Consider the following 57,671-nt stretch of genomic DNA (forward strand, 5'->3'; position numbering starts at 1 on the left):
ATCAGGGCGTAGCCCTCGTCGACCTCCAGATAGTCGAGCATCCGCCCGATGACCAGGTGCGCGACCCGCTCGCCCATGTCGTGTTCCGGCTGCACCACGCGGTGCGCGCCGACCCGCTGCAGGATCCGGCTGTGCTGCAGACTGATCGACTTGGCCCAGATGTCCGCCACCCCCAGGTCGGTCAGGATCGAGGTGGTCAGGATGCTCGCCTCGATGTCGGTGCCGATGCCGACCACGGCCCGGCCGAACTCCGCGATGCCGAGCTGCCGGAGGGCGTCCGGGTCCGTGGAGTCCGCGCACACCACGTGGGTGAGCCTGCCGGAGAAGTGCTGGACGTTCTTGGAGTCGTTGTCCACGCCGAGCACCTCGACGTCGCGGCTCACCAGCTGCGCCGCCAGAGCGCCGCCGAACCGCCCGAGACCGATGACCACGACCGCGTCGCCGCGGTTCTTCTTGTCAACCAACGAGGGGACGCTCCTCCGGATATCGGAACCGACGGGTCTGGACGTGCAGCGCCAGCGCGGCGCCCAGGGTCACCGGGCCGAGCCGCCCGACGAACATCAGGACGGTCAGGATCAGGTGCCCCGCGGTGCCGACGTCGGCGGTGATCCCCGTCGACAGCCCGACCGTGCCGAAGGCGGAGATCACCTCGAACAGTACGCGGTCGAGCTTGAAGGGGGTCGCCGTCATCATCGCGAACGTTCCCACCGCGACCGACGCCACACTCAGCAGCGCGATCGTCAGGGCCTGGCGCTGGAGCTGCTCGGGGACGCGGCGGCGGCTCGCCGAGACGTCGGGCTCGCCGCGCAGCTCGGCGAGGATCACGAAGCCCAGGAGTGCGAACGTCGTCACCTTGATGCCGCCCGCGGTGCCCGCGCTACCCGCGCCGATGAACATCAGCACGTCGCTGACCAGCCAGGAGTTCTCACTCATCTGGGAGGTGTCGACGGAGTTCAGGCCGCCGCTGCGGGTCATCGTGCTGTGGAAGAACCCGGCCATGATCCGTAGTCCCGGGGAGAGACCGCCCATCGTGCCGGGGTTGTTCCATTCGATGACGGTGATGGCCAGTGTCCCGCCGAGCAGCAGCACCGCGGTCATCCACAGTGTGATCTTGGCGTGCAGCGTCCAGCGCGACGGGCGACGCCAGTTCTCCCTCAGGACGGCGTAGACCGGGAAGCCGAGACCTCCGGCGATCACCGCCAGCGCGAGCGGGAGGCAGATCCACGGGTCGGTGACGAACCCCATGACGCTGTCCGACCAGAGGGCGAACCCGGCATTGGTGAATGACGAGATTGCATGAAAAATCCCGTAATAGATGGCGCGGCCGACCGGCTCCCCGTACCCGATCACGAAGCGGGTGGCGAGCGCCGCGGCGGTCAGCACCTCGGCGACCAGCGTGATCTTGGCGACTCCCACGATCAGCCGTCGCACGTCGCCGGCCCCGAGGGTCTTGGTCTCGGCCTGGGTGTTCAGGCGGGCGCGCAGGCCGAGCTTGCCGGAGACGAGCACGGCCAGGATCGAGGAGAGCGTCATGATCCCGAAGCCGCCGATCTGCATCAGCACCATGAGCACGATCTCGCCGAAGAGCGACCAGTGCGCCGCGGTGTCGTGCATGGCCAGCCCGGTCACGCAGACCGCGGAGGTGGCGGTGAACAGGGCCGACGTCCACGAGGCATGCTGACCCTCCTCGACCGCCACCGGCAGCGACAGCAGCCCCGTACCGGTGAGGACCACGGCCAGGAACGCCACCACGACGACTCTGGACGGGGTGTTGATCTGGCCGAGGAGGTTCTTCACAGGGGGTGAGGATACTTCTTCGAGGGGCGGCGGTAGACCTGTCCGCCCTCGATACCCGACGCCGTCTCGCCGGACCGGTTCCTCCCGGTGCAGCGGGTGCGGCGTGACAACGCGAGAACGCGACCACCGGGCGTAACCTGAGGTGGTGGTCAGGCGGACAATTGAGGCATCTAACGTGCAGTCACCCGCGCAGCTGGCGGAGCTGCTCGACGAGCAGTCGTATCTGGCCGATACCGGGCTCGCCACGGCCGCCTTTCTCGCACTGCGGATGGGGCGCCCGCTGCTCCTCGAAGGCGAGGCCGGCGTCGGCAAGACCGAGCTGGCCAGGACCCTGGCCGCGCTGCTCGGGGCGCCGCTGATCCGCCTGCAGTGCTACGAGGGGCTGGACGCCTCCCAGGCGCTCTACGACTGGGACTTCGCCCGCCAGCTCCTGCACCTGAAGGCGGCGGAGGCGGGTGGGATCACCGACGCCGCCCGGCTGGAGGGGGAGGTCTACGATCGGAGGTTCCTGATCGCCAGGCCGCTGCTGAAGGCGATCGAGACCCAGCCCTCGGTGCTGCTCATCGACGAGGTCGATCGCGCCGACGTGGAGTTCGAGGCGATCCTGCTGGAGGTGCTCTCGGACTTCGCGATCTCCATCCCCGAGCTCGGCACGGTCCGCGCCGCGCGGCCGCCGGTGGTCGTGCTGACCTCCAACCGCACCCGCGAGGTGCACGACGCCCTGAAACGGCGCTGCCTCTACCACTGGCTGGAGCACCCCTCCTTCGAGCGGGAGGTGGCGATCCTGCGCAGGCGGCTCCCCGACTGTTCCGCGATCCTGGCCGAGCAGGTCGCTCACGCGACGGGACGGCTCCGCGAGGCCGATCTGATCAAGCCGCCGGGGATCGCCGAGACCCTCGACTGGACCGAGGCACTCCTGGCTCTCGGATCCCGCGAGCTCGACCCCGACGTGGCGGCAGCCACCCTGGGCGCCCTGCTCAAGCACAGGGAGGACCACGAGACCGTGCTCGGGAACGGATTCTTCGGTGTGGCCCGGCGCTGACGGCCCCGGCTTCCCCGCCGGCGCGACCGGTGCCCCGGCGGATCGGGCCACCGGAGGCCCGCCCGCCCCGGATGACGGCGCCGCCCTTCCCGCCGGGAACGGCGAGGACCTGGTCGCGGTCATGACCGGTTTCGCCAGGACCCTGCGTGCCGCGGGGGTGCCCGCCGATCACGAGCGAACCCAGGGCCTGCTCCGCGCCCTGTCCCACCTGGACGCCGCGGAGCCCACCGACGTCTACTGGGCGGGCAGGCTCACGCTGTGCGCCTCGGCCGACGACCTGCCCCGCTACGACCGGGTCTTCGCGGCCTACTTCGAAGGGCGGCGCGCGGGCCGCGCGAGACCGGCGGTGATCACCGTCACCCGGCACACCGCGGCGCTGCCGCAGAGGGGGCCCGATCGGGAGGAGAGCGGTGACTCCCCCGCGCTCGCGGCGACCGCGAGCGCGACGGAGGTGCTGCGTACCCGTGACGTGGCCAGGATGACGGGACCGGAGCTGGCCGAGGTACACCGGCTGCTCGCCCTGCTGCGGGCGGGCCGGGAACGGCGCCGGTCGCGACGTTTCAGGCCCTCGCGCCGGGGGCGGCTGGACGGCAGGGCGACGATTCGCGAGACCCTGCGCAGGGGCGGGGAGATCGCCGGTCTCCGCTACCGCGCGCACCGGACCAGACCTCGCAGGGTCGTGCTGCTGGTCGACGTCAGCGGCTCCATGACCCCGTACGCGGACACGCTGCTCCGCCTGGCCCACGCGCTGGTCAGGTCGGAGCCCGGGGCCACCGAGGTGTTCAGCGCGGGCACCCGGCTGACGCGGCTCACCGCCGAGCTGAGCCACCGCGACCCGGCCACCGCGATGAACGCCGTCTCCCGCGCCATCCCCGACTGGAGCGGCGGCACCCGGCTGGGTGCGGAACTCCGGCGGCTCCTGGCGCTGAACGACGCGGCCGGCGCGACGGTGGTGATCGCGTCCGACGGGTGGGAGCGCGGCGACGTCTCGCTGCTGGGGGCGGAGATGGCCAGGCTGTCGCGGACCGCCCACCGGGTGATCTGGGTGAACCCGCACAAGGGGCAGGAGGGCTACCAGCCGCTCACCGCCGGCATGCGGGCCGCCCTTCCGCACATCGACGACTTCGTGGCCGGGCACAGCCTGGCCGCCTTCGAAGAGCTGGCAATGCTGCTGGGAGGCACTCGTGCGTGATGTTCTGTCGCAGGTCCTGCGCTGGTGGGAGGCGGGGGAGACGTTCGGCCTGGCCACCGTGGTCGACACCTTCCGCAGCGCCCCCCGGCCGCCGGGGGCGTCCATGGCGGTGCTCGGCGACGAGGCGGAGGGCAGCGTCTCGGGTGGCTGCGTCGAGGGGGCCGTCTACGAGCTGGCCCGGGAGGTGGTCTCCTCGGGCAGGCCCGTCCTGCAGCGGTACGGGGTGAGCGACGACGACGCCTTCTCCGTCGGCCTGACCTGCGGCGGCATCCTGGACGTGTTCGTCGAGCCGGTCTCTGAGAAGACCTTCCCCGAGCTGGGGTCGGTCGCCGCCTCGGTGCTCGGGCACGAGCCGGTGGCGGTGGCGACGATCCTGTCCGGGCCGGGCGCGGTGGGCAGCCGCCGGGTGATCTGGCCGGACCGCTCCTCGGGCTCCCTGGGGGTGGACCGGCTGAACGAGGCGGTGGACGACGACGTACGGGGCATGCTGGCGCAGGGGCTGACGGGCGTCCGCAGGTACGGGGCCCGGGGGGAGCGGCGGCTCGACGAGTTGTCGGTCTTCGTGCAGTCCTTCGCACCGCCGCCCCGGATGCTGGTCTTCGGCGCGATCGACTTCGCCGCCGCGGTCGCCAGGATCGGCAAGTTCCTCGGTTATCACGTGGTCGTGTGCGACGCCCGGCCGGTCTTCACCACGGCCAAGCGCTTCCCCGAGGCCGACGAGGTGATCGTCAAGTGGCCGCACGACTACCTCACCTCGGTCACCGTGGACGAGCGGACCGCGATCTGCGTGCTCACCCACGATCCCAAGTTCGACGTCCCCCTGCTGGAGGTGGCCCTGCGCACCCCGGCGGGCTACGTCGGCGCCATGGGATCGCGCCGTACCCACGAGGACCGGCTGGCCAGGCTCGCGCGGGCGGGGCTGGGGGAGGCCGAGCTGAAGCGGCTCCGCTCGCCGATCGGCCTGGATCTGGGCGCGCGCACCCCCGAGGAGACCGCGGTCTCCATCGCCGCCGAGCTGATCCAGCTGCGCTGGGGCGGCTCGGGCAGGCCGCTGACCGACGGTTCCGGCCGGATCCACGGCGACGGCCCGGTTCATGGCGACGGCCCGGTTCACGGCGATGACCCGGTTCACGGCGACGGGTCCGGCGAGTGAGTACGGCCGGAGCGGAACCGGCGGGAACGGTGAGCGCGGGGCTGCTGCTGGCCGCCGGGTCCGGCTCGCGGCTCGGCACGCCGAAGGCGCTGGTGGAGTTCGGCGGGGAGCGGCTGGTGGACCGGGGGGTCAGGGTGCTCCAGGAGGGGGGCTGCCGGCCCGTGGTCGTGGTGCTCGGGGCGGCCGCCGTCCGGGTGCCGGGGGCGGTGACCGTCCACAACCCGGACTGGAGTTCGGGGATGGGCTCCTCGCTCAGGGCCGGTCTGGACGCGATCCCCGCCACCGCCGAGCACGTGGTGATCGGCCTGGTGGACCAGCCGTTCGTCGGCCCGGCGGCGGTGCAGCGGCTCATCCGGGCCGCGGAGCGGGGTGCCTCGGTCGCCGTCGCCACCTACGGCGGGGCGCGGCGGAACCCGGTGCTGATCGCCAGGGAGCACTTCGCGGAGGTCTCCCGGCTCGCGACCGGCGACGCCGGAGCACGTCCGTTCCTGAAGGCCCATCCCGAACTGGTCGTCGCGGTCCCCTGCGACGACGTGGCGGACCCCGCCGACATCGACACCCCGGCGGACCTGTCGGCGCTGCGGGCCCGCTCCGACGTCACCGCCCGAGCCGCCCGGCCCGGCTGAGCCCGGCGGCTTCACGCCCGTTCCGGCCTCGCCGCCCGAGTCGCCGCCCGAGTCGCCGTCCGAGCCCCCTGAGCCCCGCCTGGGCGGACCCGCCGGAGCCAAGGGCCCGTTCCTGCCTCGCCACCCGAGCCACCCGAGCCACCCGAGCCACCCGAGCCTTCCGGACCCTCAGGCCCGGCTGGTCAGTCCGGTCAGTCCGGTTTCTGGGAGGTCAGGCGCAGCGAGGCGAAGGCGGCGCGGTGGTCGCTGCCCGCGGCCCGCTCGACGCCCGCCCCGGTGGCGGTCAGGCCGCGGTAGAGGATGTGGTCGGGACGGGTGACGGGGAAGGCCGCGGGCCAGGTGAAGCCGAACCCCGTACCGGCCTCCTGCTGGGCGTCCGACAGCGGCGGCACCAGGCCGGAGCGCTTGCGGTCGGTGGTGGCGGTGTTGAGGTCGCCGAGCAGCAGCAGGCGCGTGCTGTCGTCCTTGTCGATCATCCTGCGGGCGTAGGCGAGGGTCTCGTCACGCTGCGCGGTCTGGCCCGGCCGGGCGGAGGCGAGGTGCATGACGTACACGGTCAGTCTCCCCTTGGGGGTGGCGACCACCGCTCGCAACGCCCGCGCCCAGTCGAGGCCGATGTCGGCCTTGCGGGCCTCGACGATCGGGAACCGGCTCCACAGGCCGACCGTGGCGATCCGGTAGTGATGGGGAAAGCGTTCGCTGAGGATCTCCGCAGCCGGACCTCCTGCGGTCAGCTCCTGCACCGCGACCAGGTCACGGCCCTTGGAGACCGACCGTACGGCCTCGGCCGAGTCGGCGTTGGCCGCGCCCACGTTGAGCGTGGCGACCGACAGGTCGCTGGGGCCACCGGGCGGGCTGCGCAGCAGCGTCGGGCCGAACATGAGGCCCCAGACGATCGCCGGGAGCAGCGCCGCGAAGATCACCTGCCATGAGCGGGTGGCCAGCGCGCAGATCAGCAGGATGGGTATCGCGACGCCGAGCCAGGGAAGGAGGCTCTCCAGCACGGGGGTGAACCCGCCCAGTTCCGGCAGGAGCCGGTGCCCTCCAAGAGTCAGGGCCAGGGCTCCCGCCACCACGATGATCGACCGCCTCAGCACACCCATCCTCGTCGCCGTCAAAGATCCCCTACCCCGGAATGCGTAGGCTACCGGCCCGACGGGTGGGGCTTGGTGCTTCGACGGTGAGTCGATAGCCTTTACAGCCAAGGCAACGGAACAACATTCGGTTTCGTCGGCGCTGCGGAAGGACGATCTCACGATGCGTATCGGTATGGCCCTGAGCTACTCGGGAGGCTTCAAGGAGACGGTGGCCGAACTGGCCGACTACGAGAAGGCCGGTCTCGACATCGTCTTCGTCGCCGAGGCATACAGTTTCGACGCGGTCAGCCAGCTGGGCTACATCGCGGCCAAGACCGAGAGGCTGCAGATCGCCTCCGGCATCCTGCCGATCTACTCCCGCACCCCCGCTCTGCTGGCCATGACCGCGGCGGGCCTGGACTACGTCTCCGACGGCCGCTTCACCCTCGGCCTGGGGGCCTCGGGACCGCAGGTCATCGAGGGCTTCCACGGTGTCCCGTACCACGCCCCGCTCGGACGCACCCGCGAGGTCATCGAGATCTGCCGCCAGGTGTGGCGGCGTGAGCGCCTGAACTACGAGGGCAGGCACTACACCGTCCCGCTCCCCGCGGACCAGGGGACCGGTCTCGGCAAGCCGCTGAAGCTCATCAACCACCCGCTCCGTGACCGCATCCCCGTCGTGATCGCCGCCATCGGCCCCAAGAACGTCGAGCTGGCCGCCGAGCTGGCCGAGGGCTGGGAGCCGATCTTCTACATGCCGGAGAAGGCCGCCGAGGTGTGGGGGGCCTCCCTGGCGGCGGGCCGGGCCAAGCGGGACCCGGCGCTGGGAGAGCTGGACGTGATCGCCCAGGCGTCGCTGGCCATCGGCGACGACGTCTCGGGCTGGCTGGAGCTGGGCCGCCCGATGGCCGCCCTCTACATCGGCGGGATGGGGGCCAAGGGCAGGAACTTCTACAACGACCTCGCCCGCAGGTACGGCTACGAGAAGGAGGCCGAGCAGATCCAGGACCTCTACCTGGAGGGAAAGAAGGACGAGGCCGCCGCGCTCGTTCCGCGGGAGATGCTGGAGAAGATGTCGCTGATCGGCCCGGAGGGGCATGTCAGGGAGCGGCTGCAGGCGATGCGCGAGTCGGGTGTCACGACCATCAACGTCGCCCCGCTGGGACGCACCCACGCAGAGCGCCTGCGGCTCATCGAGAAGGTCAGGGAACTCGCCTCCTGACCCGCCGCGCGGGAGGCCGGGAGCCGGTGGGCGTGCGATCGGCGGGTTCCGGTTCCGGGAGGGGGCCGGCGAGATCGGGCCAAGGGGACGACATTGGTCAAATCGGCCAATAGCATGCGTGCCATGACCGTCATCCACGTACGGCGCCGTGAGAACCTCGCGGCCCTTCTCCCCGCTCACGAGGCGGACGCGATCCTGGTCACCGGCGGCGTGAACGTGCGCTACCTGACCGGCCTGGCCAGCTCCAACGCGGCGGTCCTGGTCCGGGCCGACGCGGGCGCCACGCTGGCCACCGACTCCCGCTACATCGGGGCCGCCCGGCGGCTGTGCGCCGACATCGAGGTGGTCGAGGAACTCGACGTCGCCGGGGCGCTGCTGCCGGAGAGCGGCCGGACGGGCATCGAGGCCGACCACATGTCCGTCGCCACCTACTTCCGGCTGGGCGGCGACCGGCTCCGCCTGTCGAAACTGGTGGAGTCGGTGCGCATGGTCAAGGACGACGCCGAGATCGATCTCATCCGCACCGCGTGCGAGCTCACGGACCGGGCCTTCGCCGAGGTCCTGCCCGAACTGCGTCCGGGGCTGACCGAGAAGGAGGTGGCCAGGGCGCTGGAGCGCCGGATGGTCGAGCTGGGCGCGGACGGGCTCGCCTTCGACACGATCGTCGCGAGCGGGCCCAACGGCGCGATCCCGCACCACTCGCCCTCGGACCGGCCGCTGGAGCGCGGAGACCTGGTCACCATGGACTTCGGGGCGCTGTACCGGGGCTACCACGCCGACATGACCAGAACCGTGGCGATCGGCGAGCCCGCCGGCTGGCAGCGCGAGCTGTACGACCTGGTCCGCGCCTCCCAGCGGGCCGGCCGCCGGGCCGTGCGGACCGGTGCGGCGCTCCACGAGGTGGACGCCGCGGCCCGCGACCTGATCGCCGAGGCGGGATACGGGGAGTTCTTCAAGCACGGTCTCGGCCACGGAGTCGGGCTGGAGATCCACGAGATGCCGTTCCTGTCTCCGCGAAAGCCAGAGCCTGACCACGAGCACGCTAGAATAGAGGACCGAGTTCCGGTCACGGTTGAACCTGGGGTATATCTTCCCGGCAGGGGCGGTGTCCGCATCGAGGACACGCTCGTGGCGCGTGATGGCGGGCCGGAACTTCTCACCCGGACGACCAAAGAGCTGCTCGTCCTCTAAGAGCGGCCGTACGCAGGAGAGAACTAGTGGCGACGACGAACGACCTCAAGAACGGCCTGGTGCTCAAGCTCGACGGCGGTGAGCTCTGGGCTGTCGTGGAGTTCCAGCACGTCAAGCCCGGCAAGGGCGGCGCGTTCGTCCGCACCAAGCTCAAGAACGTGCTATCGGGCAAGGTCGTCGACAAGACCTTCAACGCGGGTGTCAAGGTCGAGGTGGCCAACGTCGACAAGCGCGAGATGCAGTTCTCGTACATGGACGGCGACGACTACGTCTTCATGGACACCGAGACCTACGACATGCTCCATGTCTCCAGGGTCGCGGTCGGCGACTCGGCCAACTACCTGCTGGAGAACATGCTGGCCACCGTGGCGATCAACGAGGGCAACGTCCTCTACGTCGACCTGCCCGCGGCCGTCGAGCTGATCGTCGCCGAGACCGAGCCCGGCCTCCAGGGCGACCGCTCCACCGGTGGCACCAAGCCCGCCAAGCTGGAGACCGGTGCCGAGATCAAGGTGCCGCTGTTCATCACCACCGGCGAGAAGGTCAAGGTCGACACCCGCACCGGCGATTATCTCGGCCGCGCCTGATGTCGGCACGGGGTAAGGCGCGCAGGCGCGCGCTGGACATCCTCTTCGAGGCGGAGGCACGGAGCGAGGACCCGCTCAGCGTTCTCGCCGAGCGCCTGGAGCGGGCCGAGCCGCCCGTGAACGAATACACCGCGACGATCGTCGAAGGCGTGTGCAGGCACCGGACGCGCATCGACGAGCTGATCACCGCCTACGCCGACGGCTGGACGCTCGACCGCATGCCCGCAGTCGACCGCAACCTTCTGCGTGGCGGCACCTACGAGCTGCTGTGGATGCCCGACGTCCCCGAGGGCGTCGTCATCAGTGAGTGGGTCAGCCTGGCCTCCGAGCTGTCGACCGACGAGTCGCCACAGTTCGTCAACGGCCTGATGGCCAGGTTCAAGCAGCTCAAGCCGTCGCTGACGCTCTAGCCGCGCCCCGCGGGGAGCCGACCTCCGTCTCCCCGCCTCGGCGCACATCCCCACGGCCCCTCATCCACTCGCACACCCCCGCGGCCCGGACGGGCACTCATCCGGCACCTCCCCCGGACGCCCCCCTTTCCCGCGGATCCGACCGCCTTCCCCCGGGCACGCCGGCCGGACCCGTCCGCACGGGGAAAAAGACTCGATCAATTACGAGTATGGATAGTCCTTGGGCCGCGCCGGGGGACGCGCGGCGTAGGCTGGGCTCGTCACGTATGAGGAGGCGATCTGAAGTTGCACGCCGTAGGCATCTCACGGCACGCAGGCACCCCGGCGGTCCGCACCGCGGTCGTGTGGGACGTCCTGAGCGCCGTGCTGGCCGAGCGGGTGGCCGCGACGGGCCGTGACCGGCTCGACATCGTCGACGCCGGGGGCGGCACGGGTGGTTTCGCCGTTCCCCTGGCCGACCTGGGCCACGCCGTGACGGTCGTCGACCCCAGCCCCGACTCGCTCGCCGCGCTGGAGCGCCGCGCGGCGGAGGCGGGGGTGGAGGTGCGCGCCCTGCAGGGTGACGCCGCGGACCTGGGGGAGCTGCTCCCGAGCGGTGGCACCGACCTGGTGCTCTGCCACAGCGTGCTGGAGTACGTGGAGGATCCGGTCGGCGCGGTGACGGCCATGGCCGGCCTGCTGCGCGAGGGCGGCGTGATCAGCGTGCTCGCGGCGAACCCGCTCGCCGCCGCGCTGCATCGGGCCTTCGCCGGACGCTTCGACGAGGCCCGCCAGGTCCTGGACGACCCCGAGGGTCGCTGGGGCGACCGCGACCCCACTCCCAGGCGCTTCACCCGTGAGGCACTGGAGCGGCTTCTCGCCGTGACCGGTTTCGCGCCCGGCGAGGTGCACGGTGTGCGGATCTTCGCCGACCTGGTGCCCAGCAGGCTGCTCGACGGCGAACCCGGAGCCGCACGCGCCCTGGTCGACCTGGAGCAGGCGGCGGCGGCGCACCCGGTTCTCCGTGACATCGCGACCCAACTGCATGTGCTTGGCCACCGGTGAGCACCACATCGAACGCGTGTTCCCGTAGAATGGCGTCGTGTCGAGAAAGCAGCAGATGCCGCGTCCGGAATCGGATCTGGGGACGGACGACACCGGCTGCCCGATCCTCCATGTCGACATGGACGCCTTCTACGCGGGTGTCGAGCTGCGCGAGCGCCCCGAGCTCCGCGGAACCCCCGTCATCATCGGCGCGCCCGGCGCGCGCGGGGTGGTGCTCAGCGCCACCTACGAGGCCCGGAGGTTCGGGGTGCACTCGGCCATGCCCATGACCCGGGCCCGACGGCTCTGCCCTCACGCGGTGATCATCCCGCCGAGCCGCGGCAAGTACGCGGAGGTCTCCCGGCGTGTCATGGAGATCTTCCAAACCTTCACCCCCGAGGTCGAGCCGATAGCCTCCGATGAGGCGTTCCTGGACGTCGGCGGGGCACGCAAGCGCCTCGGCCCTCCGGCGGAGATCGCCCGGATGATCCGTGCACAGGTCGTGCGCGAGCAGGGCGTCACCTGCTCCGTGGGAGTCGCCAACAGTAAGTTCGTGGCAAAGCTCGCCTCGCGCCACTGCAAGCCGGACGGACTGTTCGTGGTTCCCGCCGACAGGGTGGTCGACTTCCTGCACCCGCTCCCGGTGGCGGCGCTGTGGGGTGTCGGGGAGCGCACCGAGCGGTCACTGGCCCGGCTCGGCATCAAGACGGTCGGCGATCTCGCCAGGGTCCCGGTGGACACGCTCCGGCGCGAGCTGGGGCAGGCGGCGGGCGAGCACCTCGCGGCGCTCGCCTGGGGGCGTGACGAGCGCCCCGTGACCCCGCACGTTCCCGACAAGAGCATCGGCGCGGAAGAGACATTCGCCACAGACATCGCAGACCCCGTGGAGATCCGCAGGGAGCTTCTCCGGCTCTCCGAGCGGGTCGCGGCCAGACTCAGGCAGGGGGGCAGCGTCGGCCGCACGGTCAGCGTCAAGCTCCGCCGCGCCGACTTCACCACCCTGTCCCGCTCCCGGAGCCTGCGCGAGCCCACAGACGTGGCCAAGATCCTGTACGACGTCGCCTGCGCCCTCTACACCGCCTCCGGTCTGGAGAACGTCCAGCTGAGGCTGGTCGGAGTCCGGGTGGAGAACCTCAGCCCGGCCGACGGGGCGAGCAGGCAGCTCGGCCTCGGAGAGCGTGAGACGGGCTGGCGGGAAGCCGAGCAGGCGATGGACAGGGCCGCCCGCAGATTCGGTCACAATGCGGTGCTCCCGGCCTCCCTTGTTCGCCCGCCGTTTGATGGAATAGATCCATGACGCGGCCTCCGGTTTGGACTACGTTGGACGTTTTCTTTCGTCTACGTCTACAGCCTCGTATTCTGGGGATAACCGACCGCGAGGTTCGGACACCCCGTGTCGTCCGTCACCGTCTTCCCCGTCCTGGGGCTGTCCTTGGGAGGCGCCGTGCCGCTCTCTGAGCACGAGCAGCGCTTGCTCGACCAGATCGAGCAGGCACTCTACGCCGAGGACCCGAAGTGGGCCAATACCGTCAGGATCAGTGATCCGCGCAGCCACTACAGGCGCCGCCTGGTGAAGGCCTCCATCGGCTTCATCCTGGGTGTCGTCCTGCTGATGGTCGGCGTTGTGATCATCAACATCCCGCTCGGCGTCGGCGGTTTCGTGGTCATGCTCGCCGCGTGTCTGTGGGGTCTGTCCAGCTGGAAGCGGATGAACGGGTTCGGTGAGGCCGGCGCGGCCGTACCGTCCGATCAGCCGCGAGGCAAGGGGGGACGCCGCAGTGGCTCCCGCCAGAGCTTCATGGAACGCATGGAGGAGCGCTGGCGCCGTCGTAACGACGAGCACTAGCCGCCGGGCTCGCCGCCGTTCGCGGCGGCGGATCTCCTCCCCGCCCCCCTGACGCCCCCCTGACGACGAGGGCCGCTCCCGACTGGAAGCGGCCCCTGCCATCCGGTCGATCCGCCCTGCTCAGGCGCCCTTCCCGGCCGGCCTGCGGAGCCGGATGTTCTCCAGCCGGTCGAAGCCGTCCAGCACCCGCCCGCCGAGCCCCCGCATCCGCAGGAGCGTGGAGGGCGGCAGCAGCACAGCCCTGATCCGCCTGCCACGGGTCACGGTGGCGGCCAGCGCCCGCCGCACACTTCGCAGGTCCGCACGGAGCGTGCCGGTCTCACCCGGGGTCCTGGCGTAGAGCGTCCGCTCCACCGCCGAGGTGATCCTCCCCAGCGCGGCGGCGGCCTCCGGTTCGAACCCGTACTGCTCCGTCAGCCGCCTGGCCAGCGCGCGCGGGCTCTCACTCGGCTGCCGTGACATTCCGTAGTCGCACAGAGCGTCATCGAGTTCGGCCCAGGACGCCCGCACCGCCGACTCCCGCCGCATGATCCTGAGTGCCGTGGCGTCGCTCGGATCCTCGCCGTCGGGATCCCTGACCTGCCGGGTGTGGTACCTGCCGCGGCGGGCCCGCAGCTGCCAGCGGATCATCGCCGGAATCAGCGCGACCAGCAGCGCGATCACGACTCCGATGCCGATTCGCGCGGCCGGCGGCATGCCCTCGTCCAGTGCGATCGGCAGGCCGCCGGAGTCGAGGTCGAGTGTCCGGTCACGGCGGCCGGCCGCCGCCCCGCCGGTGGGGTCGGAGTCGCCGGGGTCCGCCGACGGGGCCGTGATCGGCTCGTCGGGGGTGGCCGACGTCACCTCGGGCCGGGTGTAGGAGGGCACCGTCGCGCTGCCCTGGCCCGCCCCGCCCGTCGGTGTGGGTTCGAAACGGAGCCATCCGGTGCCCTCGAAGTACAGCTCGGGCCAGGCGTGCGAGTCGTGGGTGCGCACCTGCCACTGTCCGGACAGGTTGCCGCCTCCGGTGTAGCCGATGGCGACCCGGGAGGGGATGCCCAGGACGCGCGCCAGCACCGCCATGGAGGCGGCGAACTGCTCGCAGTAGCCGGTCCTGTTGCGGATCAGGAACTCCGTCAGCGCCGGGCCGTCGTGCCCCTGAGTGGACAGGTCGTAGGTGAACCCGCCCTTTTTCGTGAAGAACTCCTGCAGCTGGATCGCCTGCTCGTACTGGCTGGAGTCGCGCTTGGTCACCCGGGTGGCCAGTTCCCTGATCTCCTCGGGAAGGCTCTCCGGCAGTGCCAGGTACCGTTCCTTGATCGCCGGGGCCGCCGGATCCGCGGCCCTGAGCTTCTCCGCCGTGGGCTCGGGCTCGGCGGTGACCACCTGGTAGGTCAGGCCCTCGGCGGTGTTCCTGGTGGAGAAGACCATGAGCGTGTCGCGGTCGGGCCGCCAGTCGCCCTCCACCGTGACCCTGGACGCGGGGTAGGGCAGTGGCAGGAAGCTCAGCCTCCTGACCTGCTCGCTCACCGTGATGTCGAGGGTCGCCGTCGTGACGGGCACGTCCACGCCCTGGCCGGGGGGCGGTGGCATGGGTGAGTCGGAGGTCCGGTCCTCGGGGCGGCCCCTGGGCTCCGACATCGTCCACTGCTCGCCGTCGAAGACGTCGAGGGAGTACATCCGCAGGTAGCGCGCCGCACCGTCGCTGGCCGTGTAGGTCAGCACCGTGGAGTTCTCCGGCAGCGACAGCTGGCCGCGCAGGTTGACGATGGGGTTCGGGATGCTGACCGAGTTGCCGCCACCCTTGCCGTTGCCCACCCCGAACGAGAACAGCGGGTTGGGCTCCAGCGGAGGGAGCAGCAAGGGCAGCAGGACGGCCAGCACGATCGCGGTGAAACCGATGCGCCTGCCGGACAGCCGTAGCGTCCCGGCATCGGAGGAGGGCCGCGTGACGGTGAAGGAGGACGTCCGGCGCACCAGCACCGCCCGGCCCCAGTGGCTGACCCGCTCCCGTCCGTCGGCGACGAGCACGCCGAGATAGCCCAGGGCACCGACGATGAACGCCGGCCAGCTGATCGGCTCGGCGACCACCGCCGCCGGGACGGTGAACAGCGCCAGCAGCGGCAGCCCGGTGAGGGCCGCCCTGCGCAGCCGCGCGGCCAGCAGGTCGACGGTGATCGCGATCAGGCCGACGCCGCCGCAGGTGAGCAGGACGATTCCGTCGCTGTCCGGCACGGGGGCGGCGAACCGCTGGATGTCGGCGAAGCCCGTCGCCAGCAGCTCGGCCAGTGCCAGGACCGACTCCTTCGTGGGCACCACCCTCGCCCATGCCTCGTCGCCGGCGAACACCGCGGTCAGGTAGATCCAGACCGTGAGCACCTGGGCGGGCGGCACCAGCCAGCCGGGCAGCCTGTAGTGGCCGGCCAGCACGCCGATCCCGGTCACGACCAGGATCGCGCCGAGGCTGGTCCAGAACCAGGCGCCGCCCTGGAAGAGGGGATAGAGCGCGATCGCGACCGCTCCCGTGGCCACGCCCGACGCGATGGGAAGTCTCATGCGTTGCCCCTGCTCGCCAAGGATCGCCCGCGCTGCGCGGCGTCCTGCCACACGCTCGCGACGGAGGCGCCGGCGGCCAGTCGCACGACGCGCCAGCCCGTCCCCGTCAACACCGCCCGCGCCGCCTGGAAGTCCTCGTTCTCGCCGAGTTCGGGATGCTCCCATCCCGCCACGTCCAGCATCACGGCCACGCCGGTCATGTTGCCGTGCCTGACCCTGGCCAGCTCCTGGGCCTGGTCGAGGTCCATCTTGCCGAGCACGGCCACGATCAGCCCGTCGCCGCCGCCCTGGCGCAGCGCGCCGACGCCGTACTCCAGCGACCGTGCCGGGCTGGCCCGTACCACGGCCAGGGTGTCCAGCAGCGACAGGCTCAGCCCGCTGTCGGTGAGGTGCTCGGCCCCCTGGTCGGTGACCAGGCGCAGGCCGAGACCCTCATGGGCCAGGTGCACGCCGATGGAGGCGGCGGCCGAGACCGCGGTCTCGAACGACGAGCGCGGGCCCTCACCCCGGTGGGCGTATCGCCGGGTGTCCAGCAGCAGCGCGCCTCTGCTCTGCCACTGCTGCTCCTCGCGCCGGACCATCAGCTCGCCGTGCCTGGCGGTCGAGCGCCAGTGCACCCGCCGCAGGTCGTCGCCCTGCCGGTACTCGCGCGGGGCGACGTCGTCGTCCCCCGCCGCCGCGACGCTTCTGGTACGGCTGTCACCGCCGCCCGTCCACTCGCCGACCAGACGGACGTGGGGCAGCGCCACCACCTGGGGCGTCACCATCAGCGTGTCGCTGATGGTGAACGACCTGGTCAGCTCGACCAGGCCGAAGGGATCGCTGATCCGGATGGAGAGCGGGCCGATGGTGAAGCGGCCGCGCAGGTCGGAGCGGACCCGGTAGTCGATCTCCCGGATACCCTGCGGCTCCACCCGGTCCAGCACGAACCTGGGCCGGGCGCCGAGGGCGTAGGGAACGGTGTCCTCGACCATCAGCAGACCGGTCGGCAGCCGGGTGACGTTCTCCAGCCGCAGCGTCACGGTGGCCTCGCTGCCCACCTCGGCCCTGGGCGGATCCAGACGCCGCGCGCAGCTCAGCCGGTAGCGGGTGCGGGCGACCACCATGGCCGCCAGCAGTGGCAGCGAGACGATCAGCACGCCGATCCTGAGCAGGTCGTGCTCGCCGAGGAGGAAGGCGCACAGCAGCGCCGCGACGCCGGACGCGATGAAGGACCGGCCGCGGGCGGTGAGCGCCTTGAGGCCGGAGGTCACCGGGCCTGGGCCTCGGGAACGGGAACCCGGCGGACCAGGTCGGCGATCACCTGCTCGGGCGGGCGGCGCTGCCCCTGAGCCTCGATGCTGGGCAGCAGCCGGTGCGCCAGCACGGGGATGGACAGCTCCTGCAGGTCGTCGGGAATGACGTAGTCGCGGCCGGCGAGCGCCGCGTGCGCCCGCGAGGCCCTGACCAGTTGCAGGGTCGAGCGAGGAGAGGCGCCCAGCCTCAGGTCGGGGGACTGGCGGGTGGCGGTCACCAGGTCGATCGCGTACTTCTTGATCGGCTGGGAGACGTAGACCCCGCGCACCGCCTCGATCAGCGCCCGCACCTCTTCGGTGGTGGCCACCGGCTCCAGCTTGTCCAGCGGGGAGGCGGCGCCGTGCACGTCGAGCATCTCCAGCTCCGCGGAGGGGGCCGGGTAGCCCATCGCGATCCTGGCGGTGAACCGGTCGCGCTGAGCCTCGGGCAGGGGGTAGGTGCCCTCCATCTCGATCGGGTTCTGTGTCGCGATCACCATGAAGGGGGAGTCCAGCCGGTAGGTCGCCCCGTCGACCGTGACCTGCTGCTCCTCCATGCACTCCAGCAGCGCCGACTGGGTCTTCGGGGAGGCACGGTTGATCTCGTCGCCCACCACGATGTTGGCGAAGACCGGGCCCGGCTTGAACTCGAACTCCCTGGTCTGCTGGTTGTAGGCGCTCACCCCGGTGATGTCGCTCGGCAACAGGTCGGGGGTGAACTGCACGCGGCGCACCGGGCAGTCGATGGAGCGCGCCAATGCCTTGGCGAGCATGGTCTTGCCGACTCCGGGCACATCCTCGATGAGCAGGTGGCCCTCGGCGAGTAGTACGGTCAAGGTCAGGCGGATGACGTCACTTTTGCCTTCGATCACCGATTCGATCGACTGGCGGATCCGGTGCGCGGTGACAACAAGATCATCGAGCTGAGGTGAGACGTCATGAGTTACTGCCACCAGGCCTCCATGAGGATGCGGCGGTTGTGCGCCGGGGGTTGCCGTTGCGGAATCTTTGCGATCCCGTTACTCATTCTGTTTACGACCCTACGGCGCCGCGCGTTCCAACGGCGACCTTATGCGGTCATCAAGGATGATTTCGGGTGATCAGCCACAGTGTGCGCCATGATCGTCGCGTTCCTGTGCGAGTGACGTGCCGATCCTGTGACGGGCATGGTGCTGTTTCACCTTCCATCATTCTTCACCGCCTTACAGTCCATTTCATGATCTTTGGACTATTCGGCAATCTTCCCGACACGCCCATGACGTATGACGGGCCGCTTACCCCCTCCACTCCGCACCACCCCATTTGAACTGGGGAAATGTCGACGAAACCTGCCGTGAAGAGGCGCGGAATCAGTTGACGGTGGAGAGAAGTGGAGTATGGTGGTGCGCAGTGGAGGGCAAGGCCGCGACGCCTGGTTCGCCGCTGGGCACGGGAGGTGGAGCCGATGTTCCTCGGCACTCACCACCCGCGTCTCGATGAGAAGGGACGGCTGTTCCTGCCGGCGAAGTACCGTGAGGAGCTGGCGGAGGGTCTGGTGATCACCAAAGGCCAGGAGCGTTGCCTCTACGTCTTTCCCGTAGAGGAGTTCCAGCGCATAACCGAGGCTCTGCGCAACGCGCCGGTGACCGCCAAGGCGGTCCGTGACTACAGTCGTGTCCTCTTCGCCAGTGCATCCGACGAGGTCGCCGACAAGCAGGGACGGATCACCGTTCCGCAGGCTCTGCGCGAATACGCCAGCCTGCGCCGTGACTGCGTGGTCATCGGAGCCAACACCCGGCTGGAGATCTGGGACGCGCACGCCTGGAGCGCCTATCTGGCCGACCAAGAGCAGGCTTTCGCCGATCTGTCGGAGGAGGTGCTGCCAGGGATTTTGTGACTCCACGGTCGACTCATCGGTAAAACGTCGTTCGGCGAGGTCTCCACCCGCAACCACCTGCCCGTCAGCTGATGCACCTTCCCCGGTGTCAGGTGACGGACGGATACGCGGGTGCGGATGGGGACCTGGCCGGACGGCCCCGGGGGTGGGGGCCAGTTTCAAGACACCGGTGAGCGTCCGCCGCGCGTCCGTGGGACGGGGCGGGAAATAAGGAGGGTTGCGCTTCATGCGCGCCGAGAACCACAGCCATGATCTCCAGGCGCCGGGGGGGCACGTCCCGGTCATGCTCGACCGGGTGCTGGAGTTGCTCGCTCCGGCGCTGGCCCGCCCCGCCCCGGTGCTCGTCGACGCCAACCTCGGACTCGGCGGCCATGCCGAGGCGCTGCTCGCCGCGCACCCCTCGCTCCACCTGATCGGGATCGACCGCGACCCCACCGCCATCGAGCGCTCCACGGCCAGGCTCGCGCCGTACGCGAACCGGATCACGCTGGTGCGCGCGGTCTCCGACGAGCTCTCCGAGGTGCTGGCCGACGCCGGCCACCCCCGGGTCGACGCGGCCCTGTTCGACCTGGGGGTCTCCTCCCCGCAACTGGACGAGGCCGAGCGTGGTTTCGCCTACTCCTACGACGCGCCGCTGGACATGCGGATGGACCGTGACGAGGAGCTCACGGCCGAGATCGTGGTCAACACCTATCCGGCCGCCGAGCTGATCCGGATCCTGCGGGATTACGGAGAAGAACGATTCGCCCCGCGTGTCGCGCATCTAATCCTCAAGGAAAGGGCCAGGGAGGCCATAACGTCTACCAAGCGGCTTGCGGAGATCGTCCGGACGGCGATCCCCGCCGCTACGCGCAGGACCGGGGGCAACCCCGCTAAAAGGACTTTTCAGGCGTTGCGGATCGAGGTGAACGCGGAGTTGACGGCGCTGGAACGCGCGCTCCCAGCCGCGCTCGACGCATTGACGCTGGGCGGGCGCGTCGTCGTGCTCGCGTACCACTCCCTCGAGGACCGGCTGACAAAGCAGGTCATCACCGCGCGGACCAGGGACACCGGCCCTGTTGGCCTCCCTGTCCCGCTGCCGGCTCACCAGCCGCGGTTCGCGCTCCTGACGAGGGGAGCCGAGCTTCCGAGCGAAGAGGAGGTGGCCCGCAACCCGCGGGCGGCCTCTGCCCGGTGTCGGGCGGCAGAGAGGATCCGTGAGGCAGTTGACGAGGAGTGAGACAGACGTCCGACGTGCCGCGCCCAGCCGTGCCGTGCCCGGTCGCGGCGCGCGTCCCGTGCGTGTCCCCCGCGCGATGCCGCAGGGGCGTCGCAGCGGTCCGGTCAGGCCCGTCTCCGGTCCGGCCGCGCCGGCCCAGGCGGCTCCCGCGGCCCGTCGCGCGCGGGCGCCGAGGGCTCCCTTCCTGCTGCTCGTGGTCGGCCTGCTCTGCGGCGGCCTGGTCAGCCTGCTGCTGCTGAACGCCGTGCTCGCCAAGGACTCCTTCCGGGCCAACGGGCTGCGCAAGGAGATCAGCGGGCTGCGCATCGAGAAAGAGGCGAAGCAGAGCGAGAACATGCGCAGGGAGATGCCCGACGCGGTCGCGAAGAACAACGAGTACCAGGGGCTTGGGCCCGACTGGGACACCGCGCGCGTCATCACTCCCGACAAACCCGCCAGCAGGGCCGCCAGCGACGGTCAGACGCCCGCAGGGCAGGAGCGAGTGCCGGGCACGGGCCGGTGAGAGAGAGCGGCGGACGAGGGCCCGGACAAGGCCGCGGCGGCTCCTCGGGCGGATCGGCGGGAAACTCCGGCCGCCGGTCTCCCGGCGGCCCCGGCCGGACGGGCAGTCCCGGCGGAGCCTCGGACGTCCCCGGCAAGCCCGGTTCCGGCGGCACCGGGCCTTCCGGTGCTCCCGGTGTCCCCGACAGCCCCGGCGGGCCCGCCTCCCCGGGCAGGCCCCCGGCGTCCGGCAGGTCCGGCTCGTCGAGATCGTCTGGTTCCCCTGGTGCCGGCCGTGCGGGTTCCGCCGGCCGGGGGCAGGGCGCCGACGGGCCGGGTAGGCCCGGTTCCTCGGGCAGGTCGTCCGGTTCCGGTCGCGCGGGCTCTTCGGGCAGACCGTCCAGCACGGGCTCCGGCCGGGCGGGCTCTCCGGCCAGGGGACAGGGCGACGAGAAGGCGTCCGGTGCGGCCAGGGGGCGACCCTCCGCCGAAGGACCCGGTAAGGGCCAGGGGGCAGGGCGGACCGGCAGGTCGGGCTCCGCCGCGAGGCCGTCCGCCTCGGGCGGCTCCGGCCGGGCGTCCACCCCCGGCGGTCCCGGCAGGACGGGCTCGCCCGGCAGGCCGGCGGCCTCGGAGGGCACCGGCAGACCTGGCAGATCCGATAAATCTGATAAATCCGATAGGCCCGCCAGACCCGGCTCTCCGGCGAGGCCGCCGGCCGCGGGCGCGTCCGGCAGATCCGGCTCTCCGGGGCGGCAGGGTGCCACCGGCAGGCAGGGGGCCGGCGCGAGGCCGCCCGTCCCCGGCGCACCCGGCCGGCCGGGCGCGCGTCCGGGCAGGGGCGCCTCCGGGGCTCCGGACGCCCCCTCCGCACTCCGGGCGACGGGTGGCTCCGGCAGGCCCGGCGGCCCCTCGGCGCCGCGCAGGCCCACCGGTGCCGAGACCGCGCGCGGACCGGTGCGGGCCGCGCGACCCCAGGAGTCACCGGGCCCGCCGGGCCGGGCGAGGCCCGCGCCGAGGCGCGGGGACGAGCGGCCCCAGGAGCAGGAGTACACGCGCGCGATGGGACGCGGCGGCGGCAGGCCACCGCGGCCTCCGGCGCGCCCGTCCGCGGTGCTGCGCCTGGGCAACCCCCGCAGGCGGATCGGCATCGGCCTGATGGCGATGACCTTCGTGCTGTCCATCTTCGCGGGGCGGCTCATCCAGCTTCAGGGCCTCGACTCGAAGGTCTACACCGCCGAGGCGGCCAAGCAGCGCGTACAGGGTGAGAAGCTGCCCGCGAGAAGGGGCTCGATCACCGACGTCAACGGACACGAGCTCGCGCTGACCCTGGAGGCGCGCGAGATCTTCGTGGACCCCTCGCAGGTGGTCGTCGCGCAGCGCGACCGGGTGGCCACGGTCCTGGCCAAGGAGTTGAACGAGGCCAAGGATCCGATCGCCGCCAAGCTGGCCGACGGCACCAGCCACTACGAGCAGGTCGCCGCTGCCGTCGATCCCGCGCTCGCCCAGCGGATCATGGCGTACGAGTTCAAGGGCGTCGGCAGCAAGCACCGCTACCGGCGTGACTACCCGGGCGGCGACCTGGCGGGCAGCCTGCTGGGTTTCGTCGGCACCGACGGCACGGGACTGGCCGGGCTGGAGAGCACCTACGACAAGCTGCTCGCGGGCCGGGACGGCGAGCAGATCATCGAGACGGGCGCCAAGGGGCAGCGCATCCCGATGACCCGCAGCACCCTGCGGGCGCCGGTCGAGGGCAGGGACGTGCGGCTGACCATCAACCGCGACGTCCAGTGGGCCGCGCAGAAGGCGATCAGCGAGCAGGTCAAGGCCACCGGGGCGCGCACCGGCAGCGCCATCGTGATGGACGTGCAGACCGGTCAGTTGATCGCCATGGCGAACGCGCCGGAACTCGACCTGAGGAACTGGAAGGACTCCCCGGTGGAGGACCGGGTCAACCGGTCGGTCACGGACGTGTTCGAACCGGGCAGCACCAACAAGGTCATCACCGCCGCGGCGGCGCTGGAGTCGGGGGCCGTGCGGCCGGACACCCTGTTCACCGTCCCCGACCAGATCAGGTGTGCCGACCGGGTGCTGAAGGACTCCCACCCGCACGCCACCGAGCGCCTGACCTTCTCGGGCGTCGTGGCGACCTCCAGCAACGTGGGCACGATCCTGGCCACCCAGAAGATCGGCGACGAGAAGCTCCACTCGATGCTCCAGCGCTTCGGTTTCGGCGCGAAACCCGGCACCGGGCTGCCGGGGGAGGAGGCGGGGCTCCTGCCCGACTGGAAGGACTGGTCGGGCAGCCAGCGCTGCACGATCGCCTACGGCCAGGGCATCTCGGTGACCGCGATCCAGACGGCGAGCGTCTACCAGACCATCGCCAACGGCGGGGTGCGCGTCACCCCGCAGATCGTGGCCGGTACGACCGGCGAGAACGGCGCGTTCACGCCGTCCGCGCCGGGTGAGCGGACCCGGGTGGTCAGTGATCGTACGGCGCGGGAGATCGCCGCCATGCTGGAGGCCGCCGTGAGCGAGGAGGGCACCGGCAACCTCGCCGCGATCGACGGCTACCGGGTGGCGGGCAAGACGGGCACCGCGATGCGCTATGACACCAGATGCCAGGGCTACTGCGGATATACCGCGACGTTCGTTGGTTTTGCTCCGGTGGACAAGCCCCGCCTGGTCGTCCTGGCGGTGCTCCAGGATCCCCAGCAGGGCCACTACGGTGGGGAGATCGCCGCCCCGGTCTTCAAGCAGCTGATGACGTTCGCGTTGAAGAGCGGGAAGATTCCCCCGACCGGAACCCGGCCCTCCCCGGTGCGGATACGCGCAGGGAGGTGACGAGTGAAGGTACGCTCTCGCCGTGCATCCCCCGTCGTCCATGCGACCCTCAACCAGTTCACCCCGTCCGCTCTCCGGGCTGGCGAGCCTCATCGGCGCGCCCTCGGGCACGTCGCGAGCACCGCTGGCCGCGGTGTCCGGGATCACCATCGACTCGCGCCAGGTGTGTCGTGGAGATCTCTACGTCGCGCTGCCGGGGGCCACGGCCCACGGGGCCGACTTCTCCGCGCAGGCCCTCGCCGCGGGTGCCGCCGCGATCCTGACCGACGAGGCGGGCAGGCAGGCCGCGGTCGCGACCGGCCTGCCGGTCCTCGTCGTGCCCAACCCGCGCCGCCTGCTGGGACAGGTCTCCGCCTGGGTGTACGGCAATCCCGCGGCGGACGTGACGGTCATCGGCGTCACCGGCACCAGTGGCAAGTCCACCACCACTTTCCTGCTGGAGGCCGGACTACGGGCCGCAGGACACCGGCCGGGGCTGATCGGGGGCGTGGAGATCCACGTCGGTGAGCTGCGTTTCGCGCCGAAGCTCACCACGCCGGAGGCCAGCGACCTGCAGGGCCTGTTCGCCCTGATGCGCGAGCAGGGCGTCACCGCCGCGGCCATGGAGGTCTCCAGCCACGCGCTGGCGCTGGGCCGGGTCGACGAGGTGTCCTACGACGTGGCGCTGTTCACCAACCTGTCGCAGGACCACCTCGACTTCCACCGGGATCTCGACGACTACTTCGCGACGAAGGCCCGGTTGTTCACCCCCGAGATGAGCAGGGTGGGCGTCGTCAACATCGACGACGCCCACGGGCGGGAGCTCCTCGGCACCGCGAAGATCCCGATGACCACCTTCTCCGCCGAGGGCGCCGTGGAGGCCGACTGGCGGGCCGTGGACGTGCGGCTGGGCCCCGAGGGCAGCAGTTTCAAGATCGTGGGCCCCGGCGGCGTCGAGGAGGCCGCGACGATCGCCCTGCCTGGCCCCTTCAACGTGGCCAACGCCCTGGGCGCCGTCGTCGCACTGGTGGAGGCCGGTGTGCCGCTGCGAACCGCGGTGGCGGGCATAGGTACGCTGGCAGGAGTTCCGGGCCGGATGGAGCGGGTTCCCGGCGGGGAGGACTTCCAGGCCATCGTCGACTACTCGCACAAGCCCGGCGCGGTCGAGTCGGTCCTGTGCTCGCTGCGCGAGGTCACCGCGGGCAGGCTCATTGTGGTTCTTGGCTGCGGGGGTGACCGTGACCGTGGTAAACGCCCAATGATGGGAGAAGCCGCCGCAAGGCTGGCAGATGTGGCTATTCTCACCAGCGACAACCCCCGCTCCGAGGATCCCCTGCGGATCCTCGCGGAGATGATGGACGGAGTTCTCGGTGTGTCCCAGGACGGACGCGCACATGTGATCATTGAGCCTGATCGTGCCGCGGCCATCGACCTGGCCATTGGCCGGGCGGGTTTCGGTGACGTCGTCGTCGTGGCCGGCAAGGGTCACGAGCAGGGCCAGTACATCGGCGACCAGGTGCTTCCTTTCGATGACAGGCAGGTCGTGGCCGACGCGATCGTCAGGCGCCGGAACCGCACCGGGCGCCGAAGCACGTATGGAGAGTAGGGAAGACGCATCATGATCCCGTTGCCGCTGGCCAGAATCGCCGAGATCACCTCGGGGGCCCTCGCGGGCATGGCCGACCCACGCGCGGTGGTGCGCGGCCCGGTCGTCATCGACTCCCGCGCCGTCGAACCGGGGTCGCTGTTCGTCGCGATCAAGGGTGACCGGGTCGACGGGCACGACTTCGCCGCCCAGGCCATCGAGGCCGGGGCGGTCGCCGTGCTGGCCTCCCGGCCCGTCGACGTCCCCGCCGTCATCGTCGGCGACACCGTGACGGCCATGACCGGCCTGGCCACCGCCGTCTGCGCCGAACTGCCGGCGACCACGGTCATCGGCATCACCGGCTCGGCGGGCAAGACCACCACCAAGGACCTGCTGGCCAGGCTCACCGCCAGGATCGGTCCAACGGTCGCCCCCGTCGAATCGTTCAACAACGAGATCGGCCACCCGCTGACCGTGCTGAAGGCCGACGAGGACACCCGCTACCTGGTGCTCGAGCTCAGCGCGCGCGAAGTCGGGCACATCACCCACCTGACCCGTATCGCCCCGCCGAGGATCGGCGTGGTCCTCAACGTCGGCACCGCCCACCTGGGCGTCTTCGGGGGCAAGGAGGAGATCGCCAGGGCCAAGGGCGAACTGGTCGAGGCGCTGCCCGCCGACGGCGTGGCCGTGCTCAACATCGACGACCCGCTGGTGGCCGCCATGGCCGGACGCACCGGTGCCCGCGTCACCTGGTACGGCCGGGCCTCCGGCGCCGACGTGCGGGCCGAGAACGTGACCGTCGACGACCGGGGGCGCGCCTCCTTCACGCTGCGCACCCCGTCCGGCGCCGCCCCGGTCGGCCTCCGCCTGTACGGCGAGCACGCGGTGGAGAACGCGCTGGCGGCCGCGGCGGCCGCCTACGAGCTCGGCCTGCCGGTCGCCACCATCGCCGAGGAGCTGTCGGAGGCCGAGCCCCGCAGCCGCTGGCGGATGGAGGTCACCGACCGCGAGGACGGGGTGACCGTGATCAACGACGCCTACAACGCCAACCCCGACTCCATGCGCGCCGCCTTCGGCGCCCTGGACGCGCTCGCGGGCGATCGCCGCCGCTTCGCGGTCATCGCCTCCCTGCGCGAGCTGGGCGAGGACGGTCCCGCGCTCAACGAGGAGCTGGGCCGGCTGGCCGGGGGCGCGGGTCTCGCCGGCCTGTTCGTCGTCGGCCCCGACGCCGACCCGATCCTGGCCGGGGCGGAGGCCGCCGTACAGGAGGCCGCGGGCCACGTACCGGCGGCCGGTGCCCCCGCGGCGTATGCCGGACCGACCTCGTACGCGGAGGCCTCGCGCGCCGCGGGCGGCCCGCCGGGCGCGGGAGAGCCGCCGGGCACCGGCTCGGCGGCCCGCCTCTCGCCCGTCGTCGCCTTCGGTGACGCCCCGGCGGCCGGGGTCCAGGGCGCCACCCGGGTCTCGCACGCCGCCGACGCGGCACAGGCGGGCGCGGAGCTGTCGGCGCTGCTGGCCCCCGGTGACGTCGTGCTCGTCAAGGGACCGCGCGCCGCGGGCCTCGAGCGGGTGGCCGCGGCGCTGCTCGGGGGTGATCGCCGATGAGGGAGATCCTCGTCGCGGCGGCGATCAGCCTGCTGCTGTCCATGCTGGGCACGCCGCTGGCGATCCGGCTGTTCTCCCGGCGCGGCTACGGGCAGAGCATCAGGGAGGAGGGCCCCTCCGGCCACCACGACAAGCGCGGCACCCCCACCATGGGCGGCACCGTGATCGTGATCGCCGCGCTGGTCGGCTTCGCCTGCGCCCACCTCTACAGCTTCACGCCGCCCACGGTCTCCGCGGTCCTGGTGCTGTTCCTGATGACGGGCCTGGGCGCGGTCGGCTTCCTGGACGACTTCATCAAGATCTACAAGCAGCGCAGCCTGGGCCTGCGCAGCGGTGCCAAGGCACTGGGCCAGCTCATCGTCGGCGCGGTCTTCGCGGTCCTGGTGACCCGTTTCCCCAACGCCTACCTGATCACCCCGGCCGAGACGCGCCTGTCGTTCCTGAGGGACTTCGGCCCCTCCATCGGGCTCATCGGGTTCATCATCTGGGTACTGATCATGATCGTGGGCTTCTCCAACGCGGTGAACCTCACCGACGGTCTCGACGGCCTGGCCAGCGGTGCCACCGGCGTGGTGCTGGCCTCCTACGTGCTGATCGGCAACTGGCAGCTGCGCAACAGCTGCACCACCCAGCTCGGGCCCAACTGCTACTGGGTCCGCGACCCGCTGGACCTGGCCGTGGTCGCCGCGGCGGTGCTCGGCGCGCTGGTCGGCTTCCTGTGGTGGAACGCCCCACCCGCGAAGATCTTCATGGGTGACACCGGCTCGCTGGCCCTGGGCGGCGTGCTCGCCGGGTTGGCCATCACCACCAGGACCCAGCTCCTGCTGATCATCCTCGCCGGGCTGTGCGTGCTGATCACCATGTCGGTGATCATCCAGGTGGGCTCCTTCAAGATGACCGGTAAACGGGTCTTCAGGATGGCCCCGCTCCAGCACCACTTCGAGCTGAAGGGCTGGGCCGAGACGACCATCGTGGTCCGCTTCTGGCTGATCGCCGCCCTGTGCGCGGCCGCCGGGCTGGGGATCTTCTACGTGGAATGGATGCCCAGGCTGTGAGTGGGAAAGGCCATGTGATCTGCGTCGCCGGGCTGGGGGTCTCGGGCACGGCCGTGGCCCGCACGATGGCCGCGAGGGGCGAGAAGGTGGTCGTCCTGGAGGGCAGGGACGGCGAGCGGGCCAGGGCGCTCGCGGGCGAGCTCGCCGAGCTCGGTGTCGAGGTCCGCTTCGGTGAGCCCGCGGAGCCCCCGGAGGGCACCTCGCTGATCGTCACCACGGGCTGGCCGCCGCACCACCCGCTGCTCGCCGCCGCCGCGGCGGCGGGGATCGAGGTGATCGGCGAGGTCGAGCTGGCCTGGCGGCTCCGCCCGGGCGAAGCCGCTCCCTGGCTGGCGCTGACCGGTACCAACGGCAAGACCACCGTGGTCCGGATGCTCACCTCGATGCTCCTGGCCGCCGGGCACCGGGCGCTCGCCGTCGGCAACGTCGGCACCCCGGTGGTGGAGGCGGTCGCCGGGGCCGGCGACGTGCTGGCGGTGGAGCTGTCCAGCTTCCAGCTGCACCGCTCGCCCAGCATCGCCCCGTACGCGGCCGCGGTGCTCAACGTGGCGCCGGACCACCTCGACTGGCACGGCTCCATGGAGGAGTACGCCCGGGTCAAGGGGGAGATCTTCGCCAGGGCCGGGATCGTCGTGTACAACGCCGATGACGAGTGGGCGACCCGTCTCGCCGCGCGGTACGAGGGCACGGCGGTACGCAGCGTGGGCTTCACCCTCGGCGTGCCCTCACCGGGCCGGCTCGGCGTGGTCGAGGACCTGCTGGTGGACCGGGCGTTCGTGGCCGATCCCACGGCCAACGCGGAGGAACTCGCCTCGTTCGACGACATCCGCCCGTTCGCGCCGCACAACGTGGCCAACGCGCTCGCCGCCGCGGCGCTGGCCAGGGCCTACGGGGTGAGCGCCGCCGCGGTGCGCGAGGGCCTGCTGGACTTCGTGCCCGACCCCCACCGGATCGCGCACGTGGCCAGGGTCGCCGAGGTCGACTACGTGGACGACTCCAAGGCCACCAACCCGCACGCCGCCGCCGCCTCGCTGGCCGCCTACCCGTCGATCGTCTGGGTGGCGGGCGGGCAGCTCAAGGGCGCGGACGTCGGCGAGCTGGTACGCCGCGCCGCGCCCCGCCTGCGCGGTGCGGTCCTCCTGGGAGTCGACCGCGAACGAATTCGCGAGGCTCTGGCGCGACACGCCGGGAATGTTCCGGTGGTGGAGGTGGCCGGGCAAGACACTGGGGTCATGGACCGTGTCGTCACCGAAGCCGCCAGGCTCGCCGCCCCCGGAGACACCGTGCTGCTGGCCCCGGCCGGCGCCTCCTGGGACATGTTCTCCGGTTATCCCGCACGAGGGGAGGCGTTCGCCCGAGCCGTGCACCGTCTCGCCGCAGGGCACGACGGGGGACGGGCGTGAGCGCGACGGCGCAGGAGGAGAGCGCCCCCCGGGGTCAGGACGGCTTCCGCGAGCACCTGCTCGCCTTCCGCGAGCTGCTCAACCGGCCGTTGACCTCGTACTACCTGATCCTGGGGTGCAGCGCCCTGCTGCTCGTCCTCGGCCTGATGATGGTGCTGTCGGCATCCAGCATCGAGGCGCTGCAGGAGAAGGGAGATCCCTTCTACTGGTTCTTCAAGCAGTCGGTCTCGGCCGGGATCGCCCTGCCGCTGATGTGGATCTGCGCCCAGCTGCCGCCCCGGTTCTTCAGGCTCGCCGGCTACCCGCTGATGGCGCTGTCGATCCTCGGGCTGGTGCTGGTGCTGTTCGTCGGCACCTCCCAGCTCGGCGCCCAGCGCTGGATCGACCTCGGCCCCATCTACCTGCAGCCGTCCGAGCCCGCCAAGCTCGGGCTGACGATCTGGGGGGCCGACCTGCTGGCCCGCAGGGCGCGCAACGGCCTGATCGAGTGGCGCAGCCTGTTCATCCCGCTGATGCCGGGCACCGCGATCCTGGCCGTCATGGTCATGCTGGGGCGCGACCTCGGCACCACGCTGGTGCTGATGATGATCTTCCTGTCGCTGCTCTGGGTGGTGGGCGCGCCGCTGAGGCTGTTCGGCGGGATCCTCGCGGTGGCGGTGCTCGCGACCATCGTCATGATCAGCACCGAGGGCTACCGCTCGGCACGGATCGCGGGTTGGCTCGACCCGTGGGGCAACGCCCAGGGGGCCGGTTTCCAGGCCGTGCAGGGGCAGATCGCGATGGGCAGCGGTGGCTGGTTCGGGCTGGGCCTGGGGTCCAGCAGGCAGAAGTGGAGCTGGATCCCGCACGCGGAGAGCGACTTCATCTTCTCCATCCTCGGCGAGGAACTCGGACTGATGGGCACGCTCGTCGTGGTGGCCCTGTTCGGGCTGCTGGGTTACGCGGGGCTGCGGGTGGCCACCCGGGTCAAGGACCCGTTCGTCCGGCTCGCCTCCGCCGCCGCGGTCGCCTGGATCGCCGGTCAGGCGATCGTCAACATCGGCGCCGTCATCGGCGTGCTGCCCATCACCGGTATCCCGTTGCCGCTGGTCTCCTACGGTGGGTCGGCCCTGTTGCCCACCCTGGCCGCCCTCGGCATGCTCCTGTCGTTCGCCAAGCACGAACCCGGCGCCCGCGAGGCTCTCGCGGCCCATGGCCCCGGACCGGTGGCGCGGGGCCTAAGCTGGCTTGGCCTGGGTGGTCCGGCCAGGAAACGACGGCCGGGCCGTGGAAGACGATAAGCGAAAGGACCGACATGAGGGTGGTCCTCGCCGGCGGCGGGACGGCCGGTCATATCGAACCGGCGCTGGCTCTGGCCGACGCGCTGCGCCAACTCGACCCCAACATCGGGATCACCTGCCTCGGCACCGAGCGAGGTCTGGAGACCAGGCTGGTTCCGGCCAGGGGGTATGAACTGCAACTGGTGCCCGCGGTACCGCTGCCCCGGACACTGACACCCCAGCTGCTGAGCGTGCCGGGCCGTCTGGCGGGCGCCATCAACGCGGCCGCCGCCGTCATGGACCGGGTCCAGGCCGACGTCCTGGTCGGCTTCGGCGGCTATGTGGCGACCCCCGCCTACCTGGCGGCACGGCGGCGCGGCGTGCCGATCGTGGTCCACGAGGCCAACCCGCGCCCCGGCCTGGCCAACCGGCTGGGCGCGCGCCTCACCGACCACGTGTTCACCGGCCACCCGGACACGCCGCTGAACCACGCCGAGTACATCGGCATCCCCCTGCGCCGTGAGATCGTCAACCTCGACCGGCTGTCCATGGGCGACAAGGCCAGGTCCTGGTTCGGTCTGGAGGCCGACCTGCCCACGCTGCTGGTCACCGGCGGCTCCCAGGGGGCCCGCTCGCTCAACCAGGCGGCCCTGGCCGCCGCCCCCGTGCTGCGCCGGGCCGGAGTGCAGGTGCTGCACGTCATCGGCCCGAAGAACACGCTGGAGGAGGAACCGCCGCCCGGCGACCCGCAGTACGTCGTGCTGCAGTACGTCGACCGGATGGACCTGGCCTACGCCGCCGCCGACTTCGCCCTGTGCCGCAGCGGCGCGATGACCTGCGCCGAGCTGACGGCGGTGGGCCTGCCGGCCGCGTACATCCCGCTGCCGCACGGCAACGGCGAGCAGCGGCTCAACGCCACGCCGATCGTGCAGGGCGGCGGCGGCCTGATGATCGACGACGCCGAGCTGTCAGCGGAGTGGATCATTCAGAACGTGCTGCCCATCCTGTCCGACCCCGAACGTGTGGTCACCATGTCCGAGGCGGCGTCTCAGATGGGCAGGAAGGACGCCGACGTGACGCTGGCGCGCAGGGTGCTGCAGGTCGCGGTGCGAGGGAGAGGCTGAATGGGCGCGGAGCGGATCCGACGCGGTGAGCGCGGGGCTGCCCGCGCTCGCCTCCGGCGAGAGGGCAGGGCGGGACGAGGGCGTCCGCACGGCGAACGAGGAGGGGTGAGCGGCCGATGAGCCTGGTCAAGCTGGTGGATCCGGTTGCGGCCGGAGACCTGGGACGGGTCCACTTCATCGGGATCGGCGGTTCTGGGATGTCCGGGATCGCGCGCATCCTGCTTAAACGGGGCGTGCAGGTCTCGGGCAGCGACGCGCGAGGGTCGGACATGGCGACCGAGCTGCGGGAGCTGGGGGCCAGGGTTCACATCGGCCACGCCGCCTCGCACATCAAGCAGGTCGACACCGTCGTGGTCTCCACCGCGATCCGCGACTCCAACCCCGAGCTGGGCGAGGCGCTCCGCCAGGGCCTGCGGGTCATCCCCAGGGCCGCCGCGCTGGCCTCCGTCATGGCGGGCAGGACCGGCGTCGCGCTGGCCGGCACCCACGGCAAGACCACCACGACCTCGATGCTCACCGTGGCGCTGCAGAAGTGCGGCGCCGACCCCTCGTACTGTGTGGGCGGGCAGCTGGTGACGACGGGGCTGGGCGCCGACGAGGGCTCGGGCGGGGTGTTCGTCGCCGAGGCCGACGAGAGCGACGGCTCCTTTCTCATGCTGGCCCCCGACATCGCCGTGGTGACCAACGTCGAGCCGGACCATCTGGACAACTACGGTGACCCGCGTGCGGTTCACGATAGCTTCGCCCGGTTCGTGGAGCGGGTGGCCGACACCATGGTCATCTGCGCCGACGATCCCGGCTCCGCCGCGCTGGTCCCGATCGCCCGCGCCCGCGGCCTGAAGGTGATCACGTACGGTGCGGCGGAGGACGCCGACCTGCGGGTGGGCGGGATCTCTCCCGAGGGGCTGGGCATCACCTTCACGGTCCACGGGCACGGGGAGGTCAGGCTCGCGGTCCCGGGCCGTCACAACGCGCTCAACGCGGCCGCGGTCATCGCGGTGGCGGGGGAGCTGGGTGTCCCCTTTGGTGAGATCCGTGATGGTCTGGCGGCCTTCACCGGCGCCAAGCGCCGGTTCGAGGCCAAGGGCGAGGCGGGCGGGGTGGCGGTCTTCGACAGCTACGCCCACCACCCGACCGAGCTGGCCGCCGACCTGCGCGCGGCGCGGGACGTGGTGGCGTCCTTCTCGGGAGACGGCAGGGTCATCGCGGTCTTCCAGCCGCACCTGTACTCGCGCACCAGGTTCTTCGCCGACGAGTTCGGCATCGCGCTCGGGCTGGCCGACGAGGCCATCGTCCTGGACGTCTACGGCGCCCGCGAGGATCCCGAGCCTGGCGTGTCGGGGGCGCTGGTGGCGGGCAAGGTGCCGCTGCCCGCGGAGCGGGTGGCCTACGCCCCCCAGCGGGACGGCGTGCCCGCCCTGGTCGCGAGCCTGGCCAGGCCGGGGGACATCGTCCTGACCATGGGCGCGGGCGACGTGACCGAGCTGGGTCCCAGGATCGTGGCGGAGCTGGCCGCGCGGTGACCCATGCCAGCGGGCGCGGGTCGCCGGAGGGGGAGTGGCATTGAACGGCGTGTGGCGGTCGGCCTTCCTGGCCCTGCTCACCGCGGGAGTGGTGGGCATCGCCGCGTGGCTGGTGTTCTTCTCCCCGGTGCTCGGGGTGCGGGAGATCCAGGTGGTGGGCAACGCGGGCCTGTCCACCGAGGAGATCCGGCGGGCGGCGCAGGTGGCCGGCGGCAAGCCCCTCGCCACGGTCGACCTGGCCGAGGTGGAGGACCGGATCGGCCGGATCACCCAGATCGAGTCGGTGACGGTCAGCCGCGCCTGGCCGGGGACCCTGCGGGTGAAGGTCGTGGAGCGCAGGCCGGTGGCGGTGGTGCCGGTCGGCGACAGGTCGGCGCTGATGGACCGGTACGGGATGGTCACCGAGGTCAAGGACGTCGCGCCCCCGACACTGCCGGTGCTGCGGGTGGACCGGCCGGGGCCGGGCGACCCGGCGACCGCGGCGGCGCTCACGGTCATCGCCGCGCTGCCGGAGAATCTGGCCCGCCGGGTCGCGGAGGTGCTCGCACCGTCGGCTGAGACGGTCTCGCTGCGGCTGAAGGACGGCCGCGCGATCGTGTGGGGCGGCGGCGACCGTCCCGCGGACAAGGCCCGGATCCTTGTTACGCTGCTCAGACGTCCGGCCGACACCTATGACGTCAGTTCGCCTGACGTCGTGACGGTTAAGTGATCTCATCGGATGGCGGACGTTCCCGGAAAAGGACGGCCCGCGACACGCTGGACGTGCTTGCGGCGCGGTTAGTTGACCCGCCAGGAGCGTAACTCCTACTGTCCGTATCACTCCTCAGGTTGACATAAAGCTAAATCTCAACTTGAGGGTGAGGGTTTTGGAAACGACGGCACGGGCCCCGTGCCGCATGAAATTGCAAGTCAACGAGCGGAAAGGCCCCTCGTCGTGGCAGCACCGCAGAACTACCTCGCGGTCATCAAGGTTGTAGGAATCGGCGGAGGCGGAGTCAACGCCGTCAACCGGATGATCGAGGAGGGACTCAAGGGCGTCGAGTTCATCGCCATCAATACCGACGCCCAGGCGCTGCTGATGAGTGACGCCGACGTCAAGCTCGACGTCGGGCGCGAGCTCACTCGCGGCCTCGGCGCGGGAGCCAACCCCGAAGTCGGGCGCAAGGCGGCCGAGGACCACCGTGAGGAGATCGAAGAGGTCCTCAAGGGCGCCGACATGGTTTTCGTCACGGCCGGTGAGGGCGGTGGCACGGGCACCGGAGGCGCCCCGGTGGTGGCCAACATCGCCCGTACCCTGGGCGCGCTGACCATCGGTGTCGTGACCCGGCCCTTCAGCTTCGAGGGGCGGCGCAGGGCGATGCAGGCCGACGCCGGCATCGAGACCCTCCGCGAGGAGGTCGACACCCTCATCGTGATCCCGAACGACCGGCTGCTGTCGATCTCCGACCGGCAGGTGAGCGTGCTGGACGCCTTCAAGGCGGCGGACCAGGTGCTGCTCTCCGGTGTCCAGGGCATCACCGACCTGATCACCACGCCCGGACTGATCAACCTTGACTTCGCCGACGTGAAGTCGGTCATGTCCGGTGCCGGCTCGGCCCTGATGGGCATCGGCCACGCGCGCGGCGACGACCGTTCGGTCGCGGCGGCCGAGATGGCCGTGTCCAGCCCGCTGCTGGAGGCCAGCATCGACGGCGCGCACGGCGTGCTGCTCTCGATCGCCGGCGGCTCCGACCTCGGCCTGTTCGAGATCAATGAGGCGGCCCAGCTCGTCTCCACCGCCGCGGCGCCGGACGCCAACATCATCTTCGGTACGGTCATCGACGACGCCCTCGGCGACGAGGTGCGCGTCACCGTGATCGCGGCCGGCTTCGACGAGCCCGCTCCCGAGCCCAAGCAACTCCCGCAGCCGGCGTCCCGCCCGCAGCCCGCCTCGCGTCCCGCCCCGCCGCCCTCGGCGGCCGCCCCGGTCCGCCCGCTGGCGCCCACGGTCAAGGCGGAGCCCCGCCCTGAGCCCCGTCCGGAGCCCAGGGTGGAGCACCTGCCGCCCTCGCCGGTGCGGCAGGTCGTCACCCCGCCGGCGGAGCCGACGCCCCCGCCCCAGCAGATCCACCCGGTACAGCCGGTGGAGCACTCCGAGCCGCACCGCGTGGAGGAGCCGCACTCCCCTCCGCTGTCGATCCCGCGTCCGGCCCCTGAGCCCTCGCAGCCGACGCCGATCTCCGCGAGGGTCACCGACCCCGCCCGGCGGCGACCGGTGATCTTCGAGGAGCAGGAAGAGGAACTGGACGTTCCCGACTTCCTGAAGTGACATCGCTCACGGTGGGGGTGGGTGCAGAGCCACCCGGCCGTGCCGGGAAGAATGGGCTCCGCCGGTTTGCCAGTGTCCGAGCGGCGGAGATGTGACGGAAACAACACGACGAGATGAGATCGCGGCCGGGCTGGCCCGGGTCGAGGCGGAGATCGCCGAAGCCTGCCGGGCCGCCGGCCGCAGCCGCGAGGAGCTGACGCTCATCGCGGTGAGCAAGACCTACCCCGCCTCCGACGTGCGGCTGCTGGCCGGACTCGGGATCGGTGACGTCGGGGAGAACCGCGACCAGGAGGCTTCAGTCAAGGCGCGGGAGTGCGCCGACCTCGGCCTGCGGTGGCACTTCGTCGGCCAGTTGCAGACCAACAAGGTCCGCTCGGTGGTCGGCTACGCGAACGTCGTCCACTCGGTCGACCGCCCGCGCCTGGTCACCGCCCTCAGCAGGGAGGCGCTCGGGGTGGGGCGCCGGATCACCTGCCTGGTACAGGTGGCGCTCGACGGTGACCCCGCCAGGGGCGGCGTGATACCACAGCAGGCCGAGGCGCTGGCGGACGCCGTCGCCGGAGCGCCGGGGCTTGAGTTGGGCGGGGTGATGGCGGTCGCGCCGCTGGGGGAGGAGCCGGGCAGGGCGTTCGCGAGGCTGAGGGAGATCGCGCGGTCCGTCCAGGACGCCCACCCGGGCGCCGGCGTCATCTCGGCGGGGATGAGCGGGGATATGTCCCAGGCCATCGCCAACGGTGCGACACACCTGCGTGTTGGTACGGCGTTGCTCGGTCGCAGGAAGCCCTTCGTCAGGTAATGTCCCTTCAAGTGGACCTTGGCGTCCGCGTATCCGGACAGCGGTCGAACGGTGGTGAGCTCAGGGCGGTCGGGCTGGCCCCTCGGGCACATCGAAGTAAGACGGAGGAAGAAGTAGCGATGGCCGGCGCGATGCGCAAGATGGCGGTCTACCTCGGTCTTGTTGAGGACGACCGCTACGAGAGATACGACAGCTACCCCGACGACGAGTACGAGGAGTTCGACGACACGCGCCGGGAGGGCGACGAGCGTCCTGGCACGGTCCACGACCTCTCGGACGACACCGACCCAGGCGTGCCCGCTCCGAGGCCCGCGACGGCTGTCCTGGAGCGCCGCACGACCGATCTGGCGCGCATCACCACCCTTCATCCCCGCACGTACAACGAGGCGCGGACCATCGGTGAGCACTTCCGTGACGGCACTCCCGTCATCATGAACCTGACCGAGATGGTTGACAGTGACGCAAAGCGGCTCGTTGATTTCGCGGCAGGTCTCGTCTTTGGCCTACATGGCAGCATTGAACGTGTTACCAACAAGGTGTTCTTGTTGTCCCCAGCCAATGTCGAGGTGACCGCCGAGGACAAGGCTCGAATCGCGGAACGCGGATTCTTCAACCAGAGCTAGAGTTCCACTATGAACAGTGACCGGCCCGACGGGTCCCGATGGGACGAAGGACGGCAGAGCGGAGTGGAGGCGAGGACGGACCGTGGGGATCGTTAGCGGGATCTTGGTCTTCGTCCTGTCCATCTACCTCGTGCTGCTGATCGGCAGAATGATCTTTGAGACGGTGCAGGCGTTCGCACGTCAGTGGCGCCCCACAGGCATCGTCCTGGTGCTGGCGGAAGCCGTATACACGGTGACCGACCCACCTCTCAAGTTCCTCCGCCGTTTCATTCCACCACTCCGGTTGGGTACGGTGGCCTTTGACCTAAGCTTCACAGTGCTGTTCATTGTGGTCTTGGTCTTGATCCAACTCGTGTCCGCGCTTCGTTGATCGGGTACCGTCCCCCCGGACAGACTCCAAGCGCGCCAAGGAGACCGAAATGCCGCTGACTCCCGCCGATGTGCGGAACAAGCAATTCAGTACGACCCGCCTTCGGCCGGGTTACGACGAGGAAGAGGTAGATGCCTTCCTCGATGAGGTCGAGTCCGAGTTGGACCGTCTCATTCAGGAGAACGAGGAGCTCCGCGCCAAGCTGGCGGAGTGCCTGCGGGGCAAGGTCCCCGGCGGGATGGGCATGGCCATGGCGCCCGCCCCCATCGCCGAGCCCAAGCCCGAGATGATGATGCAGCAGCCGGAGCCGATGCGCGCTCCCGAGCCGGTGCAGCATCAGCAGCCCGTTCCCGTCGGAATGGGAATGCCTCCGGCCGAGGACAACATGGACACCGCGGCCCGCGTGCTCGCCCTCGCGCAGCAGACCGCGGACCAGGCCATCGCCGACGCCCGCCGGGAGGCGGACGAGACGGTGACCCGGGCGCGCCGCGAGGCCGACGACATCCTCGGCAAGGCACGTCGCCAGGCCGAGCAGGTCATCGGTGACGCACGTGCCCGAGCCGAGACGCTGGAGCGCGACGCGCAGGAGCGGCACCGCCAGGCCATGGGCTCGCTGGTGCAGACCCGTGACGAGCTCGAGCGCAAGGTCGAGGAGCTCCGCAGCTTCGAGCGCGAGTACCGTAGCCGCCTGAAACTGTATCTGGAGAACCAGCTGGCCGAGCTCAATGTGGCTGCCGAGGGCAGCGGCGGGTTCCCGATCGTGAGCGGGCCTCCGGCCATGTCCCACGCGGTGGCCCCGGGTGGTCAGCCGACGCTCCAGGGTGCGCCCAACCCGTTCGGCGGCGACCCGTCGCAGCATTCGGGCGCCTTCCAGGGCGTTGACGGTCCTCACAACGACCGCCGCTAAGGTGTCGGGTCACCCCCTTTGACCCGCATCCGGGAGTCTTTCTGTGATCCTTATCAGCGCCGGTTTGGTACTCACGGCCATCGTCCTGCTCATCGTGGGGATCGTGCTGGCCAAGCCGTTTCTGGTCATGTGGTCGATCGCGGTCAGCGTGCTGTCCGCCGTCTTCCTGGTGATCGGGGCGTTGTTGCGGCGCCACGAGCTGTTCCCCGGCGGGCAGGCCGGGGCCGCTCCGCCCCTTCCCGAGAAGGGACCGATGCCGGCCGGGTCCGTCCCCGCGCCGCACGGTGTGCCGAACCAGCCTCCCGTGCCACCGCACATGATGGCGCAGCACGGGATGCGGCAGCAGATGCCCGTGGCCCCGACCCAGCCTCGACGAGGCCCGGTGGCCGGCCCGGCCACCGCCACCGTCGCGAGGCGGGGCGCCCTGGACGCCGAGGCGATCGTGCTGGTCATCCCCGGCCGCAAGCGCTATCACGTCGCGGGGTGCCGCCAGCTGGCCGGCAGGGATCATGAGGAGCTCACCCACGAGGAGGCTCGTGAGGAGGGCTTCACGCCCTGTACCACCTGCCTGCCGGAACCCGCCGCCGGGAGTAGGCCGCACCAGACCCCGCCCGGGGTGCGGGAGCCCGCCGAGCCCCTGAGCGCCTCCCCGGAGTCCGGCCCCGCAGGCGGCGCCGGTGAGCCCGGTCCGCACGAGGCCACCGCCAGGTTCACCGCCCCGTACCGTCCCGCGCGGCCCGCGGCCCCCGCCGGAGGGCAGCAGGCCCCCGGAGCACGGCCCGAGTCCCCGCCAAGGCCGGAGAACCCAGCCGCCAGGCGAGAGAGCGCCGTGTCCCGGCAGGAGCCCCCGAGCTCCCCGCAGGAGCCCGTCGTCCCGGTCGCCCGGCCCTACATTCAGTCCTCCGAGCCGCAGGTACGGCCCCAGGAGCCGGTGAGTCCCCCGCTCCGCGCGGCGGAGTCCCCGACCCCCTCGGTGCCGATCCGGCTGCCGAAGGTCCCCGAGATCCCGCACGCCGAGTCCGAGGCCACCAGCTGGTTCAGCCGCGACATGGTCGCCCAGGCGTCCAAGCCGGAGACCCCGGTGGCTCCGGCCAGGCCCGAGCCCGAGGCGGCGGAGCCCGCCAAGCCCGGACCGGCCGCGGGCGGCGCCTCCGCGAGCCGGGGAGAGGCGCCGGAGAGCGCCAAGCCGGAAACCGGCGAGGCCGAGCCCGCTGCGTCCAAGGCCACGGCATCCAAGGCCACGGCGTCCGAGCCGGCCGCGTCCGAGAGCGCCGCGTCCGGGGCCGCCAAGGCCGGGGCACAGGCCAAGGCCGAAGCCGGGCCTTCGGCACCCGGGCCCCGCCCAGGGGCCGAGACCGCCGGGCGAGACTCCGCCCCGTCGGAGCCGTCCCCCTCGGGCAAGCCCGGAGCCGCCGACTCAGGCTCCGCGGAGCCTGAGAGGCCCGAGGAGCCGGGAGCCCGAGAGGCATCGGATTCCGGGCGCCGGGCCACCGCCGATGGCACGACAGCCGAGCCGGTGGAGCCGGCCGAGACCGCACCCGGGCGCGCCGGGCAGGTAGCGGCCGACTCCACCTCGGCGGAGCCCGCAGCCGGTCCCTCTCCCAAGGACCGTGACGCCGAGGGCGACCCCGGGGCCGAGGAGCAGAAGGCGGGCGACGGGACCGTCATGGTCATCATCGGCACCCGTCGCTTTCATGACCCCGCCTGCCCTCTGATCAAGGGCGCGGGCGACAGCGGTATCGAGGTCATCTCCCTGGTCGAGGCCGAGGGAGCCGGCCTGATCAACTGCTCGATCTGCCTGAACGACCACCGGGGCCAGAGCTGACACCTGGCGTGACCACCGCCCGCCTCGCTCACCGTTCACCACGAGGAGGCGGGCGTGTCGCGGTGCCCGCGGACCGCCGCTGCCGTGCGGTGACGGTTCCTTCCGGGCCGTGACGGACGCGGAGCGCCACCTGTGGCGCGGGGCCGGCCGCTCCTTCCGTGCGGTGACGGTTCCTTTCGGGCCGTGACGGACGCGGAGCGCCACTTGAGGCGCCGGGCCGGTCGCTCCCGGTGTGAACCGGAACGGCCGGGCTCTCCGGGAGCCCGGCCGTCCGGTGACGTCGGAACGCTCCGCCGTCAGGCCGTGGCCGTCGCGCGGCGGAGCTGGAAGGTCAGTCCCAGCTCGGCGTCGCTGTGGCTGGGAAGGCCCTCGGCGCCGCCCTCGGTGAGGGAGACGGCGAGGACCTCGTCGGCCACCGCACGGCCCTGGGTCCGCAGGGCCTCGGCCAGGTCGGCGTCACCGGTGGACCACCACACGTCGATCCGGTCGGAGATCGACAGGCCGGTGGACTTACGGGTGTCCTGGAGCAGGCGGATGACGTCGCGGATCAGGCCGGAGCGGCGCAGCTCGTCGGTGATGGTCAGGTCGAGGGCGACGGTCTCGCCGGAGGCGGCCTCCACCGCCCAGCCGGACCTGGGCTGCTCGGTGACGATCACGTCGTCGACGCCGATCTCCACCGCTCCCAGCTCTCCCGCGTCAACCAAGACCGGCGAGCCGGTGCGGAGCGCGCGGGCGAGCTCCGCGGGCTCGGCGGCGGTGACGGCCGCGGCGACCAGCTTGGTCTGCGAGCCGAACCGCTTGCCCAGCGCCCGGAAGTTGGGCTTGACCGTGAAGGAGACCAGGTCCGCCCCGATCCCGGAGAGGTCCTCCAGGCCCTTGACGTTGAGCTCGTCGGCGATCAGTTCGCGCAGCTCGGGCGGGAGCGTGGCCCAGCCGGGGGCGCCGACCAGGGCACGGCCGAGCGGCTGGCGGGTCTTCACCCCGCTGGAGGCGCGGGCCGAGCGGCCCAGCTCCACCAGGCGGCGGACCAGGGCCATCCGCTCCGACAGCTCCTCATCCAGCAGCTCGCCGTTGACCTCGGGCCAGTCGGCCAGGTGGACCGAGACGGGGGCGTCGGTGTCGCGGAGCACGTCCCAGACGTAGTCGGTGGTGAACGGCACCACCGGTGCCATCAGCCGGGTGACGGTCTCCAGGCACTCGTAGAGCGTGGCGAACGCCGCGGTGTCACCGGCCCAGAAGCGGCGGCGGGAGCGTCGCACGTACCAGTTGGACAGGTCGTCGAGGAACTCCGAGAGCCGACGCCCGACGCGGGCGGTGTCGAAGACGTCCATCGACGCGGTGACCTCGGCCACCGTCCGGTGCAGCTCGGCGAGGGCCCAGCGGTCGATCAGCGGGCGCTCGGCGTACCCGGGAGCCTCGGCGAGCCTGGAGGGCGACCAGGACTCGGCGTTGGCGTACAGGGTGAAGAAGGAGGTGGTGTTCCAGTAGGTGAGCAGGACCTTGCGGACGATCTCCTCAAGGGCGCCGTGCCCGACCCTGCGGGCCGCCCACGGTGAGCCGGAGCAGGCCATGTACCAGCGCAGCGCGTCGGCGCCGTGCTGGTCCATCAGTGGCATCGGCTGGAGCACGTTGCCCAGGTGCTTGCTCATCTTGCGGCCGTCCTCGGCCAGGATCAGGCCGAGGCAGAGCACGTTCTCGTACGAGGACCGGTCGAAGACGAGCGTGCCGACCGCCATCAGCGAGTAGAACCAGCCGCGGGTCTGGTCGGTGGCCTCGCAGATGAACTGCGCCGGGTAGGCCTTCTCGAGCATCTCCTCGTTGCGGTACGGCGCCCCCCACTGGGCGAACGGCATCGAGCCCGAGTCGTACCAGGCGTCGATCACGTCGGGCACCCGCCGGGCCTCGGCCCCGCAGGTGGGGCAGGGCAGTGTGACGTCGTCCACGTAGGGGCGGTGCGGGTCGAGCGCGGAGACGTCCCGGCCGGACAGCCGGCTCAGCTCCTCCAGCGAGCCGACGCATGTGACGTGCGACTCGTCGGCGGTGCAGATCCACAGCGGCAGCGGGGTGCCCCAGTAACGCGAGCGCGACAGCGACCAGTCGACGTTGTTGCGCAGCCACTCGCCGAAGCGGCCCCACTTGATCGTCTCGGGGTACCAGTTGGTCTTCTCGTTCTCGGCGAGGAGCCGGTCCTTGATCGCGGTGGTGCGGATGTACCAGGCGGGCAGGGCGTAGTAGAGCAGTGCGGTGTGGCAGCGCCAGCAGTGCGGGTAGCTGTGCTCGAAGTGGCTGCCCCGGTAGAGCAGGCCGCGCGCCCGCAGGTCGGCGGTGAGCCCCTCGTCGGCGTCCTTGAAGAACTGGCCCCCGACCTGGGGCACGCTGTCGAGGAACCGGCCGTCGGGGCCGATCGGGTTGACCACGGGCAGCCCGTACCGCTTGCAGGTCGTCATGTCGTCGGCGCCGAAGGCGGGCGCCTGGTGAACCAGGCCGGTACCGTCCTCGGTGGTGACGTAGTAGCCGAGCACCACGTAGTGCGCGCCGGGGATGTCGACCAGGTCGAAGGGGCGCGAGTAGGTGGTGTGCTCCAGGTCGGCGCCCTGGAAGGAGGCCAGGACCTCGGCCCCCTCGCCCAGCGCGGAGACCACCAGCGGCTCGGCCACCACCAGGACCTCGTCGGACCCCGCGGGGCGCGCCGCGACGTAGGTCACGTCGGGGTGCAGGGCCACGGCGGTGTTGGAGACCAGCGTCCAGGGCGTGGTGGTCCAGATCAGCAGCGAGGCGCCGAGGTCGGCCAGCGGTCCCGAGGTGGCGGGCATGCGGACGTAGACCGACGGGCTGGTGACGGTCTCGTAGCCGCCGGGCTGGCCCAGCTCGTGGTCGGACAGGCCGGTGCCACAGCGGGGACAGTACGGGGTGATGCGGAAGTCGCGGGAGAGCAGGTCCTTGTCGAAGATGACCTTGAGTGACCACCAGACGGACTCCACGTAGGCCGGGTCCATCGTGCGGTAGGCCTGGGACAGGTCGATCCAGTACCCCATCCGCTCGGTCATCTCCTCGAAGGCGTCCACATGCCGCAGCACCGACTCGCGGCACTTGGCGTTGAACTCGGCGACGCCGTACGCCTCGATGTCCTTCTTGCCGGAGAGACCGAGGGATTTCTCGACGGCGACCTCGACGGGTAGCCCGTGGCAGTCCCAGCCCGCCTTGCGGGGCACGCTGTAGCCCCGCATCGACTTGTAGCGGGGGAAGACGTCCTTGAAGACGCGGGCCTCGACGTGGTGGACGCCCGGCATGCCGTTGGCGGTGGGCGGGCCCTCGTAGAAGACCCAGGTGGGGCCGCCGGTGTTCTGCTCGACCGAGCGCTCGAAGATCTTGCCGTCCCGCCAGCGGTCGAGCACCTCGTGTTCAAGCGCGGGAAGATCGACCTGCGCAGGAAGAGAGCGGAAATAGGCGGACATGATGGGCTGGACCTCCACGCTGGAATCGGCTGTGGCGTGGAGGGACGAGGCTGTTGGGGCCCCGCGGTACCACCCTCCTTGGCCTTCGCGTGCGAGAAGGCCCTCTTCCTTTGGTCTGCTGCCGGGTCTACTGGGCCGTCACGGCCGTTCTTCCGGCGGCTCCGGGGTGATCTTCCCTCAGCGCCTCGCCCCGGGCTCGCACCGTCCCCGGGTCGCTCGTGCGAGGGGGTGCGGAGGTTGCTGTCCCCATCAACGCCGTGCAGGCTCACACGATAACGCACCCGCCTGCCGGAAGCTTCCCCATATCAGAGGCGGCTGGGGGGAATCAGGGGGAAGCGACCGGATGTTACTGGATTGGCAAACATTGCGGCGGGTCGTTTGTCGTTCTGTTATGAGGGACCTAAGCTGCCCGCACCGTTTACCACATTGGATACGGTCCGATCGAGCAAGGAGGTCGCCATGGCCGCGACCGTGCGCGCAGACAACAGCGCGGCAGCGCCGTCATCCGACGGTGCCGTCGTCACCTGGTCGGCCGAGGAACTCGCGGAGGTCCGCGGGCGACTGGTCGCGGAGAGCCGTGAGCTCACCAAGGAGATCGCCAAGGCCGAGATCGAGATCGCGTCAAGCGACGTTACCGACGGTGCGGGCGACGACCAGGCCGACGCCGGAGCGCGGACGTATGAACGTGAGCGCGAAATCGCCCTTACCCTGAACTCGCGCGACCTGGTCGCGCAGAACGAGCGAGCGATCGCCCGGATCGACGCGGGGACCTACGGAGTGTGCGAATCGTGCCATCAGCCGATCGGAAAGGAGCGCCTTCAGGCGTTTCCGAGGGCGACGCTGTGCGTGGCCTGCAAACAGCGGGAGGAGCGCCGCTGACCGGCGACACCGAGAACGGGGCGGCCCCCGCCGCCCCGCTCGCGGCACGGCGGATCGCCGTGCTCGCGGTGATCGTCCCCATCATCTACGCCCTCGACCTCGCCACGAAGACCCTCGTACTGAAGACCCTGGAGGGCAGGGAACCCATCGTGGTCATCCCCGGCGTGCTCCAGTTCCGGGTGATCTTCAATTCCGGGGCCGCCTTCGGCCTCGGCACCGGGATGACGATCGTCTTCACCTGTGTCGCGGCCGCCGTCGTGGTGGCGATCCTGCGTACCGCGCGCAACCTGCGCAGCCTGCCCTGGGCGATCACGCTGAGCCTGCTGCTCGGCGGGGCGCTCGGCAACCTCACCGACCGGATCTTCCGCTGGCCCTCGGGCTTCGGCTCCGGCAGGCCCGCACCGCTGCAGGGACACGTGGTCGACTTCGTGGAGACCTTCCCCGGCCACTTCCCGGTCTGGAACATCGCCGACTCGGCGATCGTCTGCGGCGGCATCCTGGCGGTCTTCCTCGCCTGGCGGGGCTACCAGATCGACGGCACGCGCGACACGGGAGCCGAGAAGGAAGCGAAGGAGAACGGCAATGGCTGACCGGCGGAGTCTCCCCGTCCCCGACGGGCTGGAGGGCGAGCGTCTCGACGCCGCCCTGTCGCGCCTGTTCGGCCTCTCCCGCACCCGGGCGGCCGAGCTGATCGTCGCCGGTGACGTGCTGGTGGACGGCTCGACCGCGGCCAAGTCCGACCGGCTCCACGGGGGCGCCTGGCTGGAGGTCACCCTCCCGCCGCCGCCCACCGCGCCGATGCCGGTGGCGGAACCCGTGCCCGGCATGCATATCGTGTACGAGGACGACGACATCGTCGTCGTCAACAAGCCCGTCGGCGTGGCCGCCCATCCGACCACCGGCTGGACCGGACCCACCGTGATCGGCGGCCTGCTCGGCGCCGGCCACCGGGTGGCCACCAGCGGCGCGGCCGAGCGCCAGGGCATCGTGCACCGGCTGGACGCCAACACCACCGGCGCGATGGTCGTCGCCAAGAGCGAGCACGCCTACTCCCACCTGAAGCGGGCCTTCAAGGAGCGCACCGTCGACAAGCGCTACCACGCGCTGGTCCAGGGCCACCCCGACCCGCACCGCGGCACCGTGGACGCGCCGATCGACCGCCACCCCGTCGGGGACGGCCGCTGGGCGGTCGTGGCGGGGGGCAAGGAGTCGGTCACCCACTACGACACGATCGAGGCGTTCCGCGCGGCGTCGCTGCTGGACATCAAGCTGGAGACGGGCCGGACCCACCAGATCCGGGTCCACATGTCGGCGCTGCGCCACCCGTGCGTCGGCGACATGCTGTACGGGGCCGACCCGACCCTGGCCGCGCGGCTGGGAGTGAGCCGGCAGTGGCTGCACGCGGTCTCCCTGGCCTTCGAGCATCCCACCACCGGCGAGTGGGTCTCCTTCACCACCGCCTACCCCGACGACCTGGCCCACGCCCTGAAGGTCGTCGCCGCCGAGTCCTAGCGCGGCCCGCCGGTCCCCGCGGCGGGCGTGCCTTCGCGCCGGTGGCCCTGCCGGCGCGTCCGGCCGTTGCCGGGTTCACCGTTTCCGGTGGTTTCTCAGGCCCTGCCCCGGGCGCTCGCGCCGAGGGCGACCGCCCCGGCGTCGGGGGCGATCCGGTCGGGGGAGTCGCCCTGCTGCCCCCGGCCCGGCGCGTCGCCCTGGCCCGAACCCTCCTCGGCCCCCTCGCCCCCGTCGTCCTGTCCTCCCTGGTCGTCCTCTCCCCGGTCGCCCGAGGAGGGCTCCTCGGGCTGCTCGGAACCGTCCTGGGACGGTTTCCCCGAAGGCTCACCCGTCGGCTCGTCCGACGGTCTGTCCCGAGGGACGGGGTCGCCGGCCCCCGACCTCTCGGGGGCCGGGCGGGTGGGGGCACCGCCGTCTCCGGCACCGTCGTCCCTGGCGGGGGCGTTTCGCGCGGGGGCCTTCGCCCGCTCGGGCTCGGCGGTCGGCGTACCCTCCCCGGAGGGCACAGTCGCCGGGGCCGGCGGCCTCGCGGGGGTCTGGCCGAAGGGGTCGGCGGCGACCCAGGCAATCCCAGCCGAGGTCAGGGCGACGGCGAGCGCCATCGCGACCATCGCCGGGCGCCGTTGCCTCCCCGGGGCGGCCACCGGGCCGGGCTCGGGCATCGGTCGCCCGGCTCCGGCCGGGGCGGTGGGCGCGCCCACCGGCACGGGGACCGCCGGGGGCAGCTCGATCGGCATGGTCGGTTGCGGAGCGGTCCCGTTCACCAGCGAGGTCAGGTGGACCTGCACCTCCTGGGCCGACATGCGTCGCGCGGGATCCTTGCGGAGCAGACCGAAGATCACGGGAGCGAGCGGTCCGGCGAACCGCAGCGGCGGGGGTTCCTGGTGCATGACGGCGCTGAGCGTCGCCAGCGGGTGGGCGCGCTCGAAGGGGGAGCGTCCCTCGACCGCCATGTGCAGCGTCACGCCGAGCGACCACAGGTCGGAGGCGAACTCGGCGGGGCCGCCGCTCGCCCGCTCAGGCGCGATGAACGCCGGGGTACCGATGAGCGAGCCGGTCCTGGTGATCGACGAGTCGCCCTCCAGGACGGCGATGCCGAAGTCGGTGAGCACAGCCCGCCCGTCCTTGGAGAGCAGGACGTTGTCCGGCTTGACGTCCCGGTGCAGGACGCCCGCGTGATGGGCGGCGAGCAGCGCGCCCAGCACCTCCAGCCCGATCCGCGCCACCCGCGCCGGCGGCAGCGGCCCGTCCTCCCTGATCACCGCTCCGAGCGTGCGGGAGTCGACCAGTTGCATGACGATCCAGGGGCGCCCGTGCTCCTCGATCACGTCGTACACCGTGGCGACCCCCGGATGCCCGATCCGCCCGGCGGCCCGGGCCTCCCTGAGCGTCCGCATGGTGAAGACCTCGCGCTCGGGACCGGTGAGGTCGGGGGAGGGGATGACCTCCTTGACCGCCACATCGCGGCCCAGCACCTCGTCCTGTGCTCGCCAGACCGTCCCCATGCCTCCTCGGCCGATACGTTCGAGCAGGCGGTAGCGGGCTCCGATGATCCCCTGAGAATCGGTCATGCGCCGACGCCTACCCAGGATTAATCCCGACATTCAGGATTAGCTACGCAGGTCACCTTCTCAGTTCAACAGGTGGCGCAGCGCGGCGGTGACGACGGCCGCCACCGCGAGGACCACCAGAAACGGGGCGCGCAGCAGCAGCGCCACCACGGCCGCACCCATTCCCGCGGTGCGCGGCCAGTCCAGATGCAGCGCCTGCCCGTGCCCGAAGGTCTGCACCGCGATCAGCGCCGCCAGCAGGGCCACCGGGACCAGCGTCGCGAAGCGCTGCACCCCCGGGTGGTCGAGGATCCGGCGCGGCGCCGACAGCCCGGCGAGCTTCAGCGCGTAGCAGGCCGCGCAGGTGGCGACGATCGCCCACCAGAGGGTCACCTGGGCCTCCTCAGGATCACCGCGAGCACGGCCACGGACGCGAGCAGTACGGGCACACCCGGCGGGGTGAACGGGGTCGCGGCCAGCGCGATCACCGCGCCGCCGCCCGCGATCAGCCGCAGCGTGCGGGCCTCGGGGCCGCTCCCGGTGAGCCGGGGCCACAGGATGGCCAGGAACGTCGCGGGACCGACCGCGTCCAGGCCGAACACCGCGGGGTCGGCCACCCAGGAGGTGCCCAGCGCGCCGAGGAGGGTGGTGGCGTTCCAGGTCAGGTAGAGGGTGACGAAGGTGACCAGGAACGCCGTCCTGGACGACTCCTCGTCCGGCTGGGCCAGGGCGACCGCGGTCGTCTCGTCGATCACGCCCTGGGCCGTCAGCGGCCTGCGCCAGCCCCGGATGTCGAGCACGCCGGCCATGCGCAGGCCGTACAGGCTGTTGCGGGCGCCCAGCAGCATCGCGCCGGCCGTGCCCGCGACCAGGTTGCCGCCGCCCGCGACGACTCCGACGAGGGCGAACTGCGAGGCGCCGGTGAAGGCGAACAGGCTCAGCACGCACGCCTGCGCGACGCTCAGCCCCGCGGTGACCGCCGCGGCGCCGAAGGCGACCCCGGACAGCCCGACGGCGATCCCCACGCCCAGTCCGTCCCTTGTCGCGGAGGAGCGAGTGGTTGTATCCATGGAAAGGGAGCTTATGTCTGGTTTTAACTTCCGGTCTTGTACGTTCCTGCACGCTGGTACGCGGCGGGGGGAACGCCCACCATCCGTTTGAAGTGCCTGCTCAGGTGGGCCTGGTCGGTGAACCCCACATCCCCGGCGACCTGCGCGGGAGGTGTACCCGCCTGGAGCAGCCGCCGGGCACGCATGATCCGCAATGTGTTCAGATAGGCGTGCGGGGGCAGCCCGGTGGCCGCCTTGAAGGCCCGGATCAGCGCGAACGGCCTGGCGTCGACGGCCCGCGCCAGGTCCTCGATCGTGGGCGGGTCGACGAGCCGCTCGTGCAGGATCTCCCGGGCGCGCCGCACCGCCGGGTCCTGGTCGCAGGAGCGCGCCTCCAGAAGAGGGCGGGTGGCATGCCGCCGGAGCAGGGCGGCGAAGGCGGTGCGGGCCAGCGTCGAGGAGGCGAGGTCGTCGCCGTGCTCCGCGGCCTGGTGCGCGGCCCGCAGCAGCTCGACGGTGGGCTGGTGGTAGGTGACGGTCTCGGGGAAGCAGGGAGTGCCGCGCCCGGTCATCACCTCGGCGGCGACCTCGGAGACGAACTCGACGGACGGGTAGAGGACCCGGTAGCTCCATCCCTCGGGGACGCCCGCGTGGCCGTCGTGCGCCTCCTGGGGGTTGAGCGTGCTCAGGCTGCCCGCGCCCGCGCGGTGGCGGGCGCCCCGGTAGCCGAACTCCTCCACTCCGGAAAGGACCAGCGCGATCGCGTAGCTTTCGTGCGCGTGCGGGGCGAAGCGGTGGGTCACGTATCTGGCCTTGAGCAGGTCCACCCCGGGCAGTCCCGGGCTGCGCCAGAAGCGCGCCCTCTCCGGCTCGCTCATGAGCGGAAGGTCCTGGCGAACGTGTCGAAGAGGGAGCGGTCCCACTCCGACTCCGGGCTCTCCCAGTAGATCGCGTACGGCCGGTCGGCGAGGGTGCGGAAGCCCCGGTCCAGGACGTGCGTGCGGACCCCGTCCTTGAGGTAGGTGAACTCCCAGTCGGCGGCGGGCACCCCCCGGTATCTCAGCGAGGTGATGCCGATCCGCTCGTAGCCCGGCCAGACATTGTCGGCCCTGCCGGCCCGCTCCACCTTCTGCCAGTGCCTGAGCAGGTCCTTCTCCGGGTCGTCCGTCGACTCGATCCACAGCAGAGCACTCGACCCGGGGGCACGGAACTCCACCCGGTCGCGGCCGGAGAACCGCTTGACCTGCCATCCCCTGGGCACCGCGACGGAGAAGCCCATCGGGTCGCGGTGCAGCCGCCAGCCCGCGGGGATCGTCCGGCTCGGCCGTGGGGTCACCGTCGGGGTCACCGTCGGGGTGGGGGCCTGGGGCGTCTCGGGCGGGGCGTTGCCGGTGATCGGGGCCGTGGCCGTCGGCAGGCCGGGACCGGTGTCGGCCGTGGTGTTCTGGGCCCGCACGACCAGCCAGCCGCCGACCCCGACCGCCACCACGAGCACGGGGATTCCGGCTAGGAGCGCCAGCCGTCCCGCTCCGGTCCGCCGCGCGGGCTCGCCTCCGGTGCCGGTGGGCTGTTCCCGCACCGGCCAGGAGCCCGGATGCGGCTGCTCGTAGCCGTACGCCCCCTGGTCGGGGTGTGTGTGCTCGGGATGCGTGTGTCCGGCCGGGTACGGAGGGTGCTCGGGGTGCGTGTGCGCGGGTGGGTACGGGGGCTGCTCGGGGGCACCCGGGGGGGTTCGGTAACCCGGCTGCCAACCGCTCCGCGCCGCGTCCGGGTGCGGCTGTCCCGCGTACCGGGGGTCGGCGTGTGACGGGCCGGTGTGCGGCGGGTTGGGGAGAGCTCCGGGGGAGCCGTGCGGCTGCTGTCCGGGATACGGCTCCCATCCCGAGAGGGACCCCGCGGCAGGTCCCGAGGAGCCCCGGGAGGACGCGGGACCAGCGGAGGCGCGGTTGAGCAGGGCCTCGGCCTGGTCGGGCACCATCCGGGCGGCCGGATCCCTGGCCATCAGGCCGAGGATCGCCATCGCCAGGGGGCCCGGGTGGGTCATGGGGCTCGGCTCGCCGTGCAGGACGGCCATCATGGTGGCGGCGGCCGTGGGCCGCTCGAACGGGGGCCGGCCCTCGACCGCCGCGTACAGCGTCGCCCCGAGCGACCACAGGTCCGACTCGGGGGTGGCGGGCAGCCCGTGCAGCCGCTCGGGGGGCAGGAACGCGGGTGTGCCGACCACCCCGCCGGTGCGGGTGATGCCGGTCTCCTGCGTCATGGAGGCGATGCCGAAGTCGGTCAGCACCACCCGGCCGTCGTCGGCCAGCAGCACGTTCTCCGGCTTGACGTCGCGGTGCAGCACCCCCGCGGCGTGTGCGGCCCGCAGCGCGCCCAGCACGTGCAGTCCCACCGAGGCCACCCGCTCGGGCGGGAGGGGGCCGTGGGCGCGGACGATCTCCCCCAGCGACCGGGACCTGACCAGCTGCATGACGATCCAGGGACGCCCCTCCTCCTCGACCACGTCGTGCACAATGATCACGGATGGGTGGTCGAGGCGCCCGGCGGTCCTGGCCTCGCGGATCGTGCGCCGGTTCAGGTCGGCTCGGGCGGCCTCGTCGACCCCCCGGTGGCGGACCTCCTTGACGGCCACGACCCGGTCGAGGAGCTCGTCATGGGCTCGCCAGACGATGCCCATGCCGCCCTCGCCGAGGTGTTCGAGCAACTGGTAACGACCCGCCACCTTTCGCTCCGCCATCTCCCCCGCCTCCCTCCGAGCCCCACGAATCGTAGCCGGTAGGGATCCGCCCTACTTTTTCGAGGAGAAGGTCGCGGCGAACCCCTCGAAGTAGTGCAGGTTCTTCTTCCAGTCCTTGGCCAGGGTGTGCCAGTAGATGGCGTACCCCCGGCCGCCCTTGGTGACGAACCCCCGGTTGAGCACCCGGGCCTTGCCCGAACTCATCTGCCAGGTGAACTCCCAGTCGGCGGCCTTCACCATGTAGTCGACCTTCTCGATCTTGATCCGCTTGTAGCCGGGGAAGTTGCCGCGGCTGTACCCCTCCTGGTTCTCCCAGTCCCGCTTGGGGTCGGGGCCCGCCCGGTCGACGTACTCGACGAAGACGAAGCTGGTCCGGTCGGGGCCGCGGAACCACACCTGCTGGCCGGGCCGTTTGTCCACGCTCCACCCCTTGGGCAGGCCGATCGAGAAGCCGTTGGAGTCCTTGTGCATCCGCCAGCCGGAGGGCAGGGCGGACTTCTTCTCGGTCTTGGTGGGGCTCGGGCTGGGCGGGGGAGAGGACGCCGGCTCGGATGAGCCCTGCGGGGTCGCCTTGGCATCGCCGCTCGGGACGCTCGGCGCGCTTGAGGTGCCCGGCTTCCCCGAGCCGGCCCGCGTGGCCTCCTCGTTCTCGCGGCTGCGCATGCCGAGCCAGCCGGCGACCCCGCCGACGACCAGCAGCGCGGGCAGCAGCACCAGCAGCCCCCGCTTCAGCTGGGAGCCGCCGCGCTTCTGCGAGGTCAGCATGGTCGCCTCGTGGTCATGGCCGGCGTAGGAGGGGGCCGAGGGCTCTCGCCACTGGGCGGGTGCGGGCTCGCTCGCGGGCTCTGCTCTGGGCGAGGGCTCGCGGCCCACCGGCGGGAAGGGGTTGGGCCGCGAGACGGGGACGGGCTTCCGGCGCGCGAATCCCTGCTCGGCCGCGGCGGGAGGGGCGCCCTCGCGGCTCGCGGCGGGTCTCTCCTCGGCCGCGGCGGGCGGGGGCGTGGCACGGGGCGCGGCGGCGGGCTTCGCCTCCGGGGCCGGGGCGGGCCCGGAAGCGGTGCCGGACCTCGCAGCCGCAGCCGCAGCCGCAGCCGCGCCGGCCGCGGCCGCCGCTCCGGCGGCCCTGGCGCCGGAGGGTGCCCTGCTGGTGGGCCGGTTCGCCTCGGAGTCGTCCGCGGCCTTCGGAGCGGGACCGCTCCCGGCACCGGGCTTCGCCCCCGGCGCCGCCTTCGCGGTCTTCGCCTTCGCTCCGGCGCCCGGCTCCTGCCGTACGTCTCCGGCGGGCGGCTCCGCGGCGGCCTTCGACGGCTCCTCGCCTCGTGCGGGCGCCACCTCGTCCCTGGACTCGGCGGGTACGGAGTCCAGTTTCGCGCCCGTCTGGGGGAGGGCGCCGGCCTGGAAGCGGGCTCCGGGATCGGTGTCGGCCGCCGGGCTCACGGTGGGCATGACGGCGGTCCTGGCGGGCCGGTCACGGTTGCCCGTCCCCTCGGCCACCCTGCGCAGCAGCCGCTCCGCCTCCTTGTAGGGCATGCGCAGCGCCGGGTCCTTGCGGAGCAGCCCCTCCAGGATCGGGGCCAGCGGCCCGGCGTGGACCGGGGGCTCGGGCTCGTCGTTCAGGACGGCGTGCATGGTCGGCAGCGCACCGCCCCGGTCGTGCGGGGGCTTGCCCTCGACGGCGGCGTACAGGGTCGCGCCGAGCGACCACAGGTCCGACTCGCGCTGCGCGCTGCCGCCCTTGATGCGTTCGGGAGGGATGAACGCGGGGGTGCCCGCGATGCCGGTCATGGTCAGCGCGGTCTCGGCTTCGAGCGTCGCGATGCCGAAGTCGGTCAGCACCACCCGGCCGTCGTCGGCCAGCAGCACGTTCTCCGGCTTGACGTCGCGGTGCAGCACTCCCTGGGCGTGGGCGGCGCGCAGCGCCTCCAGCACCTGCAGGCCGATCTCCGCCACCCGCTGCGGCGGCAGCGGCCCGTCCTGCCTCAGCACCTTGCCGAGGGAGCGCGACTCCACCAGCTGCATGACGATCCAGGGACGCCCGTCCTCCTCGACGACGTCGTGGACGACCACCACGTTCGGGTGGGTCAGGCGCCCGGCGGCACGTGCCTCGCGCTTGGTGCGCCGGTTGAAGTCCTCCTGGTTGTCCTCGCCGAGCATGTCGGCGTAGCGGACCTCCTTGATCGCGACCTCGCGGTCCAGAAGCTCGTCATGGGCCCGCCACACGATGCCCATGCCACCTCGGCCGATGGCTTCGAGCAGGTGGTAACGGGAGGCGATACGGCGCCCCTCGGGCTGTGCTTCGGCCATCAACCGGCTTACCTCCTTCGGAACCCCCGAATACTCTCATAGCCCAGTAAAGTGATCGACTCACTCGCCGAGGGAAAGTCCATATCCTGAGATGCGCTGTCCAGTACGTGACGGGTGTCCGGTAGATGACCTAGGATTGGGCCCATGACCTGTCGTTTCGCGTTTACCGGCCCGGCTCCGGAGAGCCGGTCGTGACAGCGTGATCTAGCCTCTGTCCCGCGGATCTTACCGTGGCGAGGGTCGGTCGGGCGGCGCCTCGCAAGGTGGAGCAGTGAGCCGCGGTGACCGACGGCAACGCGGCGGGACGCCGCCCGGCCGCGGCGGGCGGGCGATCCGAGGAACAGGGCCTGGCGACCAGCCGGAGCCGCACCGGGCGGAGACACGAGGTCTCTGCCTTTTCCATTTCGAACACCTCTTTCCGAACGGCCGCCGGCTCGCGGGACGCGCGCCGGCCGAGCATGGGGGGGCCTCATGTCGACCACCGCACCTCTGGAACGCGCAGCGGTAGGGCTGGGTGCGCTCACGGTGGGTGCCGGACCGGCCGTGGTGATAGGCGGCTCCGGTGCGGACGCCCGCTGGATCAGCCTGCGGGACCGGCACGGTGGGGTCCCCGCCGCCGAGTCCGTGCCGGCGGCCCGCGCCGAGGGGGCGGGGCCGCTCCTGGTGGAGCCGTCCTCGGCGGGAGACCTGCCGGTGATCGCCGAGAGTGCGGACGGCGTGGTGGTCGGCGCGGCCTGGATGCGAGATTCGGAGCTGGTGCGCGCCGCGGCCAGGCTCGGTCTGCCGGTGCTCCTCCAGCGGGCCTCCTCCGCGACGCTGGAGGAGTGGCTGGCGGTCGCCGGCCACTGCGTGGCGGAGGGCAACGACCAGATCATGCTCTGCGAGAGCGGCCGCGCCCACCCGGGCGGCGCCACCTTCGACCTCGTCCTGATGCGCTCCGCGCGGATGAGGTCGGGCCGCCCCGTCCTGGCCGACCTCGGCGCGGACCCCGCGCTGGCCGCCGCCGCGATCGCCGCCGGCGCCGACGGCCTGCTGCTGGATCCCGGCGCCACCGAGCAGGACGCGCTGGCCGCGCTGGAGGCCACCAGGATCGTCGGTGCCGTCACCCGCAGGGAGGTCCCCGACTCGGTGCCCGCCGCCCGCGACGCCATCGACCGCGTCGACGCGGCACTCGCCGTCCTGCTGGAACGCCGTGCCGAGCTCGCCGGCACCATCCAGCGCCTCAAGCCCGTCGGAGGCTTCGCCGGTCGCGACGCCGCCCGCGAGCGCCAGGTGGTCGCCGAGATGGCCCGCCGCGCCCCCGTCCTGGGCGAGGCCCGGCTCGCCCCCATCATGAACGCCGTCATCGAGGCGGGCCTGCACCTCGCCGAGGAACGCCGCTCGGCGCCCGCCGAGCGAGACTGAGAGGGGGAGACGACCCGGAGCACACGGGTCACTTTGGGAACTCGGATTTGGATACGCTTTCCCCGCCGACGGTGCGACTAGGGGAGGACGGGGCCGCATGTCAGACTCGTTTGTGCATCTGCACGTTCACACGGAGTACTCCATGTTGGATGGAGCCGCCCGTTTGAAGCAAATGTTCAAGCAGGTCGGCGACCTGGGCATGCCCGCCATCGCGATCACCGACCACGGCAACATGCACGGGGCCTACGACTTCTACAAGCAGGCGACCGGGGCGGGGATCAAGCCGATCATCGGCATCGAGGCCTACGTCGCCCCGGCCTCCCGGCACCAGAAGAAGCCGGTGCTGTGGGGCGAGCCGCACCAGAAGCGCGACGACGTCTCGGCGGGTGGCTACTACACCCACATGACCATCTGGGCGAAGAACGCCAAGGGTCTGAGCAACCTGATGAAGCTCTCCTCGCGCGCCTACACCGAGGGCTTCGTCCGTAAGTGGGCGCGGATGGACGCGGAGATCCTCGCCGAGCACGCCGAGGGGCTGATGGCCACCACCGGCTGCCCGTCGGGTGAGGTGCAGACCCGCCTGCGCCTGGGGCAGTACGACGAGGCGGTCGCGGCGGCGGCCAGGTTCCAGGAGCTGTTCGGCAAGGAGAACTACTACCTGGAGATCATGGATCATGGGCTCGACATCGAGCGCAGGGTCCGGGACGGCCTGACCCGCATCTCGCGCGAGCTGGGCATCCCGCCGCTGGTGACCAACGACTCCCACTACACCTACGAGTCGGACGCGACCTCCCACGACGCGCTGCTGTGCATCCAGACCGGCAAGCAGCTGTCCGACCCCGACCGCTTCCGCTTCGACGGCAGCGGCTACTACATCAAGAACGCCGACGAGATGCGCGCGGTGGACTCCTCGGACCTGTGGGCCGAGGGCTGCCGCAACACCCTGCTGGTCGCCGAGAAGGTCGACCCGAGCGGCATGTTCGGTTTCAAGAACCTGATGCCGACCTTCCCCCTGCCCGAGGGGGAGAGTGAGGAGAGCTGGTTCCGCAAGGAGATCTGGCGGGGCATGGAGCGGCGCTTCCCCGAGGGCGTCGACGCCGAGCACCGCACGCAGATCGAGTTCGAGATGGGCGTCATCCTGCAGATGGGGTTCCCCTCCTACTTCCTCGTGGTCGCCGACTTCATCATGTGGGCCAAGAACAACGGCATCCGGGTCGGCCCCGGCCGCGGCTCGGCCGCCGGCTCGCTGGCCGCGTACGCGCTGGGCATCACCGACCTCGACCCGCTGCCGCACGGGCTGATCTTCGAGCGGTTCCTCAACCCCGACCGCGTCTCCATGCCCGACGTCGACATCGACTTCGACGAGCGCAGGCGCGGCGACGTGATCCGGTACGTGACGGAGAAGTACGGGGCCGACAAGGTCGCCATGATCGCCACCTTCGGCACCATCAAGGCGAAGGCTGCCATCAAGGACGCGGCCCGCGTCCTGGGCCACCCGTACGCGCTGGGCGACAAGGTCTCCAAGGCGTTCCCGCCCGCGGTGATGGGCAAGGACATCCCGCTCTCCGGCATCTTCGACAAAGATCATCCGCGCTACAACGAGGCCGGCGAGCTGCGCAGGCTGTACGAGGAGGACGTCGACGTCAAGTCGGCGATGGACCTCGGCAAGGGCCTGGAGGGCCTGATCCGGCAGACCGGCGTGCACGCCGCCGGGGTCATCATGTCGGCGGAGGTGCTGACCGACTACATCCCGATCATGCGCCGCGACTCCGACGGTGTGATCATCACGCAGTTCGACTACCCGACCTGCGAGACGCTCGGCCTGCTGAAGATGGACTTCCTGGGCCTGCGCAACCTCACGATCATCGACGACTGCCTGAAGATGATCGAGGCCAACACCGGCGAGCAGATCGACCTGCTCAAGCTGCCGCTGGACGACCGCAAGACCTACGAGCTGCTCGGCAGGGGCGACACCCTGGGGGTGTTCCAGCTGGACGGCGGCGGCATGCGGTCGCTGCTGCGGCTGATGAAGCCCGACAACTTCGAGGACATCTCCGCCGTCGGCGCGCTGTACCGGCCTGGCCCGATGGGCGCCAACTCCCACACCAACTACGCGCTGCGCAAGAACGGCCAGCAGGAGATCGTCCCGATCCACCCGGAGTTCGAGGAGTCGCTGCAGGAGATCCTCGGCACCACGTACGGCCTGATCGTCTATCAGGAGCAGGTCATGGCCATCGCGCAGAAGGTCGCCGGGTTCTCGCTCGGCAAGGCCGACCTGCTGCGCCGCGCGATGGGCAAGAAGAAGAAGTCGGAGCTGGACAAGCAGTTCGAGTCGTTCGAGCAGGGCATGAAGGACAACGGCTACTCCGCGGCCGCGATCAAGACGCTCTGGGACATCCTGCTGCCCTTCTCCGACTACGCCTTCAACAAGGCGCACAGCGCCGCCTACGGCCTGGTCTCCTACTGGACCGCCTACCTCAAGGCCAACTACCCGGCCGAGTACATGGCCGGGCTGCTGACCTCGGTCAAGGACGACAAGGACAAGTCGGCCCTCTATCTCAACGAGTGCCGCCGGATGGGCATCAAGGTGCTGCCGCCGGACGTCAACGACTCCGACTTCGACTTCACGCCGCGCGGCACCGACGTCCGGTTCGGCCTGTCGGCCATCCGCAACGTCGGCGGCAACGTGGTCGACGGGATCATCGCCGCGCGCAAGGAGAAGAGCCGCTTCGCCGACTTCAAGGACTTCCTGCGTAAGGTCCCCATGGTCGTCTGCAACAAGCGGGTCATCGAGTCGCTGATCAAGGCCGGTGCCTTCGACTCGTTCGGGCATGTGCGCAAGGGCCTGGTGATGGTCCACGAGCAGGCGGTCGACAGCATCATCGGCATCAAGAAGAACGAGGCCCAGGGGCAGGACTCCCTGTTCGGCGCGGTCGAGGGCGCCGAGGACCAGACCTTCGACGTGCAGATCCCGGTGGGCGAGTGGGACAAGAACACGCTGCTGCAGTTCGAGCGGGAGATGCTCG

At 71.4% G+C, this 57,671-nt stretch carries 47 protein-coding genes (2 of these 47 cut by a window edge); 34 read left to right on the forward strand and 13 right to left on the reverse strand.

The features are described 5' to 3' along the window. Both ABT061_RS30685 and ABT061_RS30690 read right to left on the reverse strand, forming a co-directional pair. Positions 1-464, reverse strand: the 5' portion of a protein-coding gene (locus ABT061_RS30685; RefSeq protein WP_350924485.1) for a potassium channel family protein. 205 nt of this gene lie to the left of the window's left edge; only the first 464 of its 669 coding nucleotides appear in the window; the start codon lies at positions 462-464; the stop codon falls past the left edge of the window. Further along, positions 457-1,797: a TrkH family potassium uptake protein gene (locus ABT061_RS30690; protein ID WP_350924487.1), complete on the reverse strand. Its 1,341-nt coding sequence runs from the start codon at positions 1,795-1,797 to the stop codon at positions 457-459. Before ABT061_RS30690 ends, ABT061_RS30685 begins: the two co-directional genes overlap by 8 nt. 175 nt (positions 1,798-1,972) lie before the next feature. Here ABT061_RS30690 and ABT061_RS30695 point away from each other — a divergent pair, with 175 nt between their 5' ends. The 4 genes from ABT061_RS30695 to ABT061_RS30710 are packed head-to-tail and all read left to right on the forward strand — an operon-like array spanning position 1,973 to position 5,810. After that, positions 1,973-2,839: an AAA family ATPase gene (locus ABT061_RS30695; RefSeq protein WP_350924489.1), complete on the forward strand. Its 867-nt coding sequence runs from the start codon at positions 1,973-1,975 to the stop codon at positions 2,837-2,839. Then, positions 2,823-4,031, forward strand: a complete 1,209-nt coding sequence (locus ABT061_RS30700) for a vWA domain-containing protein (RefSeq protein ID WP_350924491.1) — start codon at positions 2,823-2,825, stop codon at positions 4,029-4,031. Before ABT061_RS30695 ends, ABT061_RS30700 begins: the two co-directional genes overlap by 17 nt. Further along, on the forward strand, positions 4,024-5,184 hold the full coding sequence (locus tag ABT061_RS30705) for an XdhC family protein (protein WP_350924493.1): 1,161 nt from the start codon (positions 4,024-4,026) through the stop codon (positions 5,182-5,184). The genes ABT061_RS30700 and ABT061_RS30705 overlap by 8 nt, the downstream gene beginning before the upstream one ends. After that, positions 5,181-5,810 carry a nucleotidyltransferase family protein gene (locus ABT061_RS30710; RefSeq protein WP_350924495.1) on the forward strand — a complete coding sequence of 210 codons (630 nt, stop codon included), beginning with the start codon at positions 5,181-5,183 and terminating at the stop codon, positions 5,808-5,810. Before ABT061_RS30705 ends, ABT061_RS30710 begins: the two co-directional genes overlap by 4 nt. A gap of 191 nt (positions 5,811-6,001) precedes the next feature. Here ABT061_RS30710 and ABT061_RS30715 read toward each other — a convergent pair whose 3' ends face one another. Beyond that, positions 6,002-6,907, reverse strand: coding sequence for an endonuclease/exonuclease/phosphatase family protein (locus tag ABT061_RS30715; RefSeq protein ID WP_350924497.1), 906 nt, complete (start codon positions 6,905-6,907; stop codon positions 6,002-6,004). Between the two features lie 160 nt (positions 6,908-7,067). On the opposite strand from ABT061_RS30715, the gene ABT061_RS30720 reads away from it, so the two are divergent. The 7 genes from ABT061_RS30720 (at position 7,068) to ABT061_RS30750 (ending at position 13,165) form a co-directional block, all read left to right on the forward strand. Continuing rightward, on the forward strand, positions 7,068-8,108 hold the full coding sequence (locus tag ABT061_RS30720; protein WP_350924499.1) for an LLM class F420-dependent oxidoreductase: 1,041 nt from the start codon (positions 7,068-7,070) through the stop codon (positions 8,106-8,108). Between the two features lie 123 nt (positions 8,109-8,231). After that, positions 8,232-9,299, forward strand: coding sequence for a M24 family metallopeptidase (locus ABT061_RS30725; protein ID WP_350924501.1), 1,068 nt, complete (start codon positions 8,232-8,234; stop codon positions 9,297-9,299). 26 nt (positions 9,300-9,325) lie between these two features. Beyond that, positions 9,326-9,886, forward strand: coding sequence for an elongation factor P (efp, locus tag ABT061_RS30730; protein WP_343979490.1), 561 nt, complete (start codon positions 9,326-9,328; stop codon positions 9,884-9,886). Continuing rightward, complete coding sequence (nusB, locus tag ABT061_RS30735; RefSeq protein WP_350924503.1) at positions 9,886-10,296, forward strand: transcription antitermination factor NusB; 411 nt, start codon at positions 9,886-9,888, stop codon at positions 10,294-10,296. The genes efp and nusB overlap by 1 nt, the downstream gene beginning before the upstream one ends. A gap of 285 nt (positions 10,297-10,581) precedes the next feature. After that, positions 10,582-11,340: a class I SAM-dependent methyltransferase gene (locus ABT061_RS30740; protein ID WP_350924505.1), complete on the forward strand. Its 759-nt coding sequence runs from the start codon at positions 10,582-10,584 to the stop codon at positions 11,338-11,340. A 55-nt stretch (positions 11,341-11,395) separates the two neighbouring features. Beyond that, positions 11,396-12,616 carry a DNA polymerase IV gene (gene dinB, locus ABT061_RS30745; protein ID WP_350924582.1) on the forward strand — a complete coding sequence of 407 codons (1,221 nt, stop codon included), beginning with the start codon at positions 11,396-11,398 and terminating at the stop codon, positions 12,614-12,616. Positions 12,617-12,763: 147 nt separating this feature from the next. Continuing rightward, the gene (locus ABT061_RS30750; protein WP_030909878.1) at positions 12,764-13,165 is read left to right on the forward strand and encodes an SCO2097 family morphological protein; all 402 of its coding nucleotides are present in this window, start codon (positions 12,764-12,766) and stop codon (positions 13,163-13,165) included. 120 nt (positions 13,166-13,285) lie between these two features. On the opposite strand, the gene ABT061_RS30755 is transcribed toward ABT061_RS30750, so the two are convergent. Genes ABT061_RS30755 through ABT061_RS30765 form a run of 3 tightly spaced genes read right to left on the reverse strand, consistent with a single transcriptional unit; the run spans position 13,286 to position 17,927 of the window. Next, the gene (locus ABT061_RS30755; RefSeq protein WP_350924507.1) at positions 13,286-15,700 is read right to left on the reverse strand and encodes a transglutaminase TgpA family protein; all 2,415 of its coding nucleotides are present in this window, start codon (positions 15,698-15,700) and stop codon (positions 13,286-13,288) included. Beyond that, on the reverse strand, positions 15,697-16,953 hold the full coding sequence (locus ABT061_RS30760; protein ID WP_350924509.1) for a DUF58 domain-containing protein: 1,257 nt from the start codon (positions 16,951-16,953) through the stop codon (positions 15,697-15,699). The genes ABT061_RS30755 and ABT061_RS30760 overlap by 4 nt, the downstream gene beginning before the upstream one ends. Further along, positions 16,950-17,927, reverse strand: coding sequence for an AAA family ATPase (locus ABT061_RS30765; protein WP_350924511.1), 978 nt, complete (start codon positions 17,925-17,927; stop codon positions 16,950-16,952). The genes ABT061_RS30760 and ABT061_RS30765 overlap by 4 nt, the downstream gene beginning before the upstream one ends. A gap of 491 nt (positions 17,928-18,418) precedes the next feature. Between ABT061_RS30765 and mraZ the strand changes: the two genes are divergently transcribed. From mraZ to ABT061_RS30855, 18 genes are all read left to right on the forward strand, one after another. Continuing rightward, on the forward strand, positions 18,419-18,850 hold the full coding sequence (mraZ, locus tag ABT061_RS30770; protein WP_350924513.1) for a division/cell wall cluster transcriptional repressor MraZ: 432 nt from the start codon (positions 18,419-18,421) through the stop codon (positions 18,848-18,850). Positions 18,851-19,076: 226 nt separating this feature from the next. Continuing rightward, positions 19,077-20,069: a 16S rRNA (cytosine(1402)-N(4))-methyltransferase RsmH gene (gene rsmH, locus ABT061_RS30775; protein ID WP_350924515.1), complete on the forward strand. Its 993-nt coding sequence runs from the start codon at positions 19,077-19,079 to the stop codon at positions 20,067-20,069. A 58-nt stretch (positions 20,070-20,127) separates the two neighbouring features. Continuing rightward, complete coding sequence (locus ABT061_RS30780; protein WP_350924517.1) at positions 20,128-20,571, forward strand: hypothetical protein; 444 nt, start codon at positions 20,128-20,130, stop codon at positions 20,569-20,571. A gap of 1,091 nt (positions 20,572-21,662) precedes the next feature. Further along, on the forward strand, positions 21,663-23,393 hold the full coding sequence (locus ABT061_RS30785) for a peptidoglycan D,D-transpeptidase FtsI family protein (RefSeq protein WP_502991506.1): 1,731 nt from the start codon (positions 21,663-21,665) through the stop codon (positions 23,391-23,393). 40 nt (positions 23,394-23,433) lie between these two features. Then, on the forward strand, positions 23,434-24,978 hold the full coding sequence (locus ABT061_RS30790; protein WP_350924521.1) for a UDP-N-acetylmuramoyl-L-alanyl-D-glutamate--2,6-diaminopimelate ligase: 1,545 nt from the start codon (positions 23,434-23,436) through the stop codon (positions 24,976-24,978). Between the two features lie 12 nt (positions 24,979-24,990). After that, a complete protein-coding gene (locus ABT061_RS30795) occupies positions 24,991-26,562 on the forward strand; it encodes a UDP-N-acetylmuramoyl-tripeptide--D-alanyl-D-alanine ligase (RefSeq protein ID WP_350924523.1) in 1,572 nt (523 codons plus the stop codon). Further along, entirely contained in the window at positions 26,559-27,617 is a 1,059-nt protein-coding gene (gene mraY / locus ABT061_RS30800) for a phospho-N-acetylmuramoyl-pentapeptide-transferase (RefSeq protein WP_350924525.1), read from the forward strand. Before ABT061_RS30795 ends, mraY begins: the two co-directional genes overlap by 4 nt. Continuing rightward, positions 27,599-29,020, forward strand: coding sequence for a UDP-N-acetylmuramoyl-L-alanine--D-glutamate ligase (murD, locus tag ABT061_RS30805; RefSeq protein ID WP_350924527.1), 1,422 nt, complete (start codon positions 27,599-27,601; stop codon positions 29,018-29,020). Before mraY ends, murD begins: the two co-directional genes overlap by 19 nt. Beyond that, positions 29,017-30,300 carry a putative lipid II flippase FtsW gene (gene ftsW / locus ABT061_RS30810; protein ID WP_350924529.1) on the forward strand — a complete coding sequence of 428 codons (1,284 nt, stop codon included), beginning with the start codon at positions 29,017-29,019 and terminating at the stop codon, positions 30,298-30,300. Before murD ends, ftsW begins: the two co-directional genes overlap by 4 nt. 14 nt (positions 30,301-30,314) lie before the next feature. Beyond that, positions 30,315-31,403, forward strand: coding sequence for an undecaprenyldiphospho-muramoylpentapeptide beta-N-acetylglucosaminyltransferase (murG, locus tag ABT061_RS30815; RefSeq protein ID WP_350924531.1), 1,089 nt, complete (start codon positions 30,315-30,317; stop codon positions 31,401-31,403). Between the two features lie 116 nt (positions 31,404-31,519). Beyond that, positions 31,520-32,926, forward strand: coding sequence for a UDP-N-acetylmuramate--L-alanine ligase (murC, locus tag ABT061_RS30820; RefSeq protein WP_350924533.1), 1,407 nt, complete (start codon positions 31,520-31,522; stop codon positions 32,924-32,926). Positions 32,927-32,960: 34 nt separating this feature from the next. After that, positions 32,961-33,635 (forward strand): cell division protein FtsQ/DivIB, encoded by a 675-nt coding sequence (locus ABT061_RS30825; protein WP_350924535.1) that lies wholly within the window; start codon positions 32,961-32,963, stop codon positions 33,633-33,635. 225 nt (positions 33,636-33,860) lie between these two features. Beyond that, positions 33,861-35,234: a cell division protein FtsZ gene (ftsZ, locus tag ABT061_RS30830; RefSeq protein WP_350924537.1), complete on the forward strand. Its 1,374-nt coding sequence runs from the start codon at positions 33,861-33,863 to the stop codon at positions 35,232-35,234. Between the two features lie 91 nt (positions 35,235-35,325). Further along, entirely contained in the window at positions 35,326-36,030 is a 705-nt protein-coding gene (locus ABT061_RS30835) for a YggS family pyridoxal phosphate-dependent enzyme (RefSeq protein WP_350924539.1), read from the forward strand. A gap of 119 nt (positions 36,031-36,149) precedes the next feature. Then, positions 36,150-36,653, forward strand: coding sequence for a cell division protein SepF (locus ABT061_RS30840; RefSeq protein WP_350924541.1), 504 nt, complete (start codon positions 36,150-36,152; stop codon positions 36,651-36,653). Between the two features lie 82 nt (positions 36,654-36,735). Then, a complete protein-coding gene (locus tag ABT061_RS30845) occupies positions 36,736-37,023 on the forward strand; it encodes a YggT family protein (RefSeq protein WP_030909817.1) in 288 nt (95 codons plus the stop codon). 49 nt (positions 37,024-37,072) lie between these two features. Continuing rightward, positions 37,073-37,930 (forward strand): DivIVA domain-containing protein, encoded by an 858-nt coding sequence (locus ABT061_RS30850; protein WP_343980728.1) that lies wholly within the window; start codon positions 37,073-37,075, stop codon positions 37,928-37,930. A 43-nt stretch (positions 37,931-37,973) separates the two neighbouring features. Then, on the forward strand, positions 37,974-39,755 hold the full coding sequence (locus ABT061_RS30855) for a hypothetical protein (protein ID WP_350924544.1): 1,782 nt from the start codon (positions 37,974-37,976) through the stop codon (positions 39,753-39,755). A 296-nt stretch (positions 39,756-40,051) separates the two neighbouring features. Here ABT061_RS30855 and ileS read toward each other — a convergent pair whose 3' ends face one another. Further along, positions 40,052-43,210, reverse strand: a complete 3,159-nt coding sequence (gene ileS, locus ABT061_RS30860; RefSeq protein WP_350924546.1) for an isoleucine--tRNA ligase — start codon at positions 43,208-43,210, stop codon at positions 40,052-40,054. Positions 43,211-43,681: 471 nt separating this feature from the next. Here ileS and ABT061_RS30865 point away from each other — a divergent pair, with 471 nt between their 5' ends. The 3 genes from ABT061_RS30865 to ABT061_RS30875 are packed head-to-tail and all read left to right on the forward strand — an operon-like array spanning position 43,682 to position 45,601. Continuing rightward, complete coding sequence (locus ABT061_RS30865; RefSeq protein WP_386274343.1) at positions 43,682-44,089, forward strand: TraR/DksA family transcriptional regulator; 408 nt, start codon at positions 43,682-43,684, stop codon at positions 44,087-44,089. Next, a complete protein-coding gene (locus ABT061_RS30870; protein ID WP_350924548.1) occupies positions 44,053-44,679 on the forward strand; it encodes a signal peptidase II in 627 nt (208 codons plus the stop codon). The genes ABT061_RS30865 and ABT061_RS30870 overlap by 37 nt, the downstream gene beginning before the upstream one ends. Then, on the forward strand, positions 44,672-45,601 hold the full coding sequence (locus ABT061_RS30875; protein WP_350924550.1) for an RluA family pseudouridine synthase: 930 nt from the start codon (positions 44,672-44,674) through the stop codon (positions 45,599-45,601). Before ABT061_RS30870 ends, ABT061_RS30875 begins: the two co-directional genes overlap by 8 nt. A 95-nt stretch (positions 45,602-45,696) precedes the next feature. Here the strand turns inward: ABT061_RS30875 and ABT061_RS30880 are convergent, their stop codons facing one another. Genes ABT061_RS30880 through ABT061_RS30905 form a run of 6 tightly spaced genes read right to left on the reverse strand, consistent with a single transcriptional unit; the run spans position 45,697 to position 53,241 of the window. Beyond that, positions 45,697-47,172: a serine/threonine-protein kinase gene (locus ABT061_RS30880; RefSeq protein WP_350924552.1), complete on the reverse strand. Its 1,476-nt coding sequence runs from the start codon at positions 47,170-47,172 to the stop codon at positions 45,697-45,699. Positions 47,173-47,232: 60 nt separating this feature from the next. Next, entirely contained in the window at positions 47,233-47,544 is a 312-nt protein-coding gene (locus ABT061_RS30885) for an AzlD domain-containing protein (protein ID WP_350924554.1), read from the reverse strand. Further along, entirely contained in the window at positions 47,541-48,221 is a 681-nt protein-coding gene (locus ABT061_RS30890) for an AzlC family ABC transporter permease (protein ID WP_350924556.1), read from the reverse strand. The genes ABT061_RS30885 and ABT061_RS30890 overlap by 4 nt, the downstream gene beginning before the upstream one ends. A gap of 23 nt (positions 48,222-48,244) precedes the next feature. After that, on the reverse strand, positions 48,245-49,078 hold the full coding sequence (locus ABT061_RS30895; RefSeq protein ID WP_350924558.1) for an AraC family transcriptional regulator: 834 nt from the start codon (positions 49,076-49,078) through the stop codon (positions 48,245-48,247). Then, positions 49,075-50,937 carry a protein kinase domain-containing protein gene (locus ABT061_RS30900; RefSeq protein WP_350924560.1) on the reverse strand — a complete coding sequence of 621 codons (1,863 nt, stop codon included), beginning with the start codon at positions 50,935-50,937 and terminating at the stop codon, positions 49,075-49,077. The genes ABT061_RS30895 and ABT061_RS30900 overlap by 4 nt, the downstream gene beginning before the upstream one ends. A 51-nt stretch (positions 50,938-50,988) precedes the next feature. Then, positions 50,989-53,241, reverse strand: a complete 2,253-nt coding sequence (locus ABT061_RS30905) for a serine/threonine-protein kinase (protein ID WP_350924562.1) — start codon at positions 53,239-53,241, stop codon at positions 50,989-50,991. Positions 53,242-53,712: 471 nt separating this feature from the next. Between ABT061_RS30905 and ABT061_RS30910 the strand changes: the two genes are divergently transcribed. Continuing rightward, the gene (locus tag ABT061_RS30910) at positions 53,713-54,645 is read left to right on the forward strand and encodes a chorismate mutase (RefSeq protein ID WP_350924564.1); all 933 of its coding nucleotides are present in this window, start codon (positions 53,713-53,715) and stop codon (positions 54,643-54,645) included. A gap of 97 nt (positions 54,646-54,742) precedes the next feature. After that, positions 54,743-57,671, forward strand: the 5' portion of a protein-coding gene (gene dnaE, locus ABT061_RS30915) for a DNA polymerase III subunit alpha (protein ID WP_350924566.1). It continues 593 nt past the right edge of the window; only the first 2,929 of its 3,522 coding nucleotides appear in the window; its start codon is at positions 54,743-54,745; its stop codon lies off the right edge, out of view.

Origin of the sequence: Streptosporangium sp. NPDC002544, from assembly GCF_040295965.1 — a bacterium.
GTDB lineage: Bacteria > Actinomycetota > Actinomycetes > Streptosporangiales > Streptosporangiaceae > Streptosporangium.

What these genes read in the sequence shown, in the direction of transcription:
- murG (WP_350924531.1), top strand. Translation starts at nt 30,315, where the DNA reads ATGAGGGTGGTCCTCGCCGGCGGCGGGACGGCCGGTCATATCGAACCG.
- ABT061_RS30850 (WP_343980728.1), top strand. Translation starts at nt 37,073, where the DNA reads ATGCCGCTGACTCCCGCCGATGTGCGGAACAAGCAATTCAGTACGACC.
- ileS (WP_350924546.1), bottom strand. Translation starts at nt 43,210, where the DNA reads ATGTCCGCCTATTTCCGCTCTCTTCCTGCGCAGGTCGATCTTCCCGCG.
- ABT061_RS30875 (WP_350924550.1), top strand. Translation starts at nt 44,672, where the DNA reads ATGGCTGACCGGCGGAGTCTCCCCGTCCCCGACGGGCTGGAGGGCGAG.
- ABT061_RS30890 (WP_350924556.1), bottom strand. Translation starts at nt 48,221, where the DNA reads ATGGATACAACCACTCGCTCCTCCGCGACAAGGGACGGACTGGGCGTG.
- ABT061_RS30910 (WP_350924564.1), top strand. Translation starts at nt 53,713, where the DNA reads ATGTCGACCACCGCACCTCTGGAACGCGCAGCGGTAGGGCTGGGTGCG.
- ABT061_RS30755 (WP_350924507.1), bottom strand. Translation starts at nt 15,700, where the DNA reads ATGAGACTTCCCATCGCGTCGGGCGTGGCCACGGGAGCGGTCGCGATC.
- ABT061_RS30900 (WP_350924560.1), bottom strand. Translation starts at nt 50,937, where the DNA reads ATGGCGGAGCGAAAGGTGGCGGGTCGTTACCAGTTGCTCGAACACCTC.
- rsmH (WP_350924515.1), top strand. Translation starts at nt 19,077, where the DNA reads ATGCGCGCCGAGAACCACAGCCATGATCTCCAGGCGCCGGGGGGGCAC.
- dinB (WP_350924582.1), top strand. Translation starts at nt 11,396, where the DNA reads ATGCCGCGTCCGGAATCGGATCTGGGGACGGACGACACCGGCTGCCCG.
- murC (WP_350924533.1), top strand. Translation starts at nt 31,520, where the DNA reads ATGAGCCTGGTCAAGCTGGTGGATCCGGTTGCGGCCGGAGACCTGGGA.
- ABT061_RS30795 (WP_350924523.1), top strand. Translation starts at nt 24,991, where the DNA reads ATGATCCCGTTGCCGCTGGCCAGAATCGCCGAGATCACCTCGGGGGCC.
- mraY (WP_350924525.1), top strand. Translation starts at nt 26,559, where the DNA reads ATGAGGGAGATCCTCGTCGCGGCGGCGATCAGCCTGCTGCTGTCCATG.
- nusB (WP_350924503.1), top strand. Translation starts at nt 9,886, where the DNA reads ATGTCGGCACGGGGTAAGGCGCGCAGGCGCGCGCTGGACATCCTCTTC.
- ABT061_RS30880 (WP_350924552.1), bottom strand. Translation starts at nt 47,172, where the DNA reads ATGACCGATTCTCAGGGGATCATCGGAGCCCGCTACCGCCTGCTCGAA.
- ABT061_RS30905 (WP_350924562.1), bottom strand. Translation starts at nt 53,241, where the DNA reads ATGGCCGAAGCACAGCCCGAGGGGCGCCGTATCGCCTCCCGTTACCAC.
- ABT061_RS30790 (WP_350924521.1), top strand. Translation starts at nt 23,434, where the DNA reads ATGCGACCCTCAACCAGTTCACCCCGTCCGCTCTCCGGGCTGGCGAGC.
- mraZ (WP_350924513.1), top strand. Translation starts at nt 18,419, where the DNA reads ATGTTCCTCGGCACTCACCACCCGCGTCTCGATGAGAAGGGACGGCTG.
- ABT061_RS30895 (WP_350924558.1), bottom strand. Translation starts at nt 49,078, where the DNA reads ATGAGCGAGCCGGAGAGGGCGCGCTTCTGGCGCAGCCCGGGACTGCCC.
- murD (WP_350924527.1), top strand. Translation starts at nt 27,599, where the DNA reads ATGGATGCCCAGGCTGTGAGTGGGAAAGGCCATGTGATCTGCGTCGCC.
- ABT061_RS30840 (WP_350924541.1), top strand. Translation starts at nt 36,150, where the DNA reads ATGGCCGGCGCGATGCGCAAGATGGCGGTCTACCTCGGTCTTGTTGAG.
- ABT061_RS30725 (WP_350924501.1), top strand. Translation starts at nt 8,232, where the DNA reads ATGACCGTCATCCACGTACGGCGCCGTGAGAACCTCGCGGCCCTTCTC.
- ABT061_RS30720 (WP_350924499.1), top strand. Translation starts at nt 7,068, where the DNA reads ATGCGTATCGGTATGGCCCTGAGCTACTCGGGAGGCTTCAAGGAGACG.